Genomic DNA, 57,671 nt, shown 5'->3' with positions numbered 1-57,671 from the left:
TCATTCTCCCGTTCAGCAAGCATTCTGCTGTTCTGAAAGGCAATAATTCCGGCGGCGAACAGCAGAAACAGCACCACACTTCCAATCAAAGTAAATATTCCCTTCACCGCCAATCGCATGAAATGGACAATACCGTTTCTATATTATCATGTAGAGAAGTCTGCCGTGAATGGCCCAGACGCAAGAAATGTTCATTTAAGCGTTTTATCTATAAAGTTATTTTGAGATATTCAAATTAACAGTTGAAACTTCCCCTGGCATGTCTCATAATGAAGTGGAGCAAACTGATTTGTCAATCCATACGAAATCAAGGGAGGATACCTGGAAATGAAATTTTTCTTGGATACCGGAAATATTGAGGAAATCAAACGTATTACCCGCCTCGGATTAGTGGATGGCGTAACGACGAACCCGTCGCTGATCGCCAAGGAAGGCAGATTGTTTAAAGATGTAATCCAAGAGATCGTGGCGATTGTTCCCGGTCCGGTCAGTGCTGAAGTTATCGGTCTCACAGCGGAAGAAATGCTTAAGGAAGCTTACGAAATCGCTGAATGGGCTCCGAACGTCGTAATCAAGCTGCCAATGACTGAAGATGGCCTTGAAGCTTGTTATGAACTGACTAAGAAAGGCATCAAAACTAACGTTACGCTCGTATTCTCCGCTGCTCAAGGCCTCATGGCAGCCAAAGCGGGAGCTACTTATATCAGCCCGTTCGTCGGACGTCTGGATGATATCGGCGTTGACGGCATGAAGCTGATCAAGGATCTGAAGACCATTCTCACTAACTATGGCCTGAAATCCGAAATCATTGCAGCCAGCATCCGCAATATCGCCCACGTAGAGCAAGCAGCTATTGCCGGCGCTCATATTGCTACCATCCCTGGTTCACTCTTGCCTTCCCTCTGGAAGCACCCGCTGACAGACAACGGAATTGAGCGTTTCCTGAAGGATTGGGAGAAAGTGCCGCAAGTTTAAACTCATTACGGTTTATTAGTTCAGCCCCCCCCCCCCCCCCCGGGGGGGGGGGGGGGGGGGCTTTTTGTTGTTTGCGTCCCGCAAATGCCTTGACCAATTTGCTTGTTGCAACTATAATTGTCATAACAACTATATTTCCGAAGGAGCATTTTTATGCCGCATTCTTCTCCGAAGCAATTTCTCGGTTTCCTGCTGGGCTCCACCCACCGCAGGATTACCACCGGCTTTGCCAGGGCTCTGAAGCCTTATGATATTACACCCGAGCAATGGTCGGTCCTGCTCATGATCTGTGACCGCAGCGGGATCAGCCAGAAGGAGGTTGCCGCTGCTGCCGCCAAGGACCAGCCGACCACTGCACGGATCGTTGAACTCCTGCTCAAGAAAGGATTCATCAGCAAGTCAATGAATCCCGGTGACCGCAGGGCTTTTCAGCTCTACGCCACAGAAGAAGGGCAGTCGCTTATCGGAAATACGCTCGAGCTGGAGCAGCAGACCATTAATACTGCCGTGGCCGGGCTGAATCCGCAGCAGCTTGAAGAGCTCCGCAGCATGCTGGAGCTGATCTACCACAACACTAACCATCAAGAATAGGAGCATACACCTTTGAGCAATTCAACAGAACGTCTATGGACCAAGTCCTTTATTACTCTCACCCTATGCAATCTGCTGCTGTTCACCGGCCTGCAGATGACCTTATCCACCCTTCCTGCGTATGCGGAAGGAACACTGCATGCAACTTCCGTGCAGGTCAGCCTCGTAACCAGCCTGTTCGCACTCAGCGCTATCGCTTCCCGTCTATTCTCGGCCAAAGCCATGGAGAAGGGCGGCCGTAATCTGCTGATCTTCCTCGGACTGTCCGTTTCACTCGCGGCCGTGGCCGGCTATTACTTCGCAGGCAGTATCGCCGCCCTGCTGCTGCTCCGGATGTTATTCGGCGTTGGCTTCGGAATGGCCAGTACTGCCTTTCCGACTATGGCCTCCGATGTGATCCCTGTCCGCCGGATGGGTGAAGGCATGGGCTATTTCGGGCTGTCCACCAGTCTGGCGATGTCCGCCGGTCCGCTGATCGGGCTCAGCCTGCTGCAGGGACCCGGCTTTGGCTCCCTGCTCCTCGGCGCGGGAGCTGCGCTGGCCATTATCTTCCCGCTGGGCTACCGCCTGGCCAAGACCTTGCCCCCGCAGCACAAAGAGCCCGCAGGAGCACCCGTTGCTGCCTCCGGGGGCGGGGCGTACCGCAGGCTGTTTCTTCCCTGCCTGCTTAACTTCCTGTTATCCATCTCCTATGGCGGACTGATTGGCTTCCTGGCGCTCTTCGGAGCTGAGAAGAGCCTGCCCCACGTAGCCTACTTCTTCCTGTTCAATGCCGTGTCGATTGTGATTATCCGTCCGCTGTCGGGCAAGATTTATGACCGCTTTGGCCCGGCAGCACTGCTCATCCCTGGAAGCCTGTTTATCGCCGGCGGTTTGCTGCTGCTCTCTTTTGCATCAACGACAGCTGCACTGTTCCCTGCCGCCCTATGTTACGGCTTCGGCTTCGGGTCGATGCAGCCTGCACTCCAGACCTGGATGATCCAATCCGTAGAACCGCGCCAGCGCGGACTGGCTAACGGCATGTTCTTTAACTCCCTTGATCTCGGAGTCGCCATCGGCACCTTGCTGCTTGGTGCAATTGCCTTATATACAAGCTATGCCGTTATGTACAGATACTCCATAATCGCACCTGTCCTGCTGCTCGGAATCTACCTCTTCGTCTATGCATCACAGCGTAGCAGAAGACGCCACTCTCATGCACAGGAAGTAATCAGCCGCACCTAACCCCCGCTATAGTTCAAATACCTTCCAATGCCCCCATGACATCAGCAGCAGCGAACCATCGGCGGTCCAAGTGCCACTCCGGTGAACCGAATGCTGCTGTACAGGGCGGCGCTCATCGTTCATAACACCTTTTATTGTGGTTTTTTCTGGAGTCTGATATTCGCCAGCGTCAAAAAAACCGCCCGGCGTTTACACGCTTAGACGGTTCTGCAGACAATCCATTGCTCTCAGTCCTGTAAAGCTCCTGCCGATACAGTCTCACGCACCGCAGCCGGAAGGAACGGATTAGGCTGCCCCAGGCTGTAGATGTGAAGCAGATGCATCGCCCGGGTACAGGCTGTATAGAAAAGCTTGCGTTCATGCTCACGGCCATATTTCTCTGCCGAGCCATCGTAGATAATTACCGCATCGAACTCCACGCCTTTAGCCAGGTAGGCGGGCAGCACCAGAGTGCCCTTTTGGAAATTAGGCGTTTCCTTGGTAACCAGCCTTACCGGCAGCCTGCTCTGCAGTTCATTATGCACCCGTGCACTTTCTTCCGCTGTTTTGCAGATAACAGCTACATAATGATAGCCCTGTGCATGCAGATTCAGCACATCCTGCTCCACCGAGGCCAGCAGGTCGGCTTCACTGTCCACGACCGTCAGCAAAGGCTCCTCGCCGCGCCGGTTAAACGGTACGATTTTCTCCCCTCCGGGAATCATCGCCCGTGTAAACTCGACAATCTCATAGGTAGAGCGGTAGCTGCGGGTCAATGAGATCACTTCCGTGTTCTCTTCACCATAGATGCTGACCAGCCCGGCCAAATCCCCCAACACCTCACCTTGCGCGTAGATTGCCTGGTTGAGATCACCCAGTACAGTCATTTTGGCCCGCGGAAAGAGCCGGCGCATGAATTCCAGCTGGAACGGCGAATAATCCTGCACTTCATCGACAATCACATGACGGATCAGTGTATTGGTACGGAAGCCCTGACTGAGCTCCTTCAAATACAGAAATGGTGTCGCGTCTTCATAGGCCAGTTCGTTCCCGGCAATGGTAGCCAGCGTGAAGCTGCAGATGTCATCCCATACATCAGGCAGAACCTGGCTGCTGTTCATGCTGTCCATTAACTCCCGGTCGGTAAACAGCCGGCTGTACAGCCCCTTCACATCAACGAACCGTCCGCGTTTGGTCCACCCGCGCAGCGGCTTGAGGCGCTGGCTGACGATATAACGGGCGAGCATGATTTTCTCCGTTTCAAAATCATCAAAGCTATCATTATGCCCTCCGCCCTTGCGGCGCATCATGTTGTAAGCACGCTGATAGTCGCTGTTGTCCATAAGCTCAATCTGGTCCTCGACCCATGATGCACTGCGTTCCTCAATGCTAAATGCTGCTATTCTTTTGAGCAGCCAGCCGGTCATCAGTTCGATCCGGTTAGCCAGCTTGATATTCGGATCATAGCTATAGAACTGGCGCTCCATCTCTTCCTTGCCGACAACCGCACGCCCCTGGAACATCAACGGCTTGAACATCATGCCTTCGTGCTCCAGCAGGTTTACATAGCGCCGGATGACATCCAGGAAAGATACGGAGGATTTATAGGTGATCCCTGCTCTGCGTATGGAGGCTTCCGGCCCATCCGGCGCGTTCAGCAGGCTCTCCGTCTGATTGAACACATCCTCCAGCTGAAACTCCTGTCCGAGCCGGTGCTCCAGATACATCTGGAAGGTAGTCTGCTGCATATTCTCTTCACCGAGTTCAGGCAGAACGGTTGATACATAGCTGTTAAACAGCGGGTTCGGTGAAAAGAGCAGCATCTGGTCTGCCTGCAGCACCTCGCGGTATTTGTAGAGAAGATAGGCTACCCGCTGCAGCGCAGCTGAGGTCTTGCCGCTTCCGGCCGCACCCTGCACAACCAGCATCCGGCTTCTGTCGTTGCGGATCACTGCATTCTGCTCCTTCTGGATGGTCGCAACGATGCTCTTCATCCGGTCATCGGCGCTGTGGCTCAGCACCTGCTGAAGCAGCTCATCGCCGATCGTTACGCCGGTATCGAACATGACTTCGATCTCTCCATTATCGATTACAAACTGGCGTTTGAGCTTCATGTTCCCCGTAATTAGTCCGCCCGGTGTGTCATAGGCCGCCGGCCCCGGCGCACCGTCGTAATACAGGCTCGATATCGGGGCCCGCCAGTCGTAGATCAGGAAGGTTCCGTTATCCTCCATCAGTGAACCGATGCCCAGATAGATTTTATCTGCCGCAGCATCAGCGGATTCCGAGAAATCAATCCGGCCAAAGTAGGGGGATACGACCAGCTTTTTATATTTTTTGAGTGCTTTACTGGACTGCAGATGATGGCGTTCGCGTTCGTTCAGGATCTGCGCCTGCTGCCGCAGACTTGTTGAGGTCTCGCCCAGATCGTCAGGACTGCTGAAGTTCACGGTAACTTCTTCCCAGAAGTCCTTGCGCATATCCACGACATCCGTACGGTGGAGTCCAAGCTCCTCCGACAGCAGCCGGATGTGGGTAGATAACTGCCTGGTAATTCCGGTTACCCGCTCCTGCTCCTCTTGCCACTCGTGATCATGTTTATCCAATGCATTTCATCCCCTTCAGAAGGTTGACATTCATAATTCTACATGTTATAATTAAATTGAATAACTATGTTTTTTTGAATTAGGTTTTATTTGATATCTTTTTATATTACCAACTCTTTAGCGCTTTTACAAGTTTCCGGCACAATTTATTTATAAGATAAGAATTGCTTCACGCAATACATAACCTTATGATGTATATATTCATCCGGTCCCTCTGGGACCGGATTTTTTGTTCTTTATATTTTCCCCGTCATATCGGCAGTGTCCTTCTCGTCCGTGTTCATCCGGTTAATCTGATCAGCCACCCTATCCAGACGATCCAGCTGATAGCCGTAATCATATATTGCCGCTGCCACCACGGACAACCGCAGCTGCCCGGATTTCTCCGGATCATACCCGTGGATCGCCGCCTCCAGAAAACGGTCGTTGTCTTCTGCCAGTAGTTCAGAATCATTCGCACCCGGCTTCAGCTTATCCTCGAATTTCAGCAGGATGTACTCATGATATTTAATCAGCTGCTCCAGATGCCGGTCAAACAGCTCATCGGTACGTTCTGTTCGCTCGGCCTGGAAGTAATGCCGGTCTATAGCCTCCAGCACCTGAAACCCCTTCTGCAGAGAATTGAGCAGATTCTTATACACCACCATCTGCCTTGTCTGACTGTATTTCGCCCTTCTTAGCTGCTTCTGCTCCTCTTCGAACAATGCATACTTGTCAGCTAGTGCCTTAATGGAACCTTCCAGACTGTTCTTCTCGTCCCGGAACACACTTTCCTTCATTTCATGCGATACCGCAGTCCTTAGCAGCAGTGACAGGCTGGTGAACACATTCTCAATCTGCTGGATGTACTGCTTGCGCGGCTTCGGCGGAAAGACAGCGATATTAATAATGAATGCCGACAGAATACCGGTCAGCGTCAGCAGAAAACGGGTGAGCGCAAATTGCCACTGCCCGGAAGCCTCCATTACGGAGATTACGGTAACCAGCGTCAGGCCGATTGTATCAGCTCGGTTCATTTTCATGCTGATCATAATCACCAGAATACATACCAGCCCGACCGCAATCGGTTCATTGGACAGCAGCATTCCGCCCAGCAGTGCTATCACAGCTCCCATGGTGCTGGTCTGAATCTGATCGAGGAAATACCTCCATGATCTGTATATGGATGGCTGCATTGCAAAAATAGCCGCTATAGCCGCACCGACAGGGGAGGCGAAATTAAATAGAACGGACAGGTAAAGTGCGAGCGTGACTGCCATTCCTGTTTTGAGTATGCGGGCACCAAAAGCCAAATCCATCCCTCCTAAAAAGCTTGATCTATTTCAATATAGATGCTGTGATTAAAAATTTATGTATATCCTGAAGGTATTCGGTAAATCTCTAATAATTGCACACACATTATTACCCATGAAGCACGCTGGCGAATTTTAGTATGGCTTAAGCCGGGTTTAAGGATTCTTTCAGCTTTCGGGGAATACTGGGTACATGTCAGCCAACACACAACTCAGAAGAGGTGAATCATGAACAACCCTATTCAAAGAATAACTGCATTCACTGCAGCCGTAATGCTCACTATGGCACCGGCTGCCGCTTTTGCAGAGAATCCGTCTGCCGGCACACCCACTTCCGCACCGGATTCCATACACGCCGGCAAGGAGCATGGGCATCCTCACAGCGGGAACAAGAACTTCCGGGCCGGTGGCCATTTCATCATCAATGAAACGGCTAAGCTGCTTGAGATGGACCGTTCAGAGCTGATAGAAAGCCTGAAGGCAGGCAAGACACTCTCTGCCCTCGCCCAGGAGAAAAAGGGCTGGAGCGAAGATCAGTACATCCAGAAGCTGAGTGAAGCCGCCATCCTCAAGGTCGACGAGTCGGTCAAGGACGGCCGGATTACGAAAGAGGACGCCGACAAGCTGAAGGCCGGGCTGCCCGTAATGATCAAGCTGAGCCTTAGCCGTGCGGCTCAGTTTCACCAGGCCAAGCCTTCACAGCAGCCTGCTGCGCCGAAGACGCGCTAAAGCTACAGTCAATAATGCGGATGCCCTGCAGATTACTTGCGGGCATCCTTTTTGCTGTGCGGCCCTGACCCCTGGCGCTCCCTGAAGTTCCGGTAAGCCTCGAAGCAGGCGGCAGACAGCATCAGCCATGCGCCGCTGGCTGCGTATCCGCCGATCACATCACTGGGATAATGCACTCCCAGATAAATCCGGCTCCAGCCGATCCCGCCGGTCATCAGCACGGTGAAGAGAATCAGGATGAATCGCTCACGTCTGTTGTGCATATGCCTCCAGAGAAGATAGGCAATCACTCCGTATAAAGAGAAGGCAGCCATAGAATGTCCGCTCGGAAAGCTGTACCCTGCCTGTTCAATGAGTCTGTGTATAGTGGGACGTTCGCGGTGAAACCACAGCTTCAGCAGTGTATTCAGCAATTGGGAGCCTAAGCCTACCCACAGAAACAAAGCCAGCTCCATCCGGTGCTTCAAGGCGAAGAATAATATAGTCATAGTCAGCAGCGAAATCCCGATAGCCAGCCTCGAGGAGCCGACGAGCGATAAGCTTTTGGCCAGCGAAGTGAGCGGCGGCGATTCCATAGATTGCACGATATGTATAACGGCACGGTCGAAGCCTGCAGCTCCGCCCTGCTTCACCAATACAGCGATCAGGATAAATCCCAGCAAAAACCATATAAAACGGCGAAATCCGCCGGACCAGTAATGATAATAAAGCATAACTACCCCCTTGTCTATTTCCGCGCCCGATGACAGATTTCCTGGGAGAGTCTCTCCCGTGTTATAATTGCCTAAGAAGTTAATTCATATAAAAATGGAGTGCTGCCAAAGTGGAAAGTCTAAAATTACAGGAACGTTTGTTGAACCAGTGTATCTCAACAAAAGTGCCCGTGACCATTTTTACAACTAACGGAGTCAAAATGCAGGGACTCGTAACCTCTTATGACGCTTATACTATCACCTTGCAGGGTCAAGGTGACGGCAGACAGAACGTACTCTTCAAATCGGCAGTCTCCACGGTAGTGCCGCTGAAGCCCGTCTCACTCAAATAAGCAGTCCCGCCAGCGCATCTCTGGGCCTAACACCTACAAATTAACCGTCCCGAATTCAAAAGGAACACCGGAGCAAGCCATTCCGGTGTTCCTTTTGCCATTGTTGCCTGTCTGGACAAGTATTACGCTTAACAGTTGTTGTCCGGCCCAATAACTTATCCGGCAAATACAGCAGGCATGACACAGACCGGCTTGGACAATTCCGCCGTATTTCCTGTGAAGGTTAACCGTCCGCCGGCAGCATCCAGTGAGAAGACCACCAGATTATTGCCGTCCCGGTTGGCAACAATCAGATAGGCTCCGTCCGGCGTTACCGTGAAGTGGCGCGGATGCCCCCCTCTTGTGGATACATGCTCCACCAATGTAAGCTCAGCCGATGCCGGATTTACAGCGTAGACCACAACACTGTCGTGGCCGCGGTTAGAGCCGTACAGATATCTGCCATCCCTGGAAAATGCAATTTCGGCACAGCTGTTATTCCCTGACGTGTAACCTTCAGGAAGTGTCGATACCGTAAATGCCGTCTGCAGAGTCCCTGCAGCAGCATCATACAGGAAGGAAGTTACGGTGGAATCCAGCTCATTGATCACATAAGCGGATTTGCCATCCGGATGAAACACGAAATGGCGCGGTCCCGCTCCTTCATGCAATGCAGTATCTCCAAGCGCTTCAAGCTTCTTCGCTTCTTTGTTAATCCGGTAGGTCCGGATCAGATCCAGCCCCAGATCAGACACAAACAGGAAGCGCTCATCCGGACTGAAGATGGCCGAATGCGGATGCGGCCGGTCGTGGCCCGGAAGATCTCTGTGTCCGGTATGTACTGCAATATCCGTCAGGGCTTCGGGTATCCCGTCTGCATCCAGGGTGAGCAGTCCTACCGTTCCCCCGTGATAGCTGCATACTACAATATGTTCGCTTTCAGTATCTCTATTGATATTACAGGTCGTGGTTTGACCCGTACCTGCGGCAGGCATCGTCGGAGTTCGCTTCAATTCAGTCAGCTTGCCGGTCTTCGGCTCAATCGCGAAGGTAACAATCTCTCCCTCTTTGCCGCCCTCACCACTTGGCTTCTCGCCAATCGCATACAGCTTCAGCCCGGAAGGGTCCACATTTACGAACGTCGGGTTCGTTATGCCGTCAGCTGTATCCAATCGCTCAAGTGTCCCTCCGGCTTCACCGTCAAAAGCAAACACCTGAACTCCGCTCTCCTCAGCCGTTGCATAAGAGCCGGTAAACAACAGCAGCTTCGTATTCTCATTCATCTGGGTACTCCTCCTCCAACTTGTGGTTATGGATGCATATCAGCCATCTATATAATTTACAGTTTTTCGTGATGTATGACAAATGCAACGGAAAAAATGACAAAAAACATTTCAAAAATAAGACTTCTCAAAGCAAAAAGAGTATGCTATAATGAAAGCGCTAACATCAATGTTAATTATGTATAAAGGGGGAACACGAATGAGCAGCCTGCTGGAAGCCAGAAATGTATATGAGGACTTCGAGGTGGAGACAGACATTCTGTTCTTTAAGGTCGGGGACCATGACCTTGTCATTTTTCACGGCAGAAACTACAACATTAAAAAGAGAATGACTGCCGAGCAATTGAACCGCTTATTATCAAGCAACAGCTATTATCATGTGTACGGGGGCTGCTACGTTAACCTGAACAAGATCAGCTCCATCGAAGATGACTGTATCTATTTCGGTGAAATGGGCTTGTATGCGAAGTCTGTGCGTGTTCCCAGACGCAAACAGGAAAGCATCCGCCATCTGCTGAGAGGACTTAGCTCCTAAGGCGGATACCTATCCGCTGCCTGCTAATCCGTAGAATACAGCATGGAAGCATTTTCATGCATTCAAAGTCTCTCTCATCTGGCCGGAGCGCGCATGGGGAAACCTATTGCTGCTCCGGCCTTTTCCTGTTTCTTAATGGAATATTAAAAAGTTATTATGCTTTTTTATACTTTCTTAAGGTTTGGAATTCTGTTTTCTGGTAAAGTTGTAGAAAGACAGGCACCACCTATATTGAAGGGAGTCATTAATTATAATGGACAAAAAAGATTTCAACGAAAATGGACAGCTTGAAAACGGCGGAACGCCGCCGGAAGAGAACGACACTTCTGTAGTTACCCCGGAAGATGGAATTGAACGTACGGAGGCCGTATCTGAACCTCAGGCTGAAGTAATTATTCCGGCAGAACCTGTACAAGCTGCAACCGAAAGCTCCAGCAGCGTACACTCTCCGAAAATTGAAGAAAGCGTTCCCGTAATGAACAAGGTAGGCGACGGTACTCCTCCTTCCAAACCGGCCACATCTGCAGGCGGCAAAGGCTGGATGATCGCCTCGATCATATTGGCAGCGGCATTAATCGTAGTCCTGATTGTGCAGCCTTTCAAGAAAGACGACAGCAAGATCGCTGTTGCTACCGTTAACGGAACGGATATCACGAAAGCACAGCTTTACGATAAATTGGTTGAAGCAGGCGGCGAATCCACGCTGCAGAACCTGATTACTACCACTCTCGTGGACCAGGAAGCTAAGAAAGCCAACATTACCGTAACCGATGAAGACATTAACCAGGAGATCGCAGATCTGACCACCCAGTTCGGCGGTGAGGAAGCCCTGAATTCTGCACTGCAGCAGAGCTCCATGACTCTGGATGATCTGAAGAAGCAAATGCCTCTGCAGGTTGAGATCCGCAAGCTGGTTGAACCGAAGGTTACCATTACGGATGAGGACATCTCCAAATACTACGACGAGAACAAAGCTACCTTCAATCAGGAAGAAGAAGTTCGCGCTTCCCATATCCTCGTTGAAACCAAAGAAGAAGCTGATGCCATCGTCAAACAGCTGAAAGACGGAGCAGACTTCGCCACACTCGCTAAAGAGAAATCCGCAGATACCGGTTCCAAAGAAAATGGTGGAGACCTCGACTTCTTCAAACGTGCCGATATGGTTGCTGAATTCTCCGATGCGGCCTTCAACATGAAGGTTGGCGAAACCAGCGGTGCTGTGAAGACCGATTACGGTTACCACATTATCAAGGTTACTGACCGTAAAGAAGCACATGAATACACGCTTGCTGAGAAGAAAGAAGAAATCACCAAGACTCTGAAAGCGCAGAAAGTCTCGGAAATGTCTGCTACCTGGCTTGCTGATTTGACCAAGAATGCTACCATCACCAATACTTTGACCGATACTGCTGATGCATCCGCTACTCCGGCAGAATCTGCCGCACCAGATGCCAGTGCAGACCCTGCTGCAGCTGCTGCAACAGAAGCTCCAGCCAAGTAATCTATTAATTCCTGCATAATATACACATACCTAAAGAGGACAGGCGGATTCCCGCCTGACAGGCGGATTCCCGCCTGTCCTCTTTGCTTGTCCGGCCTAAGACCCTGGCACAGCGGTCAATGATTCTTTTTACGGATCTGTTTGTCATGATTCTCGCCCCACTCCTTGGCCTGTGCGGTTGCAATGGCAATCGCCCGCCCTTCCTCATAGCCATCCTCAAGCAGCGCATTGGCAATTTCCACAGCCTTGTTGCGTACAGGTGCAGTGAAGTTCTTCAGAGAATCCGGATAGTCTCCTTTATTCCATGGCATAACAAAAACCTCCTTGATCTGACTATACTCATACTTAGCCGGATCAGGGAGGTTCTAAACCACTTATTGTAATGTTTCCTTATTTAATGACTTTCACACGCTCTTCGATCGGCTGGAATTCTTTCTCTCCCGGAGGGGTTACAGTTGTACCGAATGGCAGCTGCGCAATCAGCTTCCACTCTGCCGGAATACCGAATGTTTCTTTGACTTCATCGTCAATCAGCGGGTTGTAGTGCTGAAGCGAAGCGCCCAGACCTTGTTCTGCGAAAGCTGTCCACACCACGAACTGCAGAATCCCTGAGGACTGGTTGGCCCAGATCGGGAAATTCTCTGCATACAGCGCAAAGTTCTCCTGAAGATGCTTCACTACCGCCTGATCTTCGAAGAAGAGTACTGAGCCGTAACCGGCTTTGAAGGAGGCTAACTTCTGTGCTGTCCCTTCGAATTGTTCAGTCGGAACGATTTTACGCAAAGTTTCTGCAGTGATATCCCACAGTTTATCATGTTGTTCACCCAGCAGAACCACGGCTCTGGAGCTCTGGGAGTTGAAGGAAGTCGGGCTATGTAATACTGCCTCTTCAACGATCTTCTGGATCTGTTCATCAGAGATTGGGGATTCTTTGCTGATTGCATATACGGAACGTCTGCCTTTTACCGCTTCGAAAAAGTTCTTAGACATAAAATAACTACCTCCATTTAATTAAGTAACTTACTTTTATACATTTTAACACTTTTCCTACCGGAATACAACTGTTATTCACAACTTTTTCCTGTCTGCTTGCTTATACTTATATATCAGCTCTTAGTGTCGCAGTATTCGCAGTAATTATGCGCCTTCCACTATTTTCTATAAGCTGATCATCACGTTTAGAAACATGGCACTAACTTTTCGTATATACAACCTGTCAATAAATACGCTACAATGATTCAGCAAAAGTGCAGAAAGAAGGTCAATTTATGAGCTCCCCTCTTAAGGACGGAACTAAAAGAACAATGAAATTCACATTATTAATGCTGCTAAGTTCTGCCTTAATTCTAAGCGGCTGCAAAGACACAGCTTCGCCATCATTAAATGCTGCGGCCGCGGTTACAGAACCTGAGACATCTATAGATTCCACTGCGCCTGTGTCCTTCTGGGTCGCTACCGATACACATTATCTGGATAAAGCGCTTGAGGATGGCGGTCAAGCCTTCCAGACCTATGTCACAGGCGGAGACGGTAAGATGCTTCCCTACAGTGATGAATTGACTGAGGCTCTTGTCTATGATGTGGAACAGAAGAAGCCTGAATTCCTCATTCTCAGCGGCGATCTCACCAACAATGGTGAAGCAAGCAGCCATAAAGAGTTAGCCGCGAAGCTGCACCGGATTGAGGCAATGGGTACCAGCGTATATGTTATTCCCGGCAACCACGATATTAATAACCCTTGGGCCAGATCCTTTGACGGTGACAAGCAGGTGGTTGCAGATCATATTAATGTGGAGGATTTCCTCGCGACCTATGAGGATTTCGGTTACCATGAAGCGCTATCCCGGGATGCTGACAGCCTAAGCTACGTAGTCAAGGCCGCCCCAGGCCTCTGGCTTCTGATGATTGACAGCGCCCAGTATGCACATAATGAAGAATACAATTTCCCGCAGACAGACGGGCGTATCTTACCTTCAACCTTGTCCTGGATGAATGAAAATGTGAAGCTGGCCGCACAGGAGCATGCCTCAATCATTACCGTAATGCATCATAATCTGTTAAGCCACACCTCCATGGCGGTATCCGGCTTCAAGCTTAACAACAGCCAGGAAACCATGAAGACACTCCGCAAGGATGGACTCAATCTGGTCTTATCCGGGCATATCCATATGCAGGATATCCGCCGGGACCCTGCTGAGGATTCTATTGATCCGGCTATGCCTGTATATGATATTGCTACAAGCGCAATGGCAGTTAATCCCCATCAGTACGGCGCGATGACGTTTGATCCGGTCTCCCGTGCTTTTACCTATAATACGGCCGCAGTAGACGTGGAGGGCTGGGCTCAAGCGAAGGATATTACCGATCCTCATCTGCTGAACTTCAAATCGTATGCTGAGGAGACCTTTGCAAGTGAATCTTATGAGAAGGCAATGACCAGACTGAAGGATAGCACCTTTACAGAAGCTCAGAAGCAGTCGATGGCCGAGGTCATGTCCAAGCTGAACATCAAGTATTTCGCCGGCACCGCCGCTGACTCACTGGATGAGATCCAAGCCATGCCGGGGTACAAGCTGTGGGAGAGTATGGAGGGCGGATTCATGTCCGGGTATATCCGCAGTATGGCCGAACACTCCGGACAGAGCAATGTATCGCTGAAGATGGTTCTGACTACACAGTAACCGACATTATTTTGAGAGGAGCATGCTTAGTGGCAGATACTCATGAATTCCCTCCAGGCAGCAGCCTGCCTGAGATAATCTCCAAGCCGGCGCACCGGGCGCTGGCCGGAGCCGGTATTGTAAACCTGGAGCAGCTAACCACAATTACAGAAGCAGAGCTGCTGAAGCTGCACGGCATGGGTCCCAAGGGCATCCGGATTCTCCGCCAGGCGCTTGCAGACAAAGGGCTTGATTTTGCCAAGTAAGCTGGTTTAGTGTGATACTCAACGCAATACATCAAACAGCGGCAGCCATGGACGGGATGAAGTCCTGAGCTGCCGCTGTTATGTTGTACTGGCTTATTCCAGAAATTATGACAAAAACATAATAAAGCTTTAACTGTATTTTGTACAACTAAAGCTTGCCCATATGCCTTTAGAAGGAGTTTTAATTGCACTCTGTACACTTATATAATTCTTTTTTGCCGAAGAAGAATACTTTGCTCAATTTTAATTGTACAGAATACAGTTATTCCTGCACATCCGGGTTTTCGCCGTCTTTTAATTGTACAGAATACAGTTATCTGCCAGGCGCTCCATACCGCCTGCTTGAATTCTTCATTTACTTATAAGCGCTGCCGCAGAGAAAACCGCCAGAGAGAAAATCAGGCAGAGCGCTTCAATTTCTTGTGTAATATAATAGATGGCTCCGACAACCCCAAGCCCCGTTGCATTAGAGATAACAAGCCGCTTTACCAGCGATTCCCCGGCAAATCTGATGACAGCAAATTGAAGAATACTAAGCAGGATATGCAGAGGGTATAGAATTAAAAAGAACAGCACAAACACGACGAATCCGCCGGGTCCACTGATATATGAGGTCTCAGACACTAACGAATTATCGATGCCCGTGACCATTATGCCGTATAACACACTTAACACTAGCGAGATTAGGCTGATATTCATTAAAAGTTCTCTTTTAGCTTTGTCCATATACAAAACTCCTAACAGAAGTCTTCATCCACATCGTAATTCCCCGTATACAGCCCCTGCTCTCTTACTCCGTTTGGACTGCCAGCAGCTCCAGAATATCCAGGTTATTGTTCACGGTAATCAGCTTATCCTTATACTCACAGCTCTCAATAAACCGGGGCAGCTTCACGAGATTATAATCCCTGTTCCACTCTATAAGCTCCCGGACACTTTCAGGAGTCTCACGCTTGTTACTTACGGCCACTCCGGATACACGTTCTTCATGCCTCTTCCATATTCGCTCTTCTTGTGAGGATAACGGTGGCATAAGCACGATGATCTTGTCCGCAGCCAGTAAACTTGGCCCTACCCACGCACGGTACACACCTTCGATGATCCATGATTCACGGCTGATGAATTCTTTCAGCTTACGGTCCCGCTCTTCCTCCGGCGCTTTCACACCATATACATCCGCTTCATTATCCCAGAAAATATCATCTAACTCGTAATGCGGGATACTCAGTTTCCGGCTTATTAATGCGGATATGTAGGATTTCCCGCTCCCCCCGCCGCCTATAATATGTAATTTCATTCCCCGTCTCCTCGCTGACTAATATACTCCAAGTAACATTCCGCCCGCTGAACCAGCTACAACCACTACCCAAGGCGGAAGCTTCCAGAAAACCAGCATAATAAATAGAATGGCGGCCAGCGCGAAATCCATCGGCTCCACAATAGCTGAAGTCCACAGGGGGTCATACAAGGCAGCAAGTAATATCCCAACAACAGCTGCATTAATCCCGGCCAAGGCTCCCTGAATTTTCTTGCTTTTTCTTAAGCTGTTCCAAAAAGGAAGTGCGCCGACTACTAGAAGAAAGGCCGGCAGGAAGATGGCGGACGTGGCAACGATTGCCCCGGTAACACCTCCGGTCAGGGCCCCAAGGTAACTGGCAAAAGTGAACAACGGGCCCGGAACAGCTTGAGTGGCTCCGTATCCCGCCAGGAAATCTGCTTGGCTAACCCAGCCCGTGGGAACTACTTCTCTTTCCAGAAGCGGAAGCACGACATGTCCGCCGCCGAATACCAAAGAACCGGAACGATAAAAGCTGTCAAATATCGCTAACCCTCCGGTTTCTGCTGTTCCTCTTAATAAAGGGAGAGCTACCAAGAGACCAAAAAATAATAGTAAACAGAAAATAGCAAAGGTTCGGCTGATTGAAACATGAAGATTTGCTGTGCCTTCCGCAGTTTTTTTACGATAAAGCCATACCCCTACTATGCCAGCTGCAGCAATTGTAAGTACCTGGCTGTAGGCTGTCTGCCAGGACAATGTAACGGCTGCTCCAATAACAGCGATGGTTACTCTATCCCGGTCAGGTGTCAGCTTTTGCCCCATTCCAAGAATGGCATGGGCAACAATCGCCACAGCAACGATCTTCAGTCCATGAATCCAGCCTGCACTGCCTATATCATAGCCTTGAAGCAAAAAGGCAAAGGCAACCAGCGCAATGACAGAAGGTAAAGTAAAGCCTAGCCAGGCAACCATCCCTCCCAGCAAACCTGCTCTTACAACACCGATACCGATACCAACCTGGCTGCTCGCCGGACCAGGGAGAAACTGGCAAAGAGCTACCAGATCAGCGTAGCTCCGTTCATCCATCCATTTTCGGCGGCGTATATACTCATTGTGAAAGTAACCCAGGTGAGCGATCGGTCCTCCAAACGAAGTAAGACCCAATTTAGCAGATACAAGCAGCACTTCAAGAAGGTCCCCCGCTCTCCCCTTCTGAATATTTTCCGGTACCCTCTGCTTATCCGTCTGCATTTACATTGCCCCCTTGATTTTGAACTGCACAGCCTAAACCCTACTGATTAAAATATCCAGCATTTCCTTCGCGTCCGCTTAACTTCCTGAACGGTCCACTCCATACAGCTTGTTCATATGCTCCATATGGGAGACTCCCCAATCATTTAATACCTGAAGTACAGCACTTAATCCTTTGCCGTATTCCGAAATTGAATATTCAACCTTTGGCGGGATTTGATGGTACACCTCGCGGTGCACGATATTGTTATACTCAAGTTCTCTTAATTGCTGGGTGAGCATCTTCTTGTTAATATCCGGAATGGATTTCTGCAGTTCTCCGAATCGCATAGTGCCTTTGTTAATTAGCTGCAACAGAATAACAGGCTTCCATTTCCCGATCAGAATGTCCAGTGCCGATTCAAACTTACAATAGGCTTCCATGCTCCAGCTCCTTATCCTGCGTATGGTTACTTTTACTTAACTATGTTTAATAAAAGTGCCTACTTTCGCGTATTGATTCATTGGGGCTATTATACCAGTAACGAACGAAAAATAAGTAATCTGGAGGAGTCTTTCATGAATATTGCATTATGGATTGTACAGGGAATTGCAGCAGCAGGCTTTGTATATTCGGGCTGGCTCAAGGCATTCCGGTATGGGCAAGCGAAAAAATCCTGGGGATGGGTATCGGCTGTTCCCAAGGCATTAGTGGTCTTTATAGGGGTAGCCGAACTATTGGGTGCACTTGGAATGATACTTCCTTATGCGCTGAATATTGTACCTGTGTTAACACCAGTTGCCGCAGCAGCCCTTGCAGTGACTGTCCTATGCGGCGCCCTTTTCCATATCAGACGCAAGGAATACCGGGAGACCGGCGTGAACATCTACTTTATCGTGTTGGCTCTAATTGTCGCGGTTGGCCGGTTCTGAAGCATCCACGCTGTCCAACCGGCCGATCAGCTGACGCAGGCCCGTTTCATCTGCGGCATACTGGCGGACATCCTCTCCGAGCTGCTTGTCGATCTGCTCTCTCAGAAAGGTATAAGTATAAGTGACGCCATCATATTCTCCCGTGTGATCAGCGATCACATGGATTATACTATCGACGTTATCAATCAGACTGAAGAGCAGAATCGAATTCCGGAAGAACACCTCCCCGCTGATTGCCCCATCCTTCATCACTCCGGCAGCGTCCTTCATGGAGTAGTTGATCGTTAATTCATAAGGGCGGGAGCCTGTTTTCAGCTCGATTCCTGCGCCTTCCAGACCTGCCGGCAATGGCATTTCACCAATAAGCGCAACCACCTTACTATTATCCCCCACAAAGTTTGTCTTGCTCTCCATAAGCTGATCCACCGCATAACCGGAATAAAGCGATTGCGGTGAATTCTGCACCGGCTTAGGATTCGCTGTACATCCAATAATTAAGAGGGCCAACACAAGAACAGATCCTGCAACCATTCCGGAATGGGGCTGACGGTAAGCGAGAATATTCTTAATTCTGGCCTTCACACTGCTATCTCCAAAAGCAAGCGGACTGCCGGTGAATCCCCCGCTCCGGCGGACTGAAAGAGCAAGCAGCGAGCCTGAGTAGCTTGCTTTAATTTGCGGACCCAGCTTCTTGACGACCGTTTCATCACAGGACATCTCTATATCCTTACTCATCAGTGCATAGGACAGCCACATCAGCGGATTAAACCAATGGATAATCACGAGCAGGTACATCAGCGGCTTAATCAGATAATCCCGTCTGCTGATATGAGTCTGCTCATGCAAGATGATATAGGACAGCTCATGGGCGCCTATCCCAACCGGAAGGTATATCCTCGGCTTCATGAATCCGCAAACGAAAGGTGTGCTGATCTGATCTGTTTCAAAGATATTATCCACAACGAGGGTTGCCGTACGCACTCTGCGAAGTATTCTCAAATAAGAGATAACACTAAGCAGAAGGAGTGCAGCAGCACCTGTCAGCCAGATTATACTTCCAGCCCACAGAATGAACTGCATAGGATTAGCGCTGGCCTCCGGAGCAGCAGATGGAAGAAAGCTATTCATGAAGCTTCCTGCGCTGCTTATTCCAGTGTCAACAGCAGGCAGCAGCTGCATTCCTATATTGTGCGGCACGAATTCCATTGCACCTGTGCCGTCCTGGCCCACAGGCTGGAGCAGCCCCAATATACTGAAGCCTGAAGTGAAGCTGACAGGCATGACCAGTCTGATCATTACTGCCGACCACAGGAGATAGGAGAAGATTGTGGGAGCACGCCGCAGCAGAACTCTCGCCAGGATCACCGCTACTGCCACGTAACTTGCCGTAAGGCTCATGTTCAGGATACTGACAAACAGGGTTATCATTGGGTCGCCTCCTCAATAATCTTCTTCAGCTCCGCCGCCTCCTTCGCAGACAACTTCTTGTCTCCCAGAAAGGCGGTTAGAAACTGCGGCAACGACCCGTCAAAAGCTTTATCTACTACCGTCTGGCTCTCGTACCGCTGTGCCTCTGATTTGGGGATGATGGCAGTAACTATTGCCCCTTCATTCCTGAGGATTCCCCGCTCACACAGCTTTCTTAGTACGGTATAGGTCGTGGACTTCTTCCAGCCCAGCCTGGTCAGGCTTAACTTCACCAGCTCTGTTGAATTAATGGGTTCATTATCCCAGATCAGGCAAGCGAATTTATATTCAGCATCGAATAACTTGTAGGGCTCCATTCTGCTCACTCCTCATAAGTTTATTACAGTAAACCTTATAAGGATAAGTCTATTGGAGTAGACCTCAGTTGTCAAGATAGTCCTACTCAGCTTGCGGAAGGCCCGTCCAGATATTCCAGGACAGAAAAATGCAAATAGGTTCTGTTAAGAATTGTTTGTAGATTAGAATGATCCGCTGCATCCTAGCCGCCCTTTCATTTATCTGAAATTTTATCCTTCTCTTTAATTTCACTATACCTGAATATAAAAAAAACCGGAACCACCTAATTTCTTAGGGGTTCCGGCTTCATGCTTACCTCTATAAACCTTACGGACGGTCAATCCAGATATACCCGTCTTCATCCACCTCAACGGTAGCATGTAGACCTTGTGCCAGAACGCGCAGCGGCACATAAGCATCTCCGTATTCATCCACGAATACAGGCTGTGGAAGCTTAACGGTAGCGCCGGCAATCTGTGCCTGTGCGGAGCCGATTTTGAATACCAGCAGATCGCCGTAGACATCATCGGTTACATTAATCGCGCGATTAGCCGCATCCCACTCAACAGAAGCATCCAGGTCCTCTGCAATATAACGCAGCGGAACATAGGTTGTGCCGTTGTCAACGATAGGATAATAGTAATCATCATCCGGTGCGATCATCAGGCTCTTGGACGTAATTCCCATATCATCCTTGAGCAGGTTGTAGACTGCAGAGCCTTGTTCAAAGCTTCTCAGCGTCTCACCCGGAGTAAGCTGCGCTGAGGAGAAATCAATGCCGCCGGTTGTGCTGATCGGATCAGCAGTTACAGGACCATTCACGTTCCAGGTCTCTGAAACCAGCTTCACATTGATACTCTGCAGCGGCAGATCTTCACTGGCCGGAAGAGCAACCTTAAGATCAATGTTCTGTTTACGGACATGGAAGCCGCTGTCCACGAACAGGTCCACGGTCAGCTTCGTGTCTTTGCCGAGAACAGTCTTCAGTTCAGGAGTGCTCTCATAGAGACTCTCGAGCTGCTTATCGTAGACCAGCAGTAGAGCATCCACTGCCAGCTTGGCAGCATCATGCACTACAGTGACTACGCCTTCTTTGTCATCCAGCGGGATCTCTCCGAAGCCCAGACTATTCAGATCTTCACCTGAAGCCCCCAGCAGCGGATACAGATAATCGTAGAGGCCGCTGATCAGAGCAGTGAAGCCTTCAGTGTCTTTGGAGATCGATCTCAGGAAGCTCTTCAGCAGCACCGGAAGCTCTTCACCCGTAATTTCGGTATGTAGCTTCGTCAAGCTCGTCTGTTGGCCATATACAGATTCCGATACCGAGGCAACCGTAATTGCTCCAGGATTCGGCAGGTTCTTCACCACGAACTGGGAGATTAGCTTGGAAAGCTCCAGTGTCTTCGTCTGATCCAGACCTTCTATACCAAGTGTGTCTTCATATCCCTGAATCGGGAAGTAGAACGGCTGCTTGGCTCCTTCAGCGGTAAAGACAATATTCGCCTGATCCATGAAGAAGGAGAACGGAATTTTGGATTGCTTATACCCTACAATTCCCGATGCCGAGACATTGCCGTTGTCCTGCAGCTTCACACTTCCAAGCGTAAGGGATAATGAATTAATAAGATCGACAATCTCCTGATCCTCCGCACGGATGCCTACTGCAGGAACAGCGCTTAAGCTAAGCGTCGTACTAGATTCTGAGGATTTCACATCGAGATCCCCGAGCAAAGCCTTGTTGACATCAAATCCGCCGACGGTTTGGCAGCCTGCCAGGATCAGCAGCAGTGCGAGAAACGGCACCAGCCATTTAGTTCTTGCTTTAATTTTCTTCATAGCATGTCTCCTCTAGCTCATAATGTGGTAACGTATCCATCATCTCAAAGGAGGAAGGATTTGTAAATGTAGAGGACAGAATCTATTATTCCTTCAAAAGGTAAATAAACTCCGCCACTCTATAGATACCCAATCTTGGAAAAAGAGAATCTTTACCAACGCAAGTACCGCTAAATGTGCGGGATAAAATGACCACCAGACCCAGCGCGGCAGCCGTTTCCGCTCCAGTAATATCCAGAAGCCCGGAGTCAGCGCAATGAGTATGGTTGGCACAATACTGGCCATCTGCACCAGCCAATTATAATAGAACAAATAGAATACATTCAGCGCAAAATGTGCCAGCACAAGCCAATACGAGCGGGTATAACGGAAAATCAGGACCAGAAGCAGCCCGTACGCATTATAGTCCAGCGGCAGAAGATCCATGAGCAGCACCGCAAGGATAACTACCGGAATCCCGTACCACAGCTTCGGCAGCTTATCGAGCAGCGTCAGCACGGCAGCAGACAGCAGGAGGGTGAACACCACATTCCATCCGCCGGGGTCCAGCGCCAAATTGTACGGAATCTGGGCAAGCAGGGCGATCACCAGCAGCCGCCGCAGATAGCGGGGTCTCGATGAAGTATGTATATGCCCTTGCACCAGCGCGTAGCAGTAAATCGGAAAAGCAATTCTCCCCACAACCCTCCAGGCAAGCTCGCCCGGGAAAAAAATATAGCCGATGTGGTCGATCAGCATGGTCAGCATGGCAATAATCTGCATCTGTGGCCTCCTGTCACAGTTATGTATTAGTTTACGCCTTAGATGCTATTATCCATGGCCGGGCGGGATGCTGCAAGTGTTGCATGGGATCTTTATGTCAAAAAACCAGAAATGCCCCCTGTCCGGGAGCAATTCTGGCGGCATTTCAAGCCTAAGACGTCTTCGACTTATTATAAATATCAAAGCCTACTGCCAGCAGCAGCACCAGACCTTTAATGCCCTGCTGCCAGTCTACGCCGAGGCCGACGAGCGACATCCCGTTATTCATAACCCCCATGACCAGACCGCCGATGATTGCGCCGACCACGGTTCCGATCCCGCCGGAAGCGGATGCTCCGCCGATGAAGCAGGCGGCGATGGCATCCAGCTCGAAGTTGGTGCCGGCTTTGGGTGTAGCCGAGTTGAGCCGTGCAGCGAACACCAGCCCGGACAATGCGGCCAGCACACCCATGTTAACGAATACCCAGAAGGTGACACGTTTGGTTTTGACCCCGGAGAGGCTTGCCGCCTTCTCATTGCCGCCCAGTGCATAGATATGCCGGCCCATCGTCATGTGATTCATGACGAACGAATAAATCGCGATCAGCACCAGCAGAATGACGAGGATGTTCGGAATCCCGTTGTATTGGGCAATGACATAAGTGAACAGGTTGATTACAAGGACCAGTGCCGCCGCCTTGCCAACAGAAATCCACACCGGGGATTGTTCAAAGCCGTATTTGAGGGTGATTTTGCGGCTGCGGTATTCCTGATAGACAACCAGAACGGACAGGATGACTCCGATGAACAGGGTCAGCACATTCAGCGAACTGCCGCCGGCGATATCGGGGAGGAACCCCGAGCTGATCTTCTGAAAAGCCTTGGGAAACGGCGCAATGGATTGTCCATTAAGCACGATCATCGTTAGGCCCCGGAACAGCAGCATCCCTGCCAGGGTGACGATAAACGCGGGGATTTTGATATAAGCGACCCAGAAGCCCTGCCAGGCACCGACCAGTGCGCCCATCAAGAGCGAGAGAATCACAGCTAGCACAGGATTCATCTGCATATCGACCATCATAATGGCCGAGAGTGCGCCAATGAAGGCGGCCACCGAACCTACTGACAGATCAATGTGCCCGGTGATAATGACGAGTACCATCCCGATGGCGAGCACCAGAATGTAGCTGTTCTGCAGAATCAGATTGGTTACGTTCAGCGGCTTCAGCAGAATGCCGTCCGTCATTATTTGAAAGAAAATAGAAATAAAGATCAAGGCAATGATCATGCCGTATTGGCGGATATTCTTTTTGAAAAGTTCAGTAATGGCTCCCATGCGGTGTTACCCCCTGCTTCGTGTCATAAATTTCATCAACAGCTCCTGCGATGCATCCTTCCGCTCCACTTCCCCGCTGATGTGCCCTTCGCACATCGTGTAGATCCGGTCACACATCCCGATAATTTCCGGCAGCTCGGACGAGATAACCAGCACGCCTTTACCTTCTGCCGCCAGACCGTTGATGATCGAATAGATTTCGTATTTGGCGCCCACATCAATCCCGCGTGTAGGCTCATCAAGGATCAGAATATCCGGCTGGGCATAGATCCATTTGCTGAGCACCACCTTCTGCTGGTTGCCGCCGCTGAGATTGACGGTCTTTTGCAGAATGCTCGGCGTCTTGATGTTCAGCTTCTTCCGGTATTCCTCGGCGACCAGCACTTCCTCATTCTCATTGATCACCCCGCGGCGGGAGAGCTTCTTCAGATTGCTGAGTGAAATGTTCCGTTTAATATCGTCGATCAGAATGAGGCCGTATTGCTTGCGGTCCTCGGTGACGTAGGCTAAGCCGCTCTCTATGGCCTGGGTAATATTGTTAAGGTGTACCTCTCTGCCGTGCATAAAGGTCTGTCCGCTGATCCGTTTACCGTAAGACTTTCCGAACACACTCATGGCCAGCTCCGTGCGTCCAGCGCCCATCAGCCCGGCAATGCCGACAACCTCGCCGCGCCGGATGTGCAGATTGATCTGATCCAGCATTTTGCGGTCCTGTTGGGTGGGATGATATACTTCCCAGTTACGGATCTCGAAGATGGTTTCCCCCAGCTCCGGTGTCCGCTCCGGATAACGGTTCGTCAGATCGCGCCCGACCATGTCCTTAATAATCACATCTTCAGTGACAGCATCGCGCTTCATATCCAGCGTCTTAATGGTCTGCCCATCCCGCAGAATCGTTACAGAATCCGCTATCTTCTCGATTTCGTTCAATTTGTGGGAAATGATAATCGAGGAAATCCCCCGCTTCTTCAGCTCCAGAATGAGCAGCAGCAGGTTCTCGCTATCATCCTCGTTCAGCGCCGCCGTCGGTTCGTCGAGAATGAGCAGCTTCACTTCCTTGGAGAGCGCCTTGGCGATCTCTACGAGCTGCTGCTTGCCGACGCCGATCGTTGATACTCCGGTAAACGGCGATTCCTTGAGGCCGACGGTTGTAAGCAGCTCCTTGGTCTTCACCGTCGTTTCGTTCCAGTTGATCACCCCGCGCCGCGCTTGCTCATTGCCGAGGAAGATGTTCTCCGAAATCGACAAATACGGAATCAGCGCCAGCTCCTGATGGATAATGACGATGCCCAGGCCCTCACTGTCCTTGATATCCTTGAACTGGCATACCTGCCCCTGATACAAAATATCCCCTTCGTAGGTGCCATGCGGATACACTCCGCTTAACACCTTCATCAGCGTGGACTTACCGGCCCCGTTCTCCCCGCAGAGGGCGTGAATCTCGCCTGCCTTAACCTGCAGATTGACATTCGCGAGCGCTTTGACGCCGGGAAATGTCTTCGTAATGCCTTTCATCTCCAAGATATATTCACTCAAGTGTCTCTCACCCAGCTTTCCTTGTGACTGTGCAGCGGCTGCCGGCGGCTGCCCTGATTCCTGGCTGCCGCCGGTTTACCGCTAAATAACTGCCATATAAGCTGAACTTATGAAGGATCTCTGCCTGCTTCTTAAGTTCACTCTGTGCAGCCGGTTACTCTCCCAGCTGATCTTTGGTATAGTAGCCGCCGTCAACCAGCACCTTGTCTACGTTGCTTGCATCCACAGACACTGGCTCCAGCAGGTAGGACGGAACGATTTTGACACCATTGTCGTAGGTTGTGGTATCGTTGACTTCGGCTTCCGTACCCTTCAGCACGCTTTCAGTCATCTCCACCGCCTTCTTGGCCAACTCACGGGTATCCTTGAATACCGTCTGCGTCTGCTCTCCGGACAGAATGGATTTCACGGAAGCCAGCTCGGCATCCTGTCCGGTAACTACCGGAAGCTTCTTGTCGCCCGAACCGTAACCCACGCCCTTCAGGGAAGAGAGAATGCCGATGCTGATACCATCGTAAGGAGACAATACAGCGTCGAGATTATCGCTGGCATAGTTGGCGCTCAGCAGGTTATCCATCCGCGCCTGGGCAGCAGCACCGTCCCAGCGCAGCGTGGCGACCTGATCCATCGTAAGCTGCTTGCTGCGGACGACCAGCTTACCGGAATCGATATATGGCTTCAGGATGGACATTGCCCCATCGAAGAAGAAGTAGGCATTGTTGTCATCCGGCGATCCGCCGAACAGCTCGATATTGAACGGGCCCTTGCCGTCTTTCAGGCCCAGCTTCTCTTCAATGTAGGAGCCTTGCAGCACTCCCACCTTGAAATTATCGAAGGTTGCATAGTAATCTACATATTCACTTTTTTTGATCAGACGGTCATAAGCGATGACTTTGACATCCGCATCATGCGCCTTCTGCAGCACATCCGTCAGGGCCTCTCCGTCAATTGAAGCGATTACAATCGCATTCACGCCTTTGGTGATCATATTCTCGATCTGGGATACCTGGTTCTCCACGACATCCTCGGCATACTGCAGATCGGTGCCGTAGCCCAGCTTCTCGAACTCCTTCACCATGTTGTTGCCGTCATTTACCCAGCGTTCCGAGGATTTCGTCGGCATTGCAATGCCTACTTTGCCTTTGGACGCATCTGTGCCGCTTGATGAATTCCCGTTGCTGCCGCATGCGGACAAGATAAGTACGAGTGTTAGTAGCAATGTGATCAATGAATATCTTTTCATTCCTGCACTACCCCCTGGACTATTCTGTTGTCTTCCACGGGTGCTCCCGTGTGACATGTTGAGTATAGCAACGGAGGCCATGGGGCGTATTTACACTCAGACTACTGTTTTTATAAAATCAGAACTTTTGTCGCGCGGAGCATCTGAAGGTTGTGTAAGGCGTTGGATTGTACATCCAAATTGACGCTAACGGACACAGCAGGCTTTATTTCAAACAAACTGCATGTTTTATGCAACTAACGGACATCAGAGCCTTTAAGTGAGGTCAATACTCCGAAATCTGTTTGCCCGAGGGAGAATAAGTGCTCTCAGGTCCGTTAGCTCTGAAAAATGCACGTTTGCGCGCAAATAAGGCCTCTCAGGTCCGTAACAACTGAACGGATAGGGAAATCCATACTGAGGTGCACATACTGAGGTGCGGCACGCGGCAAGTTTGAAAGGACGGCTGTGTGACACTGTGTAATCGGCGTAGAGTGGCGGCGTGATGCCGCTGAGCGGAGAAAATAGTTGTGATGGCGTAGGGTGATAGCTCAGGGTCATGGTGTACAAGCTGTGTGCAGCGGGGTGGGGATACTATAGCACAGTCATATGCACAGTAACGTGTATGTTGGGTGGTGGTGTATAGGGGGACGGCGCAGCAATAAGCCAGCCGGAAGTTTCCGGCTGACCATTTGCTTCTAAACCGCCCCTCAAACGGAAGCTCCCGCATTCATCGGCGAAGCGGCTTTTCTTGTCATTACCTGAATATTTTGCCAGCCTGCATACTGTGAAGCTTAACTCAAATCGCTTAATGCCTGCTTGATCTCTTCCAGCTCCTGCTTCAATTGGGTGAACAGAAGACGGTTACTCTCTGCAGTCTTGAGTTTGAAATTGGTCTTGCTCAAAAAGGCCATATAAACACCCGAGATTCTTCTGGTGATATTCTCCGCTTCCGCAGGCCCTGAGGATAGCCTGAAAAACTGATTCATCTGCTGTCTGGTCAGCTCGGTGAACGCAAATTTCTCCAGACACGACTCCAGAACTACGATGCTGCCCAGTGCAGCTTGCCTATATTCTCCGGCTGTCCCGGTATTGCTCACAGCATTGACTTCTTCCAAGTTGCGCACCCCTTGCTGTATGTATATATGAACATCCTACTCTTTTCTGCGCCTGCCGTCATCTCCATCCTCAGGCTGCACCCCTTTGCGGAACTGCAGGGGCGACACGCCAGTCTGCTTCTTGAACGCAGTGCTGAAATAATGCTGTGTCTCGTACCCCGACTGCTCAGCCACCTCATGGATGCTCAGCTCTGTTGAATGCAGCAGCTGGGCGGCCCGGCGGATTCGTATTTGCGTTAAATACATGCCGAAGGATTCACCCAGCTCCTGCTTGAACAGGCGGCTGAGATATACAGGTGACGCCAGAAGCTGGCCGGCCATCCCCTCCAGGGTAAGTCCGTATTCGCTGTAATGCTCCTGTATATACTGCTTCGCCCGGCGGACGAGCGGTGACAGCGGCTGCTCTTTGGCCAGCGCCACCCGGCAGCTCCGGTAGGCTGAAGCCAGCTCTGTAATCTCCCCCAGTACAAGCCGGGTGCCGACTTCAACAGCAATTTTGAGATTGCTGCGCACAGCACCTTCTACCCCGGCAAACACCTGCTCGCCTGCGTCATCCCACAGCAGTGCAACGACCAGTCCGGCAGTGTCCCGGAAAATCACCTTGGTATACGGCTCCAGCAGCTCCATGATGATATTCTCGATCGCGAACAGGAACAGCTGGCGTTCGTTCTCCTTCATCCCCGGATGCTGGCCCTCCCATCTCCAGCGGATAATGCCGATCCGCTCCGGCCGCTCCGGCGGCAGCTGCAGGAATTGCAGCTGCTCCCTGATCTCCGCCTGGCTCAGATTCCCGTTCAGCCATTCCTGGCAGAAGCGCTCGCGCAGCAGCGGGAAATTCTTCTGCAGCTGCCGGGAGGCCTGCTGCAGATGCTGGCTCTGCTGCTTCTCCGATTCCAGCTCCCCCCTGACACCCCGGAGCACCTGCATCAGCTGCTTCGGCTCGGCTGGCTTCAGAATATAGTCATTCACCTGCAGACGGATCGACTCCTGGGCATATGAGAATTCATCATGGCCGGTGATGACGATGATTTTGCAGCCGGACAGCTGTTCCCTCAGCCGCTTCATCAGCTCCATGCCATGCATAATCGGCATATTAAGATCCACCAGCGCAATATGAATGGAATGCTGCACCGCCAGCTCCAGCGCCTCTTCCCCGTCTTCTGCCTCGGCAACCACAGTCATACCCAGACTGTCCCAGTCCACACATTGCCGGATGCCTTTGCGGATGATCCCTTCATCATCGGCAATCATTACTTTCCATTTGTCCAGCATGCTCGGATATCCTCCTCTTTCTTAATCCTTCGCAGGATAACTGTCACGGACTACCGGATGACGGACAGTTACAACCGTGCCGCTTCCGGGTTCACTCTCAAGTGTAATTCCATACGGCTTCCCATAGGTCAGTCTAATCCGTGCCTGCACGTTCAGAATTCCGTAGCCGCTCCCCGCGCTATCCGGCAGCGGCGCTTCTGTCTCCATATGCCCGCTGTCCTGTGTTCCTACAGCCTCAAGCCGCTGCTTCAGCAGACTCAGCCGTTCGGGAGTGATCCCTGCACCGTTATCGCGAACCGTAAGGTATAGCTCATTATCCCTTTCCTCGACCTCTATAGAGAGATGTCCGGGGCCGCGGCGTTCCTTAATGCCGTGATAAATCGCATTCTCCACCATCGGCTGCAGCAGCAGCTTAAGCACATACATCTCCTGAAGCTGCGGCTCCACTTCGATGGAATACGTCAGCTTGCTGCTGTAGCGGACATGCTGGATCTTCAGATAGCTGACGATATGCTCCAGCTCATCGGAGAGCGGGATCATATCGCTCCCTTTGCTTAAGCCCAGCCGAAACAGCTTGGACAAGGACTGCACCACCTCGGCAATATCCTCCGCCCCCTTGCTGCGGGCCATCCAGTGGATCGTATCCAGCGTGTTGTAGAGAAAATGCGGCTTGATATGCGCCTGCAGACTGCGCAGCTCCGCTTCCCTCTTTTGCCGAGCCTGCAGTTCTGTCAGGGACAGGAGCCGGCCAATCTGGGCCAGCATGGTATTGAAGCTGCGCCCGAGCAGTCCGATCTCATCAGAACGGTTCCCCCAGTAACGTATCGTCAGGTCGCCAGACTGCGCCTTGCTCATGAAGGAGGCCAGCTGTCCGATCGGACGGGATATGGAATATGCGAGATAGAAGGAAGCCGTCATCCCCAGCATACAGACTACAAATACGAAGGTTACGACATTGAAGGTAATCTCGCGCACCCCAAAGGCTGACTCATCCATCGGAAACACGCCCATCGTTGTCCACCCTGTGAAGGGAGAGGTCCGGTAGATCAGCTGCAAATGGCGGCCGTCCACGATTTCCGAGGTGATGCCTGAAGACTCGGTGAACAGGTCTGCCGGAATCTTTTGCATAAAAGGGTGCTGCGGCGCGTAGATCATCTCCCCGTTGTCATCCACCACTGTCAGGTAGCCCGTCTTGCCCAGTGTAACATCTCTGGCTGTCTCGGCAATGACCCGCAGCTTCAGGTCGACCAGCACCACTCCCTGCACAACCTGCGTTTCAGGATCAACAACCGCCCTTACGGCGGAGACCACCTCGCTCTCCTTATAATCCACATGGGACATTACAGCGCGGCCGTAAGGATGACCGACAATCTTGAAGATGCCCTTGTTCTCCGCTGCCTGCTTGTACCAGGCCTCCTCCGTCAGCTGGGTACCGGAACGGGTATACATCTCATTGCTGATGAAATCGCCTTCACTATTGACCAGCATTATCCCGGCAATCTCGGAGCTGAGCGTAGTGAAGCCCTGCAGAAACTTGCGGATGTTGTATTCCGCCGACTCCCCGTTGCCCGCAGTACTGCCTCGCTGCCCGTTACCCGTCACATTCCCCTTCAGAAATCCCTGCACACCGGGGTCAAACGAAATCAGATAGGTAATCTTCTGCAGATTCTCTACATCACTCTCTATGGCCGTATTCACCTTGCCGATTAGCTGCACCGTGTTCTCGTTGCTCTGTTCCTCCACAATCCGGTCAACCGTCCAGCCAATCAGCAGCCCCAGCCCGATGGAGGGCAGAATGCTGATCAGCAAAAAATGAATAATCAGCTTGTAGCGGATCGGCATATTATTCAGCTTCAGCTTCTCCATGTTCAGGCTGCCCTTGCGCATCACATGCTCCCCCTCTGCCGCAGCTGCAGCCTACTTGGCATAATAGTTATCCACGTTCACCCGTGTGACCACGTCTATCCCTGTATCGACCGTATCCGGCACGGGCACGGGCTTATTGTTCGCATACGCTTCAGGGTCCGCTTCCAGATCACGATGCAGATGAAACAGCTCTGTCAGCGACCAATAGCCCATATTCCAGGTCCCCTGCGCCATGGTTGCCGCAATCTTGCCTTCCTTCACCAGATCGAGCGTGCCCTTATCGGTATCGAAGCTGATAATCTGCGGTGCCGGGCCGCTGCCTTGAGCAGCATCCACCGCTTCTGCCACACCGATCCCGCCATTGGATTCCGTGGCAAAAATCCCGGCTAGCTGCGGATACCCGGCCAGCAGCTGCTCGGCAGCTTCCCGCGAGGCCACCTGGTCTCCCCGGCCAGCCTTGACGGCCACAAGCGTCATTTCAGGATACTCGTTTCGTATAGTGTCCCGGAAGCCATCGGTCCGCTCTTGATGATTATGCTGATCCGGTGTGGTGATGATGGCCACTTCGCCTTTGCTGCCGGTCAGCTCAGCCATCTTGTGTGCGGCCTGGGTCCCGGCATTGTAATTATCCGTTCCCAGGAAGGAATAAGCCTTGCTGTCCGGCGCTCCCGAATCAAATAATACCACCGGAATGCCGGCCTCCACCGCCTTGTTGATCGTCGCCGTGAGCAGCTTGGAATTCACCGCCGAAATGGCAATCCCCGCCGGCTTCTTGGCGATGGTCTGCTCCAGCACGGTCATCTGTTCATTGGCATTATGCTGGGTCGAGCCGTGGTATTCCACGGATACATTAAGCTCCTCTGCCGCATCCTCGAAGCCCTTCAGCACGCTTTTCCAGTAGTCGATTCCGATCTGGAATGTGACCATCACATATTTATCTTCAATATTGCCGCGCAGTCCGGCTGTCTCCCACGGGTCCGCCGAATCCCCCTGCTGCTTGTAATTCAGCACGTAGATCAGGAAGATGCCGATCAGCAGCACATAGACTAACCAGAGCTTTCTCACATATGTAACCCCTTTCAAAACAAGAAGTAAATGACACCGCCCGCTTGCCCTGACCGATGTCCAGTCTAGTCTAAGGGCTCGGCAGGCTTCCCGTCAATTACGATCTGCTTGATTGATCTGCTTCGGCTGGAGCATCAGTTGGAGCATCAGTTGGAGCATCAGTTGGAGCACGGGTTGGACGGCCCGGAAGCCGAATCCGGAAAAGTAAAAATCTGATACGACATTTTATGTCGTACCAGTTGGTTAATACTGGACAAGTAACAAATGACCCGATGCTGCTGCTGCGCGAGCCGATCGAGAACTGCTTCCATGATGTGGGGCTGCGCTGATTCTAGCTATTCCGGTTAGAACATTAAGCCTTCCGCGTACTTCTCCCCTTCCAGCAGATCATACTCGATCAGGCGATAGTCATCCAGCAGCTCCTGCTGCCCGGGTGTCAATTCACCCAGGATTCCGCTGCTGCCGGATCCGACCAGCACATTCTTGCTGAGACCGGGGATTTCTTCCTGCACCTGCTCCAGCAGCTTGTAATAGGCAGGCAGCGGCTGGCCGGATAGTCTAAAGACGGTCGGGCCAAGGAAAGCCGGACTAAGTGTGCCCAGCGGCTCATTCCCGATCTCATAGTTAGCCAGAATCAGCAGCTGCGTCTCGTGCTTCAGCCTAGGCTTCTGATCCCAGCCTGCCTCTGTATAGATCCCGGCGGTCAGCGCCGGCAGATGGTCGCCCCAGAATACAGCAATGGTCGGACGTTCAATCGTCAGCAGCTCCTGCTGCAGATAAGCCAGTGTCTCGTCCGTCAGCTTAGTATCCTGTACGTAAGTCTCCAGCTCGTCCTTCTGCGCCGGCTGTCCGCCTTCTACGGTAATCGTGTTCGGTCCGTTCAGCCCTTTGGTAAAGGGGAAATGATTCTGCATCGTCACCAGATGCAGGAAGGCCGGCCCGGACGCCGACTTAAGCTCGCGGACAGCCTCCTCTACAGCAGCCTTGTCGGAGATATAGCCATCCGGGGTGAGGCGGATGGCATCCGGCAAATCCTTTTCACTGATGAAGCTGTCAAAACCAAGTACCGGATAGACACGGTTGCGGTTATAGAAGGTCTCATCGAACGGATGCAGCGCCTGTGCCTGATAGCCCCGCGATTTCAGAATACTGACGATGGACGGCAGTGAAGACATTTTGACAATCCGCTGTTGATAGGGAATGGTTCCGTCTCCAAGGAAATACATCGACAGCCCGGTCAGGGCCTCGAATTCAACATTGGCCGTATTGCCGCCGAATTCCGGTGACAGCAAATAACCAGACGGAGTCTCATCCGCCGCCGCATGAATGAATCTCAGCGGATCTTCGCTTAAGGTATACCCCGGCAGACGCGTTGGGTCAAAGAAAGCCTCATCCATCATAAACAGAATATTCGGCTGTTCCCCGGGAATGGCTGCTGCCGGTTCATCCGGCAATGCCGAATACTTGGCTGACACCGCCTCAACCGCTTCACGGCTGTACCCTTCCGGCTTCTCCAGCAGGCTCTGGCGCAAATTTCCGGCAAAAGCAAATATGAATCCGTTCTGCGTATAATTAATCTTCTGGTTCCAGAAAATGTTCTGGTAGTTCATAGCCGTAACAACAGACGAATGACCCGAGACAAGCACAAGAAAACCTGCGCTCAGAGCCACAGAGATCCCGCCCAGGCTTAAGCGCAAAGGCAGGTTGATTCTGTTCTTGGGCAGCTTGCGGATCATGTACGCCAGACCAACAGCCACTAATATTGCGGCTATTACCGCCAGCGGTGAGATCATTCCTTTGGTAATCTTGCTCATTTCACCGGCATTCTTAACCAGCATCAGATCCCATGGAAAAAGCGGCTCTCCTCTCGTGACAAGCTTCTGATAATCAGCTACACCCAGCACCAGACATAGTACACTGACAACCGCAGGCCCCACATATGTATTAGGCAATATCACTGAACTTAAGAGCAGGATGAAGAAAATGAATAGGCTTCCTGCACCATACAGCCAAGGGTAACCGCGGGTCCACTGCAGAGCACCCGATATATTCATACTGAAGGAAGCTGCCTGCAGATAGAAATTCAGCACAAATCCCCCGGCCAGCAGGACTAACAGCAAATAAGACAAATGTTTGGAAGGCAATAACCGTGACAAATGGATTCACTCCTAACTAGATTAAAGGAGTAGTATACGCCTTTTAGCTTAAAGCCGCCTTAAAATTCAGTATCCAAAAGAAGTACATCTTCGTATTATGCACCTCACAGCCTCTTCTATAATCCCCTGATGCGAGATTATCAGCATGGTATTTCACGCAAAAAAGAGCAGCAAACTTCGCTGCTCTTCATTCTGCTATCTCTACAACTATATAAACTGAAAAAAAGAAATAACAATAAGCAAAAGGACCGGAGGGGAAATTTGGAACTGTAGGAGCGGTAGCGTCCGCCTTTGTCACCGGATTTCAACCGCGGGCAGCGGTATATATCAAGAAATCTGGGGACAACAGCGGCCGGAAGTCCAAATCTTCACCGCAGTGACGCCGAAGCTTTATGTTAACCTCTGAAATTCAGTTTATACCCCCTACTTCACATACAGGCGGCTAGTCTCCTCCCAATACTCTCCCGGCTCCAGACCAAACAACCCGATGTCATCGGCAGGAAGATCTACCTTCGGTGCATTAACCAGGTTGATCTGCGGCTCCGGACAGAAGAACCCTTCGGTAGCTCCATTATTCCAGATCATCCACTGCTTATAAGAGGTTCCCACATCATACACCAGCGTAACGCCGGCTTTACTGTCGGTAAGCTCCATGCGGTTGCGGCCGTTCTGGGCTACAGCGGTATAGTGGTTGTCCATTGGCGCATAGAACGGATACAAGCCCTCATCACGCAGTGCCACTTCATCCGCAGTCAGCTCCTGGAATTTGCCGGTCGGCAGCATCCGGTTGCTAAGCTCCCAGCGCTCGCCGATGGTCAGCTTCACACGGTAATCCTGCGGCGTGCTGCCTGGTGCGAACGGGGCATTAATGGCAGTATGGAACGCCAGCAGACAAGGCATCAGCTCTGCGCCGTCATTATGAACCAGCAGCTGCTGGGACAGGCCGCCTTCTCCCAGAGTATAACGCAGCTTGACGGTGTATTTGAACGGCAGATATTGATAAGAAGGATGATTCTCATCCACCTTGATCGCTACAGTGACGAAGCTTTCGCTTTTGCCGCTGCCGAATTCTTCGACCTCCCAGGCTGCTGTATGTAGGAACCCGTGCAGATGGTTGCCCGTCTTGGCCTCATTTACCGGAAAATGGTAGGTTTGTCCATTCCACGGGAACTCTCCATCCTCATAACGGTTCGGCGGGAACAATACAGGGATGCCGTGAATCCCGGGGTTTGCCTTGAATGCTTCCATTTCCTCTGCGCCAGGCTCATGCAGGAAACGGTAACCGCTCTCAGTATCACGGAAGCAGATCAGGTTACCTCCGATGCCCGGCAGAACTGCTGCCTCATAACGTCCGGCTTTGAGCCAGACTGCGGCTTCTCCCTCATATTGTCCTTCAAATGCAGTAATCGACATAATAACTTTAATCTCCCTTCCATAAGCTCATAATGACTCTCTCATAGATAGAGTACCACATCTGCCGGATCGGCAACATGTCATTTTTACAGCTGTTCCACTTCGACACTCATCACATGCTCAATTTTCTTCACATCATAATAGATTTCCGTAGCATAATCACGGTCCGGTGCGGAGATCACCATATCAATCATTTGTCTCCCGTCTTCGAGATCCTTGATCTTCATCCGCCGGATTGTCCGGCCGGTTTTACGTGTTTTGCGCTGCTCGGCAATGATATGGCGCTGCTCAATTTTCTGGATCACATCGGTTAGAATATAGTTCGGTTCCATGATGATTTTAATCGATATCTCATGTTTGTTCAGCACCTCCGGGCCGATGGCTTTAATTAGCAGGGGCACCGCATTTACCGCAAACATAAGCAGCACAACTGCATAACCCGCTTCTACATAGAATCCCGCGCCGACCGCAATCCCGATACCGGAAGCCGTCCAGATGAGCGCCGCTGATGTCAGTCCCGATATCGCATCTCCGCCTCTGCGCAGAATGACACCCGCCCCGAGAAAACCGATCCCGCTGACAATCTGCGCCGCCAGACGCATCGGGTCCATATTGGGATGATCTGTGCCGCCGAACTTGTCATACGCATGGATCGAGACCAGCGTTACCAGACAGCTGGCGATACTAATGACCATACTGGTCCGGATTCCCAGCGGTTTCTGTTTCAATTGCCGGTCAATCCCGATGAACAGCCCGAACAGCATGGCCACAAGCAGCTTCACAATAGATTCTGTGTGCAAATCAATATTCATTGTTGTCCTTCTCCTTTCCTTGACAGATAGAATCAGTATACCTGAAAACTACTGCAAACTTTACAGTAATTTTTCGCAGGTATTTTAAAAGAAAAACGGACCGCTGCACCTCTGTACCCGGTCATCAATCAGTACCTGATGAGCTCCGGCAAAGGGACAACGTCCGCTTTTAGTTAAAGGCTGCACTCCACACATTATATGAGTGATAAAGCACGAATAGAAGAATCAGCCATGCAGCAGCGATTCTGCTCCGTCACAATAGATTTCCGTCCCTGTAATATGATCCGAATCAGCAGAAGCCAGGAACAGCGCCAGCTTGGCTACCTGATCAGGACGCCCGGGCCCCTTCTCCAGCGGCTGTCCGCCATCCGGGAATTCAACCTCGATCTGCACTTCCTTAAGATCATCCGAAGGGTACGTATTGTCATCAATATTGGTGGTGATCGCACCAGGACAGATGGCGTTTACGCGGATTTTGTACTGGGCCAGCTCCAGCGCCGCCATTTTCATAAAAGCGACCTGCCCGGCCTTCGTTGTGCTATATGCCGAGAATCCGATGTTGGAGAATACCCGGTTACCGTTGATGGAGCTGTTGATCAGGATACTGCCGCCCTGCTCCTTCAGATGGGGGATGGCATATTTGACCGTAGCGAACGTACCGCGCAGATTGATCTGAATGGTCTGGTCCCAGGACTCGATATCCATCGTCTCAATCGGTGTCATCGCACCGTTAATTCCGGCATTCGCAAACACGATATCCAGCTGCCCCCACTTGGCAACAACCTGCTTCACGGCGTCCTCCACCTGCTGCGGCTCGGCGATGTCACATTCGAACACAGCGGCTTCTCCGCCCTCCTGCACCACCTGACGTGCGACCTTCTCTGCGTTCTCCACGGTCCGGTCCAGAAGAGCCACCTTGGCTCCGTTTCTGGCGAACTCCAGCACCGACGCCCGGCCGATACCCGATCCGCCTCCGGTTACGATTGCTACTTTGCCTTCCAGCTTCTTAGTGTTCATATGTGCAGTTTCCTCCTATGGTCATTGTTGTTCAAAAATCAAGTTCTTTCGTTAAATTATACCTCCCATACCGCTTAGTGAATCGGCTGGCCCTGCTGTTTTGACAAAGCACATTTGGGGATATAATTTAAGAGGCAATAATGAAATTGACTTTAAACATGCCTTTATTTTCTACACAGAGGAGAATATTACTCATGATGAGCTGTATCCCCACCCGGTGTTCGGCCCGATGGATGTCGCCCAGTGGGTGGATTTCATCGGCATTCATGAAGAACGTCATCTGGCTCAGCTGAAGGAAGCTCTGGATGGAATTTGACCCTATTCTCTGCACCATTAAAAAGTAAAGACAAAGACACAACAATAAAGGCTTGAGCAGCTGTCCATCTAACAGACAGCACTCAAGCCTTCACCAGGTTCTATACCTGCTTATCCCAGCATCATCCGGTCATCCGCCAGCTTATGGCCGCTGATCGCTTCGAATTCACCAAGCAGCCGCTCTACCGTCAGATCCTTCTTGCGGGATTCATCAAAATCCAGAATGATCGACCCCTTGTCCATCATAATCAGCCGGTTGCCTAAACGGATGGCCTGATCCATGTTGTGGGTGACCATCAGTGTAGTCAGCTTCATCTCACGGACAATGGATTCGGTAAGCTTCGTGATCAGCTCAGCGCGCGAAGGGTCCAGCGCAGCTGTATGCTCATCCAGCAGCAGAATCTGCGGCTGGGTGAAGGTCGCCATCAGCAGGCTAAGCGCCTGCCGCTCGCCTCCGGAGAGCAGCCCTACCTTGGCGCGCAGCCGGTTCTCCAGGCCAATGCCCAGCTTGCTGAGCTGCTCCCGGAACAGCGTGCGTCTGGCCGCATTCACCCCGAAGGACAGCCCGCGGCTTTGGCCCCGCTTATAAGCCATGGCCAGGTTCTCCTCAATGGTCATATGAGGCGCCGTACCGGCCATCGGGTCCTGGAAGACCCGGCCGATCCAGCGTGCGCGCTGGTACTCGGCCAGATTGCTGATCGAGCTGCCTTCAATGCGCGCTTCACCGAGATCCGGCTTCATGACACCGGAAATAATATTCATCAGTGTCGATTTACCGGCCCCGTTGCTGCCGATAATGGTCACGAAATCTCCGGCGCTCAGCTCCAGATCTATGCCCAGCAGGGCTATCTTCTCGTCAGGTGAACCCGGATTGAACAGCTTGGATACATTATCAAGCTTTAGCATCGGCTGCCCCTCCTTTCTTGCTGCTGCGCGTCAGCTCCGCAAGCTCTTCAGTCCGTCTGCGGGCCATCGTCTTCTGCTTCAGGAACCGCTGAACGGACGGGAAGACGAGGGCGATGATAACGATAATAGCTGTAATCAGCTTGAGATCCGAAGCCTTGAGCCATGGCACCCTCAGAGCCAGCGCCACAACGATCCGGTAGACGATGGAGCCGAGCACTACGGCCAATGTAGCGCGGAAGACGTTACCCGCACCGAATATCGCTTCCCCGATAATTACCGAAGCCAGCCCGATAACAATCATGCCTATACCCATGGATGAATCGGCAAACGTAGAATATTGAGCGATCAGCGCACCCGAGAGGGCCACCATTCCGTTCGCCAGACTGATGCCGAGAATCGTCGTAGTATCCGTATTGACCCCGAAGCTGCGGATCATCCGGGAATTATCTCCTGTAGCACGCAGGGCAAGTCCAAGGTCTGTACGTAGAAACAGATCCATCAGAATCTTGACCAGCAGAACCACAAAAGGCATAACCAGCAGAGGATTAATAGAGCTGAAAAGGGATACCTCGCCCATTAAGGAAACATTCGGGCGCACGAGAATCCGCAGATTGATGGAATATAGCGCAATCATCATCAGAATCCCGGATAGCAGGCCGTTGATCTTCCCTTTAGTGTGCAGCAGTCCTGTACACATGCCTGCAGCCATCCCTCCGAGCAGGGCACATACTGTTGCCAGCAGCGGAGAATATCCGTGGGTGATCATGACCGCGGCAATCGCGCCGCCGGTGGTGAAGCTCCCGTCTACAGTTAAATCCGGGAAATCAAGAATACGAAACGTTACATATACCCCGAGTGCCATAAAAGCGTACAGCAGGCCCATTTCCAGGGCGCCGATTAATGAACTATACATAGATGACTTCCTCCCTCAAGCGGCAAAGGGCGCCCGCATTGGAAACGCCCCGTTATGATGTCTGTATGTTATTGAATAATGTTATTGTCTGGATCTGCAACTTCAGCCTTCATAGCATCCGTTACTTCAATGCCCTGTGCTGCTGCCGCTTTGAGGTTAAGAATGAGGTCCAGCTTCTCTTGCATTGTTATTTTCATATCACCTGGACTTGTGCCGTTCTTAAGCACTTCCACTGCCATTTCACCAACCTGGTAGCCATGGTCATAGTATTTGAAGCCCACTGTGGCAAAAGCGCCCTTCTCCACCGTATCACGGTCTGCCGAGAAGAACGGCAGCTTATTGTCATTAGCCGTCTGGATAATTGTATCCACACCGCTTACGACGGAGTTATCCAGTGTAATATAGAGGGCATCCACACGTCCTACAAGGGATTCAGCAGCCTGCTTCACCTCTGAAGTATTCGTGATAGCCGCCTTCACCAGCTCAATTCCGTGCTTGTCCAGTTCTTCCTTGGCGATATCCGCCATAACTACTGCGTTAGGTTCACCTTCATTAATGACAAGCCCCAGCTTCTTCACATCCGGGAACTGCGTTGCGATGAAATTCATCAGACGCGTAATCGATTCCGGATTCGTATCGGATGCGCCGGAGACATTGCCGCCGGGATGATCCAGGTCGCTTACGAGCTTGGCATCCAGCGGGTCAGTGACTGCCGCGAACAGAATCGGCGTATCCTTCACTTTCTGGACAATGGATTGTGCGGACGGAGTGGCGATCGCCAGCACCAGATCATTCTTGTCACCCGCAATCTTCTGGGCAATGGACAGGTTGTTCGCCTGATCCGCCTGTGCATTCTCCAGATCTACCTTCAAGTTCTCACCTTCTACGATTCCGGCATCCTTCAGTGCCGCCAGGAAGCCTTCCCGTGTAGCATCCAGCGACGGATGTTCCACATACTGTGAGATGGCAATCGTATAGGATTTCGTGTCCGCGGAACCGGTGTCTGCCGGAGCGCTGGTTGCGTTTGCCGGAGTATTTCCTGCATTAGCTCCATTATTTACGGCTGCATTATTGTTACCACAACCTGCTGCTACCAGCATCAAGGACATACTCAGGCCAAGCCAAATGTTCTTTCTCTTCATCAGATAACCCCTCTTCTTTTACGGATTCAGCGCGCGAACCTGGGTTAGCGGTTCAGCATTATCGCTTTCATCTTTGAAAGCATTAAAGCAAAAGCCCGCACCATTTCCGCATCCACTGCCGCAATCTATTAAACATATATTATATGTAGGTTGATTTTCCGTCAATCATTTATCACGGCTCCATATTTTACAAAAAACGCACAACGGGGTGATGTTTCGACAAGAACACGCCTGTTACTCTTGACATTGATTGCTAAAGCCTTTTCCACATAAAAAAAGCCGCCCTGCACAAACTTTACTTAAAGTTTGAAGATGGAGCGTGCCAAATGCCAATAATCAATTCATACAAAACTGCGGCCACAGCCACAGTGCTTACTGCCGTCATTCTTGGCTCAACCGCCTGCAGCTATTCCAGCAAGGATGCTACCCCGAAGGTGAATTCGGTTACGCCAACCGGAACATTTGCCGGGAGCTACTATGAGAAGAATTCCATCACGGACAAAGAAGGCAAGTATTGGATTCCACTGAAGCCGGCCGCTGCCTCCATAGGATACAGAATGAAAGACGACACTTCAAGCGGAGGATATACCAAGCTGGGCTACAGCGATGTAATGTACATGCTCCGTCCGGATTCCAGCCAGGTTTTCTCCCTTGGGGAGAAGATCACTCTGCCGGACGTTCCCATCCGCCGCGAAGGTCAGATCTACATCACGCCTAATGCATTATCCAAGCTGCTGCAGACCGAGGTTGGCTGGAACCCAAGCTCCGGAGAGATCAATATTGCCGCCCCTTCTGACAGAGATGCTACCGCCAATACAGGTGCAGGTGAGGCCGCCAAGCCGCTGCGGATCCAGAGCGTCTCTAATGTGGATACCGGTGAACTGATCGCCTATGCCAAAAAGTATCTCGGCGTACCCTACGATTTCGGTGCCGGACCTTATGAGGAAACCAAACGGTTTGACTGCTCATCCTTCACCCGTCATGTATTCAAGAAATTCGGCGTCGATCTCCCGCGGCTGGCCAAAGATCAGGATAATATCGGCAGACGCATATCAAGGAGCGAGCTGGAGCCCGGGGATTTAATTTTCTTCACCGTACCCGGCCGTTTCGAAAGCGACGCCATTCCCGGTCATGTAGGCATCTACATGGGGGGCGGCAGTTTCATTCATACTTGGGGCGATCCCGGAGTACAGATCAGTGACCTGGACAGCGGATACTGGAGCAATGTTATTCTGCACATGCAGCGGGTGTTATAATCCCCTAAATACAACAAATGCAAGGAAGGTTACGGGCTTCTGCCGAAGCGCCGGACCTCCTTGCATTTTTTTATGCCACCGCCATTGTCCGGTAGTATACTATTCCCAATTCTTACTGCGCCCGCTTAAGCGAAGAACCAGCTTCACCAGCTCCACAATCACCACTATCGCCACTGCAGCCCCGCAGACAATTCCCCACTGCAGACCGCTCAGATGCTCCACTCCGAACCAATCATTCAGCCCCGGAATGATAATAACCAGCACCAGCAGAAGTCCCGAGATGACCGAAGCCCCCAGCATGTAGCGGTTGCTGAACAAGCCGATCTGGAACAATGATTTGGTATTGGATCTGACATTGAATGCATGGGTGAGCTGCAGCAGTCCCAGCGTAGCAAAGGCCATCGTGACTGCAACACCTTCATCGTAATGAGTATGTGCCCAGTAATACACCAGCAGGGTCAGTGCCGCCTCAAGGAGCCCTTGATAGATGATTCCGATCCCCACGCCTCCGGCAAAAATACTGCTGCTTGATTTACGCGGTTTCTTCGACATCACATCATTATCCGCTTTTTCCAGTCCGAGCGCGAGCGCCGGCAATGTATCTGTGACCAGATTAATCCACAGGATATGAATCGGTTCAAGGATCCGCCAACCGATCAGTGTCGCAATGAACAGAGTCACCACTTCCCCCAAATTGGCCGACAGCAGAAACTGGATCGCTTTGCGGATGTTGCTGTATACCTTGCGGCCTTCTTCGACAGCAACGACAATCGTAGTGAAATTATCATCGGCCAGTACCATGTCGGATACGCCTTTGGCCACATCTGTTCCTGTGATGCCCATACCAACGCCGATATCCGCTGATTTCAGCGCAGGCGCATCATTGACTCCGTCACCGGTCATAGCAACGATTTTGCCCATTTGTCTCCAGGCCTTGACAATCCGCACCTTATGCTCAGGCGATACACGGGCGTACACGGAATAATCGGCCACTCTTGTGGCAAAATCCGCCTCGCTGATCTGATCCAGCTCGCGGCCGGTCAGCACTGCCTTGTCATCGTCGATGATTCCAAGCCGCTTAGCAATGGCTGCAGCCGTGTCCCGGTGGTCCCCGGTGATCATCACCGGCCGGATGCCCGCCCGTCTGCACACGGCAACCGCATCCCGGACCTCCTCGCGCGGCGGATCGATCATCCCGGTCAGGCCGATAAACACCAGATCCTTCTCTGTCCCCTCCGGCGAAGGATCAGAGGGCTGCTCTGCATGGTCGCGGTAAGCAAACGCCAACACCCGCAGCGCTTCGTCTGCCAGACTTTTGTTGCTGGCTGTGATCCGGCTGATATGCGCCTCCGTCAAGGGCACCACAGTGCCGTTCTCTTGAATATGGCTGCATTTGGACACCAGCACATCCGGCGCTCCCTTGGTTAGCACCCGGAACTCGCCGTTATCCAGCTTATGAATCGTCGTCATCAGCTTGCGGTCCGAATCAAAAGGCAGCTCATTCACCCGCGGATAACGCTGCTCCAGCTCCCGTTTGTCTGTCCCGATGCTGAGTGCGAAGTCAACCAGCGCCGTTTCGGTAGGGTCGCCGATAATGGCTTTACCGCTCCGTGTCCCGCCTGCTGAACCAGGCTTCACCTCTGACCGGGCTCCATCCGTAGCTTTCCCTCCAGCACCTTTGCCTTCGTCTATGCTGGAATCATTGCACAGGGTCATCGCCTGCAGAAGCAAATCACCGCCTGGCGTATCGTTAATCTTCGAATCGGCCTCGACCGTCTCTCCGCCCACATACAGCTTTTCCACGGTCATCTTGTTAAGTGTTAATGTGCCCGTCTTGTCAGAGCAGATAATCTCTGTACTGCCCAGTGTCTCCACCGCAGGCAGCTTTCGGATAATTGCCTTGCGCTTAGCCATCCGCTGCACGCCTAGCGCCAGAATGATGGTTACGATGGCCGGAAGACCTTCCGGGATCGCCGCTACCGCAAGTGAGATGGAGGTCAGCAGCATATCAAGCAGCTCTCTGCCCTCCAGCCAGCCGACCACGAAGATAACGACACAGACACCCAGAATAATGAAGGTGAAATATTTGCCAAGCTCATCCAGCTTTTTCTGCAAAGGGGTAACTTCATTCTCCGCCTCTGAGATGTATCCGGCGATCCGGCCCACTTCGGTATGCATCCCCGTAGCCGTTACAACACCTACACCCCGGCCATAGGTTACGCTGCTGCTCATATAAGCCATATTCGTCCGGTCACCGATCACAAGATCGTTGCCCTCCAGCACTCCCGACTGCTTATCCGAGGGCAGTGATTCACCGGTCAGCGCCGCCTCCTCGGTCTTCAGTGACGCCGCTTCAAGCAGACGTAGATCGGCGGGCACAACGTTGCCGGCTTCCAGCAGCACAATATCGCCGGGCACCAGCTCCTCGCTTTTGATCTCTGTGACCTGCCCGCCCCGACGGACTCTCGCCTGCGGAGAGGACATGCTTTTGAGAGCCTCCAGCGCCTGCTCCGCTTTGTTCTCCTGGATGACGCCCAGCACCGCGTTCAGGATCACCACCAGCAAAATGATAATGGTATCCGTCCACTCTCCGAGGATTCCCGAGAGTACGGCAGCCGCCAGCAGGATGAAGATCATTACATTCTTGAACTGCTCAATGAATTTAGCCAGCAGCGATTTAGACTTGGCTTCCTGCAGCATGTTCTTGCCGTAACGTTCCAGTTGCCGTGCCGCTTCTTCTGCAGTCAGCCCGGCTTCCCTGCTCTCCAGCTGCTTCAGCACCTCAGCCGTATCCAGACTATGGAACAATACACCTTCTTTACTTTTGCTTTTAGCAGAATCTGAGTTCAAGTCATCCGCTCCTTCTATAATTTATTTAGTTCAATCAAACCCTTATATGGAGTTTTACCCAAAAATAGCAGGAGAATTCTAAAAACATATGTAGATTTATCAAAGGTTACGCCTGCCCGAACGGGCGAACCCTTTGAACCGGGTCCCCTTGCTGGACAACTCCCCCCTGTCTCCCTCAACGATCAGACCATATGCTTTGGCCTTCACTTCCAGCTCCCTCCGGCTCCCGTCCTGGAATTCAAAGGTTACATAGTAGCTGGTGTGAGTACCCGCATGCCCTCTGCCGCCCCACACCTCTGCGCGTTTAGTAACAGCTGTCGCCACCCTCGACTCAAGCGGGCTGGCATTATTGGTCATCCAGATCTTCAGGGCTCTGGCAATAGTGTAAGCAACAAAAACTGCGATCAGCAGCAGCACCAGCTGTAATAAATATGGCCCTTCGGAGAAGAAGCCGCGGGAGGAACTGGCTACAGCCGAATTCAGAAATCCGTTAAAAATGCCCTCTTTATGCAAATTAAACGCTCCTTTGGTAAAAATAATAATAAAATGTACACTTTACTAGAGAATACGCGGTGTAACGGCTCCGGTTTCGCATTTTCATGACATTTCCCCCAAAAAAACAGTGCCGGAATTTTGGTCCTGCCCAGAATCATATGTTATGCTTTAACTACAATATACAGTAAGGAGGTGTTCTCTTGATGACATATCTAGCGCGCATGTCCATTTCTAAGCTGCTGAAGGCGGCCTTCATACCGGTGTATCTCCTGACATTTCTGGCGGCTTCTTCCCAGCTGCTGAACGAACCGGAGGCTTCCGAAGTGCAGCATGCCAGACTGGAGCGTTATGAGCATAAAATGGCTCAGCCGGTCCGGGCGCACAGCACAACGTTCCATTACATTCCTTCCGCGCGGCTGGCCCATCCTGAGAACCTGCTGGCGCTTCATCCGGAAGCGTCCCTGCCTCTGCTCTGTGTGTCGTTTTTCCCCATCATTTACATCATTCTGAAGCGGCTGCTGCTGTATCCGCTGAAATGCACATCACACTTTATAAGGTACAGGCTTTCCAATAAATCCTTTGAGCGCACAACGCTTTATCTATAGCAAACGAACCTACAAATTCAGGTTTCCTGCTGAAAGGAGGAAATCCATTGAAAATCAGATATAGAGGGGCTGCCCCCCTGCGCCATTCCAAAATACTGCGCCTGCTCTCCGTTATAGGCGGGGGCTTGCTCGCTGCTGTAGGACTGGAACTGTTCCTCATGCCGCACAAGCTGCTGCCGGGCGGAATCGCCGGATTGTCTGCCCTCCTGTCTCATTTAACCGAAATGCGTCTTGGCTTATTTCTGTTCCTGCTCAACCTTCCGTTCATTCTAATGTCGCGCAGGCAGATTAATCTCCGGTTTGCCCTGTATACGATGCTTGGATTAATCTGTCTGACGGCGGGCTCGCTGGCCCTCCACCACTTCCCTGCTGCCACCAGCGAACCGTTGCCTGCTGCGATAGCCGGCGGACTGTGCCTGGGCTTTGGACTTGGCATCTCTGTCCGCTTCGGAGGCATTACCAGCGGAAGCGAGAAGCAGGGAGTCCGGCTGCTGAACGGCGGTCCGCCCAAATCTGCTGAAATAGGCATTATGCTGTTCAACTGTGCCATTCTGCTCTTTGGCGGTTCATTGTTCGGCTGGGATCAGGCTATGTACAGCATCATTGCTTACCTGCTGGCCTTTGAAGCCCTGCGCTTCTCGTTAAGAGACCTATCCCTCTCCCAGGCTGTCTGGATTACGAGCAGCAACTGTGAAGAGATCCGCCGCAAGCTCCAGCAGTCACTTGACCGCGAAGTTAAACTCGTCAGGTCCACCGGTCCTGAGGGACAGCCGGGCACCGTCTTCTGCCTGGCAAGCAGGCTGGAGGAAGAGAAGCTGGCTTCCATCGTCCACGGATGCGACCAGGACAGTAAGATCGTCATCAATGCGGCCCGGAACAGCCGGATTTCCGCGCTCTTCCGTAATCACCCGCCAGGATGACCGAGGATATTCACCGGACAGCTTACAGCCCCTGATCAACCAAAAAGCCCCGCATCTAGTTGCGGGAACGCTTTTTGGTTAGATCAGGCAAGGGCAGGCTCCGCCCTTTCAGCGGAACATTCCCCATAAGCGGATCAGGTGAAATGTGTTGCCCGGATCAATCTTCTGGGCAATCACAAATTTAACAATTTGCTCTTCCTGTGAGGACGTCAGCTTCTCATTCATCACTGCAGAAGCGTTGCGCACCAGCCTGCGCACAACGGCAGTGTCCTGCAGCTCTTGCTTGGAAATTCCGTTGATCATATTCTTGATGCGTTCCTTAACCGCCGGATTCTTCATCTTCAGCTTAATGCGATCCACCAGCGCAGGACTGATTCCGAATTGCTGATAACCCAAGCATAGCACCTCCCGTCATATCCAATCATTCACAGTATATGAGGGCCGGTCTCCGCATGTGCCTAATCAGTCAATTAAATCTCCCTGGAATATTTGCTCCTGCTGCAAATACCCGCGCAGCGGAGCATAATCCGCCGATGTCCAAAACGCGGCATCCCGCAGCAGCTCTGCAGCGTCATCACGCGCCAGCTCCAGCGTCTCGAAATCAGCCGTCATATCCGCCAGCCGGAATTCCGGCAGCCCGCTCTGCTTCGTCCCGAAGAAATCCCCCGGTCCCCGCAGCTCCAGATCACGCCGGGACACCTCGAAGCCGTCATCCGTATCCGTCATCGCCGTCATCCGCTCTCTGCCAATTTCCGATTTGGGATCTGCCATCAGCACGCAGTAGGACGCATGTTCCCCTCTGCCGACCCGTCCGCGCAGCTGATGCAGCTGTGACAGGCCGAAGCGGTCGGCATCCATAATGATCATCAATGTAGCATTCGGTACATCCACACCCACCTCTACGACCGTAGTAGAGACTAACAGCTGCAGCTCATTGCTGTAGAAGGCGCGCATCACTTCATCCTTCTCTGCAGGCGTCATCCGCCCGTGAAGCAGCCCTACCTTATAGTTCGGGAAAGCCTGCGACATCTGAACATGCAGATCAATCGCATTCTGCACATCCAGCTTCTCCGACTCCTCAATAAGCGGGCAGATCAGATAGGCCTGCCGCCCCTGGTCGATCTCACGGCTGATCAGATTCAATACCCGCTCCATCAGATCAGGCTTCACCCAGTAGGTCGTAATAGGCACACGCCCTTTTGGCCGTTCGGACAGCGTAGACACATCCATATCGCCAAAAACAGTGATCGCCAGCGTACGCGGAATCGGGGTGGCCGTCATCGTCAGCACATCCGGGTTGTAGCCCTTGCGCCGCAGGACACTGCGCTGGTTCACCCCGAAACGGTGCTGCTCATCTGTGACTACAAGTCCCAGACTGCGGAAGAAGACATCATCCTGAATTAAGGCATGGGTTCCGACGACCACATCCAGCATTCCCAGCTGCAGAGAAGCCAGCAGATCCTTACGTTTGCGTCCGTTCACACTGCCGGTCAGCAGACCGACTGTAATGCCGAACGGTTCAAACATTCTGGTGAGCGAGCGTATATGCTGTTCGGCCAGAATCTCAGTCGGCACCATCAGTGCCCCCTGAAATCCCGATCTTACAGTCGCATACAGTGCAATAGCCGCCAGTACGGTTTTGCCGGAGCCTACATCCCCTTGCAGCAGCCTATTCATACAGTACCCTGAGCGCATGTCATGCAGAATCTCCAGCTCCACATGCTTCTGGGCGTCCGTCAGTTCAAACGGCAGGCTCCGCACAAACTGGCGGACTGTGGCGTTATCCACTGTATGGACCACACCGTCCATTCTGCCGCGGTTCAGTACACGGAAGGCCTGTACCTTGAGCTGGAACAAGAATAGCTCTTCATAGACCATCCTGCGCCTTCCCTGCTGTCCTTCGCGTGTATCCTCCGGCTGGTGGATCGTGGCAATCGCCTTTTTACGCGACATGAAATCATACTTGCGCATAATACTGTGCGGGAGGATTTCCGGGATCAGCTCTCCATACTGCTGCAGGGCCTGGCCTATGACTTTGCGGATCCAGGACTGTGTGATCTTGCCGCCTACAGAGTACACCGGCTGCAAGGTTCCCGTCTTGCCTTCTCCCCGGTCCGGAAATTCATAATTGGTTACGGTAATCTGATTCCGTTTCTGGTCCCATTTCCCGGTAAGTACTACTTCGCGGCCCACTGTCAGTTGCTCACGTGCATAATGCTGATTGAACCACGTTGCCGTGAACATCCACGGCTCAGCCACCATCTTGCAGCTCATACGTGATTTGCCCCCGAAGCGCTGCAGCACCGGAATGCCGATTACCTTAGCTACAATGGTTGCTTTATCGCCATGCTTAACTTCACTAAGAGACTTTGGCCGGAAATCCTCATAACGGAACGGGTAGTATTCCAGTAAATCCTTCACTGTAAAGACGCCAAAGGCGTGAAGCTCGCCTTGCTTTTGAGCGCTCACGCCAGTTATTTGTTTCACTTCAATTGATTCCAAAGCCAGCACCATGTTCATCCCCTATACTAGGCGGGCCAGATGAATACGGCTAAGGTCCCGTTGCCGACATGGCTGCCTACGACAGGTCCAATGTTGGTCAGTACCTTCTCTTCCAAGGTGAAATGCCCGGACAATTCCTTGAGGAATTCTTCGCCGGAAGCCGGTTCAGCCGTATGACCCACGGCCACATTGATTTTGTTCACACCCGGCAGATCTGCCTTGAACAGCTCGATCATACGGGCAACTGCCTTTTTGCGGCCTCTAACCTTCTCTACCGCATAGATGATTCCTTCTGCATCGATCGACAGGATCGGCTTGATATTGAGCAGCGTACCCAGGATGGCGGACGCTTTGCCGATTCTGCCGCCCTTCTGGAGATATTCCAGCGTATCCACCAGGAAGTACAGTTTGCGCGATTTGCGCAGACTCTCTACCTGCTCCAGGATTTCCTCCGGCGCCTTGCCCTGCCCGGCCAGTCTAGCGGCTTCCACTACCATGAACCCGAATCCGTAGGAAGCGGACAGGGAGTCAACCACGGTGACCGACTCCCCTTCCTCTTCCAGCATGGATTTGGCCAGGACAGCAGATTGATAGGTTCCGCTAAGTCCGGAGGAGATATGGAAGGACAGGATCGGACTGCCCGGATAACGTTCCTGAATACTGCGGTACACGTTCATATATTCGACCGGCGACGGCTGTGAGGTGGTCGGCAACTGCGGCGAGCGGGGAAGACGCTCATAGAACTGCTCCGGAGTCATATCCAGATTATCCCGGAAAGCCTCTTCGCCGAACATCAGAGTCAGCGGAACGACTTCAATGCCGTACTGATCCGCCAAGGCAGGCGGGATATCGGATGTGCTGTCGGTAACGATTACGGTACGATTCATGGATTTCCTCCCCATACTATGATTTAGCTGATCCACTCTGCTTGCTTAGGTCTATGATGTCTATGGCTCCACTGAGAAAAGATAGTAATACAGCGGCTGGCCTCCATCATGAACTTCTACTTCAACCTGCGGGTACGTTTCTTCCAGCCATGTGCTGAGGGAATCCGTAACGTCTGCTTCGGCATCTGCACCAGTCAGCACCGTTACAATCTCGTCACCGTTCACCAGCATGCTTGCCAGCAGCTGCTTGCTTACAGCAAGCAATTCATCGGCGGCAGCAACGATCTTGGAGTTCGAGATTCCGATATACTGCCCGGCTTTGATCTCCAGCTCTTCAATGACTGTATCCCGCACGGCATTGGTAACCTGTCCCGATTTGACCTGTGCGATTGCCTCCAGCATATTGCTCGTGTTGGCATCTACCGCTTCCTCTTCCTGGAAAGCAAAGGCGGCCGAGATCCCCTGGGGAATACTCTTGCTAGGGATAACCGTGATGTCACGTTCGCCTTCCAGCAGTTCCTTGGCCTGCTGCGCAGCCAGTACTATATTGGAGTTATTCGGCAAAATGTAGATATGCTTCGCTGAAATAGAAGATATCGCATTAACGAAATCCTCCGTGCTCGGGTTCATCGTCTGGCCGCCGGCCAGGATGGCATCCACGCCAAGGCTGCGGAAGATATCAGAGATTCCATCTCCCGAAGAGACTGCGATGAAGCCGTATGGCGCCAGATCATCCGCAGGAGGAACTGCCGGCGACTGTACGCTGGCCTTCTCTTCCGGAATATCGGCGAATACATCCGGCATTGGAGCAATATCCATTCCGGCTGTCAACAGATCGCGGTGCTGCTCACGCATGTTAAGAATGTGAATCTGTGTGATCTCACCATGCATCAGCGCCAGGTTAAGCACCTCGCCGGGAGTCTTCGAGTGCACATGCACCTTGATGGTCTCATCATCCGAAATTACGATAATTGAGTCGCCGTTAACTGACAACGCTTTCCGAAAAACTTCCTCATCAAAATCTGATTTCACAGATGCGCCAAGCTGGCGGTTGATGAAAAATTCCATATCATATAAAAATTCGATGTCTTCCGTAGAAAGCTGGGATTGGGCGGAAGACTGTACGGAGGACAATACGTTCTCAGGTTTAGTCAGTACTGCTGCAGGAATTGGTGCAGGAACTGAGGCTTGTCCTTGTACAGGTGTCTGTACAGCGGATGATCCGCTGGTCAGATACTGGTGGAAACCTTCATAGATGTAGACCAGACCCTGACCGCCGGAATCCACAACACCGACCTGCTTGAGCACAGGCAGAAGTTCAGGTGTATTGGCTAACGCTTCCTTGGCTTTGGCCAATACTTCGGTCATCAGCTCAGTAACATCCGTTGTGCGGCGCGCATAATACAATGCATGTCTCGCAGCTTCTTTGGCGACGGTAAGAATCGTGCCTTCAACCGGTTTAACCACTGCTTTGTAGGCTGTATCAACGCCAGTCTGCAGTGCTGCAGCGAACTGCTGCGTGTTCAATTCTTCATATTGGGCTGCATAACGTCCAAGACCTCTGAATAACTGCGACAAAATAACGCCGGAGTTCCCCCGTGCGCCCATCAAGAGTCCTTTGGAGAGTACTCCTGCACATTGGCCTACAGAGGCAGTATTATTTTTCTTCAATTCATTCGCGCCAGCGGTCATCGTCAAATTCATGTTTGTTCCCGTGTCTCCATCCGGAACCGGAAAAACATTTAAAGAATTGACATGCTCCGCATGCTGCTGCAGCTTTTCCGCACCGGCGAGTACCATTGCGGTAAAATCTGTCCCGTTTATAGAACGCTTACTCAATGAGAATTCCCCTTCCTAACTTCATGCCTAATCAATTCTATGATTAACTGGACATAATGCACTAATTTATATTGTACTATAAGAGTCTAAAGAAATAAATGTTTTTGAATCGGTTGACGTAGCAAATTTTGCTGTGATATTATATTTAAGTATTGTTTTACGCAGGTGTAAGTAACAAGGAGGTGTAATCTATGTCCCGCAAATGTACAGTAACAGGCAAGAAACCGGGCAGCGGCAACCACGTGTCTCACGCAAACAACCGCAACCGTCGCTCTTGGGGAGTTAACGTTCAGAAGGTCCGTATCCTAGTGAACGGCAAACCGAAACGCGTGTACGTCAGCACCCGTGCTTTGAAAGCCGGTAAAGTTGAACGCGTTTAGTCTTGGATTATCCTAGACCTAGCGATATCTCATATCAAGTAGAAACGGACATGCCGTCCTTAAATAGACGGTATCCGTTTCAGCGAGAAATAGAAGGACACTTTATAGTGCAAAGCATATAAAGTCTTATATTTGAAGCAAAAAGCACCCTTTACATTCGTAAGGTGCTTTTTTTCATGTTTTCTGTTCTGCCTCGCTCAGCTCTTCTGAAAAGTGTTCAAAATCGCTTTAACAAAACCTCCCAAAAATCTTGGCAGCTTGAACGTGTAAAATTTCATGATTAACCCTCCCATCAATTCATGCCATGCAGTAGGAGACTATCCTGTCATGATGTGTATGCCAACGAACTGCAGACCTCCCTTATTGTACAAAAAAAGGCTACATGAGATTTCTGCTCATGTAACCATATTTATGCGGGTATAACTTGGCCTATACCTAAGCGCTCCGGATTAAAGGACAGCACCATCCGCCGCCTCGCGGATCGCCCGGATTGCACCTGCGCGGTCACTGCGTCCGAAGACCGCATTGCCCGCTACCAATACATCAGCCCCTGCCTGCGCCACGAGAGGTGCTGTAGCTTCGGCAATTCCTCCGTCCACCTCAATACGCAGCCCCTTGTGATTGATCTCACCGGCCCATTCTCTAAGCTGTGTAATCTTATGCAGCGTACGCGGAATGAAGGCTTGTCCGCCAAATCCCGGATTCACTGTCATGACCAGCACCAGATCAACATCCTCGAGAACCTCACGCACAGCAGCTGCCGGAGTACCCGGATTAATCGCCACACCGGCCATCAGGCCGAGCTCCTTGATCTGATGAACCACCCGGTGCAGGTGTACACAAGCTTCTGCATGGACGGTAATTACAGCCGCCCCTGCGGCGGCAAAATCAGCAATATACCGTTCCGGATTCTCGATCATCAAATGAACATCAAGCGGTAGGGAAGTATGGGCTTTGACCGCTGCCACAATGGCAGGACCCAGGGTAATATTCGGCACAAAATGACCGTCCATCACATCTACATGAATCCAGTCCGCACCGCTGGCTTCGGCTTCCGCGACTTCTGCGCCAAGTGCGGCAAAATCTGCTGACAATATGGAAGGAGCAATAATAACCATGTGTTTAGTACCTCCGCTTTTTATCTTTCATTTCGTTGTAGAACAGCTTGTAATGCTCATAGCGGCTGTCCGCAATCTCTCCAGCCTGCAATGCTTCTATCACCTTGCAGCCCGGTTCGTGAAGATGGCTGCAGCCGCGGAATTTGCAATTCTCCGCATAGGAAGCGAACTCACGGAAGCATTCGGACAATTCATCCACACCCAGCTCCAGAAAGTCCAGCTGGCTGAACCCTGGTGTATCGGCTACGAAACCGCCATTCCCGATATCCATTAATTCAACGTGACGCGTCGTATGACGCCCGCGGCCAAGCCGCAGACTGATTTCGCCTGTCTCCAGCTCAAGGCCCGGTACGAGGCGGTTCAGCAGGGTTGACTTCCCTACGCCGGACTGGCCTGAGAATACACTGATGATTCCGCCCAGGCGCTTCCGCAGCTCATCGGCGCCTGATCCGTTTAGTGAGCTCGTAACCATTACTTCATAGCCAATTTGTTCATAGAGAGCTTTGACTGCCTCTGTAGCCTGGCCCTCATCATCCGCCAGATCCTGCTTGGTCAATACAATCAGCGTGTCCAGTCCGGAATGCTCGATGTGAACGAGAAATTTATCCAGCAGGTTGAGGTTCATATCCGGTTCCCGTACAGAGAACAGCAGTACAGCCAGCTTCACGTTCGCTACCTGCGGACGGATCAGTTCAGAATCACGGGGGAGCAGTTCATCCACCATCCCCTCCCCGTTCTCGGTCAGCATATAGATAATCCGGTCACCTACCAGAGGAGCTATTCCTCTTTTTTTCAGTATTCCGCGTCCCCGGCATTGTACAGCCTGTTCCTCCGTTGCGATGAGTCCATCCTTAAGCGGCTTCACATAATAATATCCGCTCAGCGCTTTGATAATGATTCCTTCAGGCATACATATTAAGCCTACCTCTCCTGATTTTGCGCAAATGACCCAAGATTATATCCCCGGGTCATTTCGCCGCTCCAGCTGTAATGGTGTTGCCACCGCCCCGCTGAAGCTTATCTCTTTTTATTTATTTTTGCCCTTGCCATTTCCAGGGGAAGCGGCAAGCAGTTTATTATTGTTGTCTTTACCTGGTACGAAGCCCGTCTGATCACCTGTACCTGTCTCTTCGCCCTCTCCGGTGCCCGGCGGCAGAATCTCCGGTTCGATCGTCGGCTCAACCGGAGTCTCGGTCGGTGCAACGGTCGGCTCAGGTGTCTGTGTCTGAACCGGAGGTGGTTCAGGCGTCTGCACATTATTATTCTTGACATCCACGTAAGTTATAGGATAAGTCTCGAGGAAATCCCCGTCCCGGTACACGGATACCATCCCATCCTTGTTGGGAGCAAGCAACATGTTCACGGATAAGGTCTGACTTTTGCCAATCGTGCGTGTGCCCCACTCCTGGTTCTCGCCATTATTACGCGCATCTGCAAAGACAATGCGGATTTTGCTCTTCTTCCCGTCCACTGCTGGTGCAACCGGTACGTTAAAGGTATATTCCAGTGCTTCCGGCGGATAACCTGAACTGAGGTAAATAGTTATTTTCTCTCCGGGAGGAACCTGATCCCCTTCCTCATACGCCCACTGCTTCGTGACTTTGCCCTTCTCATAAGTAAAGCTTGGCTCTTCCTTAATCTCATCCAGCACAAGTCCGGCTTTCTCAAGCGCTGCCTTCGCTTCCTTCTCCGTCATTCCAAGGAGGCCCGGCATATTCGTGCTCTCTTTCCCCTTACTCACGATCAGCTTAACCGTTACAGTCTCAGGATCATACTCACTATTTGCCTCAGGCTCAGAGCTGATTACTTTGCCCTTCTCAAATTCCTCACTGAAACGTTCGTCCGGAGTGATTCTATTCTGGGCTATACCTAGCACAATTAACTCTTTGACGGCATCATCATAGCTCATATTAGAAACATCCTTAAGCTTAGGCAGTACCTTGGCAGTACTTACCGTCAGAATAATATGCGTCCCTTCCTTGACCATCGTGTCAGTCTTACTCTGTTTCCAGACGATATTCTCTTCAAAATTCGCGTTGTACTCCTGCACGGGCGGCTCCTCTGCGAACAAGCCTACCTCTTCAAGGGCAGCTTTGGCTTGCTCAAAAGAAATACCGGTAACAACAGGCACCGCCACTTCATCCACGGACAATTTGGAGTTGACATACCAGACGACCCCGCCCATGGCGATCAGCAGTATCAGGGTAAGACTGATCCACAGCGCCGCGCGGCCTGATTTGCGCTTGCCGGGTGGAGGAGGCGGAGCATCCTCCATACTGCGGACACGTTCCTCTCCGCCGCCGCCACGGCTGCCCAGACCCCGCTGGAGCGGTTTGATTGCAGGAATCACCCGCGTTCTGTCCTCGTCCTCTTCGTCATCGAATAAGACCTTGGACTCGCTCCGCCGCTCTGGCAGCAGACAGGTCTCCAGATCCTGCAGCATTTGCTTGGCGGACTGATACCGTTCTTCCGGATTCTTGCGCATTGATCTCAGGATTACATTCTCCACGCTTTGCGGAATCAGCGGATTCAGCAGGCGCGGCTCCTCAAATTCCTCCTGCAGATGCTTCAGCGCTACACTAATCGGGCTTTCCCCCAGAAAAGGCAGCACTCCGGTAAGCATCTGATAGAGCACGATCCCCAGAGAATAGAGGTCGGACTTCTCTCCTGTGGTCACGCCTTTGGCATGCTCCGGCGAGAAATAATGTACGGAACCGACCACGGAACCCGTCTGGGTTATGGTAGTGGACGTAACCGCCCGGGCAATCCCGAAATCCGTTACTTTAACCCGGCCATTACGGCCGATCAGAATATTATGAGGTTTAATATCGCGGTGAATAATCTGGTTCAGATGCGCATGATCAAGCGCATCACAAATTTGTGATGCAATCCGCACGGACTCGTCAACCTGCAGCGGAGCCCGCTCTTTAATAATTTCGTTAAGATTCTTGCCTTCAATATATTCCATAACAATATAATGGACTTCATCTTCCTGGCCGACATCGTAAATGCTGACTACATTTGGATGAGATAACGATGCAGCTGATTGCGCCTCCCGCCGGAACCGGCGGATGAATTCCTCATCATGCACAAACTGGTTGCGCAATACTTTGATAGCAACATTCCGGTTGAGCAGAATGTCATGGGCTCTGTAGACGAGCGCCATGCCACCTCCACCGATCCGTTCGATGACTTGGTAGCGGCCGCCCAATTCGTGACCGATCATCTATCCCACTCCTTTGTCTCGGGCACTGCGGCCTCTCCTTGGTGTTCTAACATAGCAACGCTGATATTATCGTTGCCGCCGGCAAGCAATGCCAGCTGAAGTAATCGATCCGCTCTTTCTTCCAGAGAAATCTCATGAATTCCGGCTACCTTGGCCATATGCTCGGGGCTGACGAAATTGCTGAGTCCGTCGCTGCACAGCAGCAGAAGCTCCCCAAGTGCAAGCGTAACAGAAGCCAGATCCGCAGAGACCACGGCATCCGTCCCCAGAGCCCGGGTCAGCACATTACGGCGCGGATGGCTGCCCAGCTCCTCCAGGCTGATCTGGCCGTTCTTGAACAGCTCATTGACCAGCGTATGGTCCTCGGTTAGTTGTATTGCAGCACCGTCCTGAATGAGATATGCCCTGCTGTCTCCGATATGGCCGATGTATCCCGCTGACCCTTTCAGTAGAGCAGCTACGATGGTAGTCCCCATGTTGTGGTATTTCTCATCGCTTTGAGCCTCTTTGTGGACCGTGTGATTGGCTTCCAATATGGCTGCTGACAGTGCCTCCTTCAGCTCTGCCTCCGGAAGATCAGGCTGCAGCTGGTCCAGAATGTTCCTGACCGTCTCCAGTGCAATCCTGCTCGCGGTATCGCCGGCCAAATGTCCCCCCATCCCGTCGGCTATAATGCCGAGGGTATAACCGTGGCGCGTAGCGCCGATCCAGACCGAATCCTCATTGACGGTACGTACCCGGCCAATGTCGCTGGCTTGAACTGTTCTGATCAAATATCCTCACCCCAACTCCATATGTTTGGCACGCAGCTGACCGCATGCGGCCGCAATATCATGGCCTTGCTCACGGCGGATCGTAACGTTCACGCCATGATCGGCCAGTATACGCTGAAATTCAAAGATATCATTGCGGGAAGTCCGTACATACTTGCGCTCAGGCACATGGTTAACCGGAATCAGGTTCACATGGCAGAGCATGGTCTTAAGCACTCCCGCTAATTCCTCGGCATGCTCGGGCTGATCGTTCACGCCGCCGATCAAGGCATATTCGAAGCTG

General features: G+C 51.6%; 56 protein-coding genes (2 of these 56 cut by a window edge). 15 read left to right on the top strand and 41 right to left on the bottom strand.

The window, feature by feature from the left end:
- On the bottom strand, positions 1–89 hold the 5' portion of the coding sequence (locus QW71_RS12615; protein ID WP_039298113.1) for a hypothetical protein. Its footprint begins 355 nt before the window's first position; only the first 89 of its 444 coding nucleotides appear in the window; it begins with the start codon at positions 87–89; its stop codon lies beyond the left edge, outside the window.
- 238 nt (positions 90–327) lie between these two features.
- Here QW71_RS12615 and fsa point away from each other — a divergent pair, with 238 nt between their 5' ends.
- From fsa to QW71_RS12600, 3 genes are all read left to right on the top strand, one after another.
- The gene (gene fsa, locus QW71_RS12610) at positions 328–975 is read left to right on the top strand and encodes a fructose-6-phosphate aldolase (RefSeq protein ID WP_039298111.1); all 648 of its coding nucleotides are present in this window, start codon (positions 328–330) and stop codon (positions 973–975) included.
- A gap of 153 nt (positions 976–1,128) precedes the next feature.
- Complete coding sequence (locus QW71_RS12605; RefSeq protein WP_039298109.1) at positions 1,129–1,566, top strand: MarR family winged helix-turn-helix transcriptional regulator; 438 nt, start codon at positions 1,129–1,131, stop codon at positions 1,564–1,566.
- A gap of 12 nt (positions 1,567–1,578) precedes the next feature.
- Positions 1,579–2,790: an MFS transporter gene (locus QW71_RS12600; protein ID WP_039298107.1), complete on the top strand. Its 1,212-nt coding sequence runs from the start codon at positions 1,579–1,581 to the stop codon at positions 2,788–2,790.
- Between the two features lie 227 nt (positions 2,791–3,017).
- On the opposite strand, the gene helD is transcribed toward QW71_RS12600, so the two are convergent.
- Both helD and QW71_RS12590 read right to left on the bottom strand, forming a co-directional pair.
- Entirely contained in the window at positions 3,018–5,375 is a 2,358-nt protein-coding gene (gene helD / locus QW71_RS12595; RefSeq protein WP_039298105.1) for an RNA polymerase recycling motor HelD, read from the bottom strand.
- 236 nt (positions 5,376–5,611) lie between these two features.
- Positions 5,612–6,667 carry an aromatic acid exporter family protein gene (locus QW71_RS12590; protein ID WP_039298103.1) on the bottom strand — a complete coding sequence of 352 codons (1,056 nt, stop codon included), beginning with the start codon at positions 6,665–6,667 and terminating at the stop codon, positions 5,612–5,614.
- Positions 6,668–6,895: 228 nt separating this feature from the next.
- Between QW71_RS12590 and QW71_RS12585 the strand changes: the two genes are divergently transcribed.
- Positions 6,896–7,396 carry a hypothetical protein gene (locus tag QW71_RS12585; RefSeq protein ID WP_039298100.1) on the top strand — a complete coding sequence of 167 codons (501 nt, stop codon included), beginning with the start codon at positions 6,896–6,898 and terminating at the stop codon, positions 7,394–7,396.
- Between the two features lie 32 nt (positions 7,397–7,428).
- On the opposite strand, the gene QW71_RS12580 is transcribed toward QW71_RS12585, so the two are convergent.
- Complete coding sequence (locus QW71_RS12580; protein WP_039298098.1) at positions 7,429–8,109, bottom strand: phosphatase PAP2 family protein; 681 nt, start codon at positions 8,107–8,109, stop codon at positions 7,429–7,431.
- A 110-nt stretch (positions 8,110–8,219) separates the two neighbouring features.
- On the opposite strand from QW71_RS12580, the gene hfq reads away from it, so the two are divergent.
- Positions 8,220–8,441, top strand: coding sequence for an RNA chaperone Hfq (gene hfq / locus QW71_RS12575; RefSeq protein ID WP_039298097.1), 222 nt, complete (start codon positions 8,220–8,222; stop codon positions 8,439–8,441).
- Between the two features lie 155 nt (positions 8,442–8,596).
- On the opposite strand, the gene QW71_RS12570 is transcribed toward hfq, so the two are convergent.
- Positions 8,597–9,703 (bottom strand): lactonase family protein, encoded by a 1,107-nt coding sequence (locus tag QW71_RS12570; protein WP_039298095.1) that lies wholly within the window; start codon positions 9,701–9,703, stop codon positions 8,597–8,599.
- Between the two features lie 199 nt (positions 9,704–9,902).
- Here QW71_RS12570 and QW71_RS12565 point away from each other — a divergent pair, with 199 nt between their 5' ends.
- On the top strand, positions 9,903–10,238 hold the full coding sequence (locus QW71_RS12565; RefSeq protein WP_039298093.1) for a LytTR family transcriptional regulator DNA-binding domain-containing protein: 336 nt from the start codon (positions 9,903–9,905) through the stop codon (positions 10,236–10,238).
- A 253-nt stretch (positions 10,239–10,491) separates the two neighbouring features.
- Entirely contained in the window at positions 10,492–11,739 is a 1,248-nt protein-coding gene (locus tag QW71_RS12560) for a peptidylprolyl isomerase (protein ID WP_039298091.1), read from the top strand.
- Positions 11,740–11,855: 116 nt separating this feature from the next.
- Here the strand turns inward: QW71_RS12560 and QW71_RS12555 are convergent, their stop codons facing one another.
- Together QW71_RS12555 and QW71_RS12550 are read right to left on the bottom strand one after the other, a co-directional pair.
- Positions 11,856–12,050, bottom strand: coding sequence for a hypothetical protein (locus QW71_RS12555; RefSeq protein WP_039298089.1), 195 nt, complete (start codon positions 12,048–12,050; stop codon positions 11,856–11,858).
- Positions 12,051–12,129: 79 nt separating this feature from the next.
- Positions 12,130–12,729: a nitroreductase family protein gene (locus QW71_RS12550; RefSeq protein ID WP_039298087.1), complete on the bottom strand. Its 600-nt coding sequence runs from the start codon at positions 12,727–12,729 to the stop codon at positions 12,130–12,132.
- 314 nt (positions 12,730–13,043) lie between these two features.
- Here QW71_RS12550 and QW71_RS12545 point away from each other — a divergent pair, with 314 nt between their 5' ends.
- On the top strand, positions 13,044–14,420 hold the full coding sequence (locus tag QW71_RS12545) for a metallophosphoesterase (protein ID WP_160311799.1): 1,377 nt from the start codon (positions 13,044–13,046) through the stop codon (positions 14,418–14,420).
- A 29-nt stretch (positions 14,421–14,449) separates the two neighbouring features.
- Positions 14,450–14,665, top strand: a complete 216-nt coding sequence (locus QW71_RS12540; protein WP_039298085.1) for a DNA-binding protein — start codon at positions 14,450–14,452, stop codon at positions 14,663–14,665.
- A gap of 351 nt (positions 14,666–15,016) precedes the next feature.
- Here the strand turns inward: QW71_RS12540 and QW71_RS12535 are convergent, their stop codons facing one another.
- The 4 genes from QW71_RS12535 to QW71_RS12520 form a co-directional block, all read right to left on the bottom strand.
- Positions 15,017–15,391 (bottom strand): hypothetical protein, encoded by a 375-nt coding sequence (locus QW71_RS12535; RefSeq protein ID WP_039298083.1) that lies wholly within the window; start codon positions 15,389–15,391, stop codon positions 15,017–15,019.
- Positions 15,392–15,455: 64 nt separating this feature from the next.
- A complete protein-coding gene (locus QW71_RS12530) occupies positions 15,456–15,962 on the bottom strand; it encodes a hypothetical protein (protein WP_039298081.1) in 507 nt (168 codons plus the stop codon).
- Positions 15,963–15,980: 18 nt separating this feature from the next.
- Positions 15,981–17,195, bottom strand: a complete 1,215-nt coding sequence (locus QW71_RS12525; protein ID WP_047013763.1) for a chromate transporter — start codon at positions 17,193–17,195, stop codon at positions 15,981–15,983.
- Positions 17,196–17,273: 78 nt separating this feature from the next.
- The gene (locus tag QW71_RS12520; protein ID WP_039298079.1) at positions 17,274–17,618 is read right to left on the bottom strand and encodes a helix-turn-helix domain-containing protein; all 345 of its coding nucleotides are present in this window, start codon (positions 17,616–17,618) and stop codon (positions 17,274–17,276) included.
- 135 nt (positions 17,619–17,753) lie between these two features.
- Between QW71_RS12520 and QW71_RS12515 the strand changes: the two genes are divergently transcribed.
- Positions 17,754–18,107: a DoxX family protein gene (locus QW71_RS12515; protein ID WP_039298077.1), complete on the top strand. Its 354-nt coding sequence runs from the start codon at positions 17,754–17,756 to the stop codon at positions 18,105–18,107.
- Here the strand turns inward: QW71_RS12515 and QW71_RS12510 are convergent.
- The 15 genes from QW71_RS12510 to QW71_RS12440 form a co-directional block, all read right to left on the bottom strand.
- On the bottom strand, positions 18,081–19,535 hold the full coding sequence (locus tag QW71_RS12510) for a M56 family metallopeptidase (RefSeq protein ID WP_039298076.1): 1,455 nt from the start codon (positions 19,533–19,535) through the stop codon (positions 18,081–18,083). The two genes, QW71_RS12515 and QW71_RS12510, sit on opposite strands and share 27 nt — an antisense overlap.
- On the bottom strand, positions 19,532–19,891 hold the full coding sequence (locus tag QW71_RS12505) for a BlaI/MecI/CopY family transcriptional regulator (protein WP_039298074.1): 360 nt from the start codon (positions 19,889–19,891) through the stop codon (positions 19,532–19,534). The genes QW71_RS12510 and QW71_RS12505 overlap by 4 nt, the downstream gene beginning before the upstream one ends.
- Before the next feature lie 307 nt (positions 19,892–20,198).
- On the bottom strand, positions 20,199–21,707 hold the full coding sequence (locus tag QW71_RS12500; RefSeq protein WP_039298072.1) for a copper amine oxidase N-terminal domain-containing protein: 1,509 nt from the start codon (positions 21,705–21,707) through the stop codon (positions 20,199–20,201).
- 93 nt (positions 21,708–21,800) lie between these two features.
- The gene (locus QW71_RS12495) at positions 21,801–22,469 is read right to left on the bottom strand and encodes a TraX family protein (RefSeq protein ID WP_039298070.1); all 669 of its coding nucleotides are present in this window, start codon (positions 22,467–22,469) and stop codon (positions 21,801–21,803) included.
- A gap of 151 nt (positions 22,470–22,620) precedes the next feature.
- Positions 22,621–23,784, bottom strand: a complete 1,164-nt coding sequence (gene mmsB, locus QW71_RS12490; protein WP_039298068.1) for a multiple monosaccharide ABC transporter permease — start codon at positions 23,782–23,784, stop codon at positions 22,621–22,623.
- Positions 23,785–23,790: 6 nt separating this feature from the next.
- A complete protein-coding gene (mmsA, locus tag QW71_RS12485; protein ID WP_039298067.1) occupies positions 23,791–25,320 on the bottom strand; it encodes a multiple monosaccharide ABC transporter ATP-binding protein in 1,530 nt (509 codons plus the stop codon).
- Between the two features lie 154 nt (positions 25,321–25,474).
- Complete coding sequence (gene chvE / locus QW71_RS12480) at positions 25,475–26,563, bottom strand: multiple monosaccharide ABC transporter substrate-binding protein (RefSeq protein WP_039298066.1); 1,089 nt, start codon at positions 26,561–26,563, stop codon at positions 25,475–25,477.
- 773 nt (positions 26,564–27,336) lie between these two features.
- Positions 27,337–27,660 carry a hypothetical protein gene (locus QW71_RS12475; RefSeq protein ID WP_039298064.1) on the bottom strand — a complete coding sequence of 108 codons (324 nt, stop codon included), beginning with the start codon at positions 27,658–27,660 and terminating at the stop codon, positions 27,337–27,339.
- A gap of 36 nt (positions 27,661–27,696) precedes the next feature.
- Positions 27,697–28,932: a response regulator gene (locus tag QW71_RS12470; protein ID WP_039298062.1), complete on the bottom strand. Its 1,236-nt coding sequence runs from the start codon at positions 28,930–28,932 to the stop codon at positions 27,697–27,699.
- Positions 28,933–28,953: 21 nt separating this feature from the next.
- Positions 28,954–30,819 (bottom strand): sensor histidine kinase, encoded by a 1,866-nt coding sequence (locus QW71_RS12465; protein WP_039298060.1) that lies wholly within the window; start codon positions 30,817–30,819, stop codon positions 28,954–28,956.
- A gap of 30 nt (positions 30,820–30,849) precedes the next feature.
- Positions 30,850–31,863 carry a substrate-binding domain-containing protein gene (locus QW71_RS12460; protein ID WP_039298058.1) on the bottom strand — a complete coding sequence of 338 codons (1,014 nt, stop codon included), beginning with the start codon at positions 31,861–31,863 and terminating at the stop codon, positions 30,850–30,852.
- 344 nt (positions 31,864–32,207) lie between these two features.
- Positions 32,208–34,019 carry an LTA synthase family protein gene (locus QW71_RS12455; protein WP_039298056.1) on the bottom strand — a complete coding sequence of 604 codons (1,812 nt, stop codon included), beginning with the start codon at positions 34,017–34,019 and terminating at the stop codon, positions 32,208–32,210.
- Positions 34,020–34,442: 423 nt separating this feature from the next.
- A complete protein-coding gene (locus QW71_RS12450) occupies positions 34,443–35,432 on the bottom strand; it encodes an aldose 1-epimerase (protein WP_039298053.1) in 990 nt (329 codons plus the stop codon).
- Positions 35,433–35,518: 86 nt separating this feature from the next.
- Positions 35,519–36,244 (bottom strand): MgtC/SapB family protein, encoded by a 726-nt coding sequence (locus QW71_RS12445; RefSeq protein ID WP_039298052.1) that lies wholly within the window; start codon positions 36,242–36,244, stop codon positions 35,519–35,521.
- 225 nt (positions 36,245–36,469) lie between these two features.
- Complete coding sequence (locus QW71_RS12440; RefSeq protein WP_039298050.1) at positions 36,470–37,261, bottom strand: SDR family NAD(P)-dependent oxidoreductase; 792 nt, start codon at positions 37,259–37,261, stop codon at positions 36,470–36,472.
- Positions 37,262–37,361: 100 nt separating this feature from the next.
- Between QW71_RS12440 and QW71_RS12435 the strand changes: the two genes are divergently transcribed.
- Positions 37,362–37,577 carry a hypothetical protein gene (locus QW71_RS12435; protein WP_039298048.1) on the top strand — a complete coding sequence of 72 codons (216 nt, stop codon included), beginning with the start codon at positions 37,362–37,364 and terminating at the stop codon, positions 37,575–37,577.
- Between the two features lie 110 nt (positions 37,578–37,687).
- Here QW71_RS12435 and QW71_RS12430 read toward each other — a convergent pair whose 3' ends face one another.
- The 3 genes from QW71_RS12430 to QW71_RS12420 form a co-directional block, all read right to left on the bottom strand.
- Positions 37,688–38,482: an ABC transporter ATP-binding protein gene (locus QW71_RS12430; RefSeq protein WP_039298046.1), complete on the bottom strand. Its 795-nt coding sequence runs from the start codon at positions 38,480–38,482 to the stop codon at positions 37,688–37,690.
- A complete protein-coding gene (locus QW71_RS12425) occupies positions 38,469–39,395 on the bottom strand; it encodes an ABC transporter permease (protein ID WP_039298044.1) in 927 nt (308 codons plus the stop codon). The genes QW71_RS12430 and QW71_RS12425 overlap by 14 nt, the downstream gene beginning before the upstream one ends.
- 68 nt (positions 39,396–39,463) lie before the next feature.
- Positions 39,464–40,537 (bottom strand): ABC transporter substrate-binding protein, encoded by a 1,074-nt coding sequence (locus QW71_RS12420; protein WP_039298042.1) that lies wholly within the window; start codon positions 40,535–40,537, stop codon positions 39,464–39,466.
- Between the two features lie 326 nt (positions 40,538–40,863).
- Between QW71_RS12420 and QW71_RS12415 the strand changes: the two genes are divergently transcribed.
- Positions 40,864–41,793, top strand: a complete 930-nt coding sequence (locus QW71_RS12415) for a C40 family peptidase (RefSeq protein ID WP_039298040.1) — start codon at positions 40,864–40,866, stop codon at positions 41,791–41,793.
- Between the two features lie 99 nt (positions 41,794–41,892).
- Here the strand turns inward: QW71_RS12415 and QW71_RS12410 are convergent, their stop codons facing one another.
- Entirely contained in the window at positions 41,893–44,643 is a 2,751-nt protein-coding gene (locus tag QW71_RS12410) for a calcium-translocating P-type ATPase, SERCA-type (RefSeq protein ID WP_047013762.1), read from the bottom strand.
- Between the two features lie 99 nt (positions 44,644–44,742).
- A complete protein-coding gene (locus QW71_RS12405) occupies positions 44,743–45,156 on the bottom strand; it encodes a DUF2500 domain-containing protein (RefSeq protein WP_235441453.1) in 414 nt (137 codons plus the stop codon).
- A gap of 182 nt (positions 45,157–45,338) precedes the next feature.
- Here QW71_RS12405 and QW71_RS12400 point away from each other — a divergent pair, with 182 nt between their 5' ends.
- Positions 45,339–45,743: a hypothetical protein gene (locus QW71_RS12400; protein ID WP_152679750.1), complete on the top strand. Its 405-nt coding sequence runs from the start codon at positions 45,339–45,341 to the stop codon at positions 45,741–45,743.
- A gap of 47 nt (positions 45,744–45,790) precedes the next feature.
- On the top strand, positions 45,791–46,663 hold the full coding sequence (locus QW71_RS37075; protein ID WP_047013761.1) for a YitT family protein: 873 nt from the start codon (positions 45,791–45,793) through the stop codon (positions 46,661–46,663).
- Positions 46,664–46,771: 108 nt separating this feature from the next.
- On the opposite strand, the gene QW71_RS12390 is transcribed toward QW71_RS37075, so the two are convergent.
- The 4 genes from QW71_RS12390 to QW71_RS12375 all read right to left on the bottom strand — a co-directional run bounded on the left by QW71_RS12390 (position 46,772) and on the right by QW71_RS12375 (position 51,891).
- Positions 46,772–47,059, bottom strand: a complete 288-nt coding sequence (locus QW71_RS12390) for a stage VI sporulation protein F (RefSeq protein WP_039298036.1) — start codon at positions 47,057–47,059, stop codon at positions 46,772–46,774.
- Positions 47,060–47,125: 66 nt separating this feature from the next.
- Positions 47,126–49,177: an ATP-dependent DNA helicase RecG gene (gene recG, locus QW71_RS12385; protein WP_039298034.1), complete on the bottom strand. Its 2,052-nt coding sequence runs from the start codon at positions 49,175–49,177 to the stop codon at positions 47,126–47,128.
- Positions 49,178–49,191: 14 nt separating this feature from the next.
- Positions 49,192–50,052, bottom strand: a complete 861-nt coding sequence (locus tag QW71_RS12380) for a DegV family protein (RefSeq protein ID WP_039298032.1) — start codon at positions 50,050–50,052, stop codon at positions 49,192–49,194.
- A 60-nt stretch (positions 50,053–50,112) separates the two neighbouring features.
- Positions 50,113–51,891 (bottom strand): DAK2 domain-containing protein, encoded by a 1,779-nt coding sequence (locus tag QW71_RS12375; RefSeq protein ID WP_039298030.1) that lies wholly within the window; start codon positions 51,889–51,891, stop codon positions 50,113–50,115.
- Positions 51,892–52,082: 191 nt separating this feature from the next.
- On the opposite strand from QW71_RS12375, the gene rpmB reads away from it, so the two are divergent.
- Positions 52,083–52,271 (top strand): 50S ribosomal protein L28, encoded by a 189-nt coding sequence (rpmB, locus tag QW71_RS12370; protein WP_019911441.1) that lies wholly within the window; start codon positions 52,083–52,085, stop codon positions 52,269–52,271.
- A 197-nt stretch (positions 52,272–52,468) separates the two neighbouring features.
- On the opposite strand, the gene spoVM is transcribed toward rpmB, so the two are convergent.
- The 6 genes from spoVM to rlmN all read right to left on the bottom strand — a co-directional run.
- A complete protein-coding gene (spoVM, locus tag QW71_RS12365) occupies positions 52,469–52,549 on the bottom strand; it encodes a stage V sporulation protein SpoVM (protein ID WP_020431362.1) in 81 nt (26 codons plus the stop codon).
- Between the two features lie 171 nt (positions 52,550–52,720).
- Entirely contained in the window at positions 52,721–53,389 is a 669-nt protein-coding gene (rpe, locus tag QW71_RS12360; RefSeq protein WP_039298023.1) for a ribulose-phosphate 3-epimerase, read from the bottom strand.
- Between the two features lie 4 nt (positions 53,390–53,393).
- Positions 53,394–54,299 carry a ribosome small subunit-dependent GTPase A gene (gene rsgA, locus QW71_RS12355; RefSeq protein ID WP_039298021.1) on the bottom strand — a complete coding sequence of 302 codons (906 nt, stop codon included), beginning with the start codon at positions 54,297–54,299 and terminating at the stop codon, positions 53,394–53,396.
- 117 nt (positions 54,300–54,416) lie between these two features.
- Positions 54,417–56,615 (bottom strand): Stk1 family PASTA domain-containing Ser/Thr kinase, encoded by a 2,199-nt coding sequence (gene pknB / locus QW71_RS12350; protein ID WP_039298020.1) that lies wholly within the window; start codon positions 56,613–56,615, stop codon positions 54,417–54,419.
- Positions 56,612–57,388 (bottom strand): Stp1/IreP family PP2C-type Ser/Thr phosphatase, encoded by a 777-nt coding sequence (locus QW71_RS12345; RefSeq protein ID WP_039298018.1) that lies wholly within the window; start codon positions 57,386–57,388, stop codon positions 56,612–56,614. Before QW71_RS12345 ends, pknB begins: the two co-directional genes overlap by 4 nt.
- 6 nt (positions 57,389–57,394) lie before the next feature.
- Positions 57,395–57,671: the final stretch of a 23S rRNA (adenine(2503)-C(2))-methyltransferase RlmN gene (gene rlmN / locus QW71_RS12340; protein ID WP_039298016.1), read on the bottom strand. Its footprint extends 764 nt past the window's final position; 277 of the gene's 1,041 nt are visible here — the last part of the coding sequence; its start codon lies beyond the right edge, outside the window; the stop codon is at positions 57,395–57,397.

Source organism: Paenibacillus sp. IHB B 3415 (assembly GCF_000802655.2).
GTDB classification, from domain to species: domain Bacteria; phylum Bacillota; class Bacilli; order Paenibacillales; family Paenibacillaceae; genus Paenibacillus_AQ; species Paenibacillus_AQ phytohabitans.
This window is presented reverse-complemented; position numbering and strand designations above follow the sequence as displayed.

What these genes read in the sequence shown, in the direction of transcription:
- fsa (WP_039298111.1), top strand. Translation starts at nt 328, where the DNA reads ATGAAATTTTTCTTGGATACCGGAAATATTGAGGAAATCAAACGTATT.
- QW71_RS12605 (WP_039298109.1), top strand. Translation starts at nt 1,129, where the DNA reads ATGCCGCATTCTTCTCCGAAGCAATTTCTCGGTTTCCTGCTGGGCTCC.
- QW71_RS12585 (WP_039298100.1), top strand. Translation starts at nt 6,896, where the DNA reads ATGAACAACCCTATTCAAAGAATAACTGCATTCACTGCAGCCGTAATG.
- QW71_RS12580 (WP_039298098.1), bottom strand. Translation starts at nt 8,109, where the DNA reads ATGCTTTATTATCATTACTGGTCCGGCGGATTTCGCCGTTTTATATGG.
- QW71_RS12570 (WP_039298095.1), bottom strand. Translation starts at nt 9,703, where the DNA reads ATGAATGAGAATACGAAGCTGCTGTTGTTTACCGGCTCTTATGCAACG.
- QW71_RS12565 (WP_039298093.1), top strand. Translation starts at nt 9,903, where the DNA reads ATGAGCAGCCTGCTGGAAGCCAGAAATGTATATGAGGACTTCGAGGTG.
- QW71_RS12560 (WP_039298091.1), top strand. Translation starts at nt 10,492, where the DNA reads ATGGACAAAAAAGATTTCAACGAAAATGGACAGCTTGAAAACGGCGGA.
- QW71_RS12555 (WP_039298089.1), bottom strand. Translation starts at nt 12,050, where the DNA reads ATGCCATGGAATAAAGGAGACTATCCGGATTCTCTGAAGAACTTCACT.
- QW71_RS12550 (WP_039298087.1), bottom strand. Translation starts at nt 12,729, where the DNA reads ATGTCTAAGAACTTTTTCGAAGCGGTAAAAGGCAGACGTTCCGTATAT.
- QW71_RS12545 (WP_160311799.1), top strand. Translation starts at nt 13,044, where the DNA reads ATGAAATTCACATTATTAATGCTGCTAAGTTCTGCCTTAATTCTAAGC.
- QW71_RS12535 (WP_039298083.1), bottom strand. Translation starts at nt 15,391, where the DNA reads ATGGACAAAGCTAAAAGAGAACTTTTAATGAATATCAGCCTAATCTCG.
- QW71_RS12530 (WP_039298081.1), bottom strand. Translation starts at nt 15,962, where the DNA reads ATGAAATTACATATTATAGGCGGCGGGGGGAGCGGGAAATCCTACATA.
- QW71_RS12525 (WP_047013763.1), bottom strand. Translation starts at nt 17,195, where the DNA reads ATGCAGACGGATAAGCAGAGGGTACCGGAAAATATTCAGAAGGGGAGA.
- QW71_RS12520 (WP_039298079.1), bottom strand. Translation starts at nt 17,618, where the DNA reads ATGGAAGCCTATTGTAAGTTTGAATCGGCACTGGACATTCTGATCGGG.
- QW71_RS12515 (WP_039298077.1), top strand. Translation starts at nt 17,754, where the DNA reads ATGAATATTGCATTATGGATTGTACAGGGAATTGCAGCAGCAGGCTTT.
- QW71_RS12510 (WP_039298076.1), bottom strand. Translation starts at nt 19,535, where the DNA reads ATGATAACCCTGTTTGTCAGTATCCTGAACATGAGCCTTACGGCAAGT.
- QW71_RS12505 (WP_039298074.1), bottom strand. Translation starts at nt 19,891, where the DNA reads ATGGAGCCCTACAAGTTATTCGATGCTGAATATAAATTCGCTTGCCTG.
- QW71_RS12500 (WP_039298072.1), bottom strand. Translation starts at nt 21,707, where the DNA reads ATGAAGAAAATTAAAGCAAGAACTAAATGGCTGGTGCCGTTTCTCGCA.
- QW71_RS12495 (WP_039298070.1), bottom strand. Translation starts at nt 22,469, where the DNA reads ATGCAGATTATTGCCATGCTGACCATGCTGATCGACCACATCGGCTAT.
- mmsB (WP_039298068.1), bottom strand. Translation starts at nt 23,784, where the DNA reads ATGGGAGCCATTACTGAACTTTTCAAAAAGAATATCCGCCAATACGGC.
- chvE (WP_039298066.1), bottom strand. Translation starts at nt 26,563, where the DNA reads ATGAAAAGATATTCATTGATCACATTGCTACTAACACTCGTACTTATC.
- QW71_RS12470 (WP_039298062.1), bottom strand. Translation starts at nt 28,932, where the DNA reads ATGCTGGACAAATGGAAAGTAATGATTGCCGATGATGAAGGGATCATC.
- QW71_RS12465 (WP_039298060.1), bottom strand. Translation starts at nt 30,819, where the DNA reads ATGCGCAAGGGCAGCCTGAACATGGAGAAGCTGAAGCTGAATAATATG.
- QW71_RS12450 (WP_039298053.1), bottom strand. Translation starts at nt 35,432, where the DNA reads ATGTCGATTACTGCATTTGAAGGACAATATGAGGGAGAAGCCGCAGTC.
- QW71_RS12445 (WP_039298052.1), bottom strand. Translation starts at nt 36,244, where the DNA reads ATGAATATTGATTTGCACACAGAATCTATTGTGAAGCTGCTTGTGGCC.
- QW71_RS12440 (WP_039298050.1), bottom strand. Translation starts at nt 37,261, where the DNA reads ATGAACACTAAGAAGCTGGAAGGCAAAGTAGCAATCGTAACCGGAGGC.
- QW71_RS12430 (WP_039298046.1), bottom strand. Translation starts at nt 38,482, where the DNA reads ATGCTAAAGCTTGATAATGTATCCAAGCTGTTCAATCCGGGTTCACCT.
- QW71_RS12425 (WP_039298044.1), bottom strand. Translation starts at nt 39,395, where the DNA reads ATGTATAGTTCATTAATCGGCGCCCTGGAAATGGGCCTGCTGTACGCT.
- QW71_RS12420 (WP_039298042.1), bottom strand. Translation starts at nt 40,537, where the DNA reads ATGAAGAGAAAGAACATTTGGCTTGGCCTGAGTATGTCCTTGATGCTG.
- QW71_RS12415 (WP_039298040.1), top strand. Translation starts at nt 40,864, where the DNA reads ATGCCAATAATCAATTCATACAAAACTGCGGCCACAGCCACAGTGCTT.
- recG (WP_039298034.1), bottom strand. Translation starts at nt 49,177, where the DNA reads ATGGTGCTGGCTTTGGAATCAATTGAAGTGAAACAAATAACTGGCGTG.
- QW71_RS12380 (WP_039298032.1), bottom strand. Translation starts at nt 50,052, where the DNA reads ATGAATCGTACCGTAATCGTTACCGACAGCACATCCGATATCCCGCCT.
- rpmB (WP_019911441.1), top strand. Translation starts at nt 52,083, where the DNA reads ATGTCCCGCAAATGTACAGTAACAGGCAAGAAACCGGGCAGCGGCAAC.
- spoVM (WP_020431362.1), bottom strand. Translation starts at nt 52,549, where the DNA reads ATGAAATTTTACACGTTCAAGCTGCCAAGATTTTTGGGAGGTTTTGTT.
- rpe (WP_039298023.1), bottom strand. Translation starts at nt 53,389, where the DNA reads ATGGTTATTATTGCTCCTTCCATATTGTCAGCAGATTTTGCCGCACTT.
- rsgA (WP_039298021.1), bottom strand. Translation starts at nt 54,299, where the DNA reads ATGCCTGAAGGAATCATTATCAAAGCGCTGAGCGGATATTATTATGTG.
- pknB (WP_039298020.1), bottom strand. Translation starts at nt 56,615, where the DNA reads ATGATCGGTCACGAATTGGGCGGCCGCTACCAAGTCATCGAACGGATC.